Origin of the sequence: Cohnella cholangitidis (genome assembly GCF_014107495.1) — a bacterium.
Taxonomy (GTDB): Bacteria; Bacillota; Bacilli; order Paenibacillales; family Paenibacillaceae; genus Cohnella; species Cohnella cholangitidis.
Map to the genome: position 1 here is coordinate 5,965,879 of NZ_CP041969.1, position 56,761 is coordinate 6,022,639.

68 protein-coding genes and 1 pseudogene (2 of these 69 running past the window's edge) are annotated in these 56,761 nt (G+C 51.2%); 63 read left to right on the top strand and 6 right to left on the bottom strand.

Annotation, left to right across the window (positions count from 1 at the left end):
- On the bottom strand, nt 1–321 hold the 5' portion of the coding sequence (locus tag FPL14_RS27300; RefSeq protein ID WP_182300671.1) for a helix-turn-helix transcriptional regulator. 21 nt of this gene lie to the left of the window's left edge; 321 of the gene's 342 nt are visible here — the first part of the coding sequence; the start codon lies at nt 319–321; the stop codon falls past the left edge of the window.
- Nucleotides 322–495: 174 nt separating this feature from the next.
- Here FPL14_RS27300 and FPL14_RS27305 point away from each other — a divergent pair, with 174 nt between their 5' ends.
- The 47 genes from FPL14_RS27305 (at nt 496) to FPL14_RS27535 (ending at nt 36,141) form a co-directional block, all read left to right on the top strand.
- Nucleotides 496–768: a helix-turn-helix domain-containing protein gene (locus FPL14_RS27305; protein ID WP_182300672.1), complete on the top strand. Its 273-nt coding sequence runs from the start codon at nt 496–498 to the stop codon at nt 766–768.
- Complete coding sequence (locus FPL14_RS27310) at nt 768–1,064, top strand: helix-turn-helix domain-containing protein (protein WP_182300673.1); 297 nt, start codon at nt 768–770, stop codon at nt 1,062–1,064. The genes FPL14_RS27305 and FPL14_RS27310 overlap by 1 nt, the downstream gene beginning before the upstream one ends.
- Nucleotides 1,058–1,336 (top strand): hypothetical protein, encoded by a 279-nt coding sequence (locus FPL14_RS27315; protein ID WP_182300674.1) that lies wholly within the window; start codon nt 1,058–1,060, stop codon nt 1,334–1,336. Before FPL14_RS27310 ends, FPL14_RS27315 begins: the two co-directional genes overlap by 7 nt.
- Nucleotides 1,337–1,509: 173 nt before the next feature.
- Complete coding sequence (locus FPL14_RS27320) at nt 1,510–2,280, top strand: phosphoadenosine phosphosulfate reductase domain-containing protein (RefSeq protein ID WP_220471190.1); 771 nt, start codon at nt 1,510–1,512, stop codon at nt 2,278–2,280.
- Nucleotides 2,281–2,300: 20 nt separating this feature from the next.
- Nucleotides 2,301–2,459: a hypothetical protein gene (locus tag FPL14_RS27325; RefSeq protein WP_182300675.1), complete on the top strand. Its 159-nt coding sequence runs from the start codon at nt 2,301–2,303 to the stop codon at nt 2,457–2,459.
- A 106-nt stretch (nt 2,460–2,565) separates the two neighbouring features.
- Nucleotides 2,566–2,823 carry an AbrB/MazE/SpoVT family DNA-binding domain-containing protein gene (locus FPL14_RS27330; RefSeq protein ID WP_182300676.1) on the top strand — a complete coding sequence of 86 codons (258 nt, stop codon included), beginning with the start codon at nt 2,566–2,568 and terminating at the stop codon, nt 2,821–2,823.
- Complete coding sequence (locus FPL14_RS30965; RefSeq protein ID WP_456064437.1) at nt 2,820–3,638, top strand: DUF7666 domain-containing protein; 819 nt, start codon at nt 2,820–2,822, stop codon at nt 3,636–3,638. The genes FPL14_RS27330 and FPL14_RS30965 overlap by 4 nt, the downstream gene beginning before the upstream one ends.
- A gap of 198 nt (nt 3,639–3,836) precedes the next feature.
- Nucleotides 3,837–4,115, top strand: a complete 279-nt coding sequence (locus FPL14_RS27340; RefSeq protein ID WP_182300677.1) for a hypothetical protein — start codon at nt 3,837–3,839, stop codon at nt 4,113–4,115.
- A 24-nt stretch (nt 4,116–4,139) separates the two neighbouring features.
- Nucleotides 4,140–4,622, top strand: coding sequence for a hypothetical protein (locus FPL14_RS27345; RefSeq protein WP_182300678.1), 483 nt, complete (start codon nt 4,140–4,142; stop codon nt 4,620–4,622).
- Nucleotides 4,622–5,818, top strand: a complete 1,197-nt coding sequence (locus FPL14_RS27350) for a DUF2800 domain-containing protein (protein WP_182300679.1) — start codon at nt 4,622–4,624, stop codon at nt 5,816–5,818. The genes FPL14_RS27345 and FPL14_RS27350 overlap by 1 nt, the downstream gene beginning before the upstream one ends.
- A 50-nt stretch (nt 5,819–5,868) precedes the next feature.
- On the top strand, nt 5,869–6,648 hold the full coding sequence (locus FPL14_RS27355) for a DUF2815 family protein (protein ID WP_182300680.1): 780 nt from the start codon (nt 5,869–5,871) through the stop codon (nt 6,646–6,648).
- 876 nt (nt 6,649–7,524) lie between these two features.
- Nucleotides 7,525–8,643 (top strand): DNA polymerase, encoded by a 1,119-nt coding sequence (locus FPL14_RS30640; RefSeq protein ID WP_324617939.1) that lies wholly within the window; start codon nt 7,525–7,527, stop codon nt 8,641–8,643.
- Between the two features lie 10 nt (nt 8,644–8,653).
- Entirely contained in the window at nt 8,654–8,896 is a 243-nt protein-coding gene (locus FPL14_RS27365; RefSeq protein ID WP_182300681.1) for a hypothetical protein, read from the top strand.
- On the top strand, nt 8,896–9,480 hold the full coding sequence (locus FPL14_RS27370; RefSeq protein WP_182300682.1) for an HNH endonuclease signature motif containing protein: 585 nt from the start codon (nt 8,896–8,898) through the stop codon (nt 9,478–9,480). Before FPL14_RS27365 ends, FPL14_RS27370 begins: the two co-directional genes overlap by 1 nt.
- Nucleotides 9,477–9,848, top strand: a complete 372-nt coding sequence (locus tag FPL14_RS27375; protein WP_182300683.1) for a nucleoside triphosphate pyrophosphohydrolase family protein — start codon at nt 9,477–9,479, stop codon at nt 9,846–9,848. Before FPL14_RS27370 ends, FPL14_RS27375 begins: the two co-directional genes overlap by 4 nt.
- On the top strand, nt 9,845–10,273 hold the full coding sequence (locus tag FPL14_RS27380) for a hypothetical protein (RefSeq protein WP_182300684.1): 429 nt from the start codon (nt 9,845–9,847) through the stop codon (nt 10,271–10,273). Before FPL14_RS27375 ends, FPL14_RS27380 begins: the two co-directional genes overlap by 4 nt.
- Nucleotides 10,274–10,289: 16 nt before the next feature.
- Nucleotides 10,290–11,222 carry an AAA family ATPase gene (locus FPL14_RS27385; protein ID WP_182300685.1) on the top strand — a complete coding sequence of 311 codons (933 nt, stop codon included), beginning with the start codon at nt 10,290–10,292 and terminating at the stop codon, nt 11,220–11,222.
- Nucleotides 11,223–11,236: 14 nt separating this feature from the next.
- Complete coding sequence (locus tag FPL14_RS27390) at nt 11,237–11,848, top strand: beta clamp domain-containing protein (RefSeq protein ID WP_182300686.1); 612 nt, start codon at nt 11,237–11,239, stop codon at nt 11,846–11,848.
- Between the two features lie 24 nt (nt 11,849–11,872).
- Nucleotides 11,873–14,293 (top strand): virulence-associated E family protein, encoded by a 2,421-nt coding sequence (locus tag FPL14_RS27395; protein ID WP_182300687.1) that lies wholly within the window; start codon nt 11,873–11,875, stop codon nt 14,291–14,293.
- 268 nt (nt 14,294–14,561) lie between these two features.
- Nucleotides 14,562–14,846 carry a hypothetical protein gene (locus FPL14_RS27400; protein ID WP_182300688.1) on the top strand — a complete coding sequence of 95 codons (285 nt, stop codon included), beginning with the start codon at nt 14,562–14,564 and terminating at the stop codon, nt 14,844–14,846.
- 21 nt (nt 14,847–14,867) lie between these two features.
- Complete coding sequence (locus FPL14_RS27405; RefSeq protein ID WP_182300689.1) at nt 14,868–15,182, top strand: VRR-NUC domain-containing protein; 315 nt, start codon at nt 14,868–14,870, stop codon at nt 15,180–15,182.
- On the top strand, nt 15,179–16,630 hold the full coding sequence (locus FPL14_RS27410) for a DEAD/DEAH box helicase (RefSeq protein WP_182300690.1): 1,452 nt from the start codon (nt 15,179–15,181) through the stop codon (nt 16,628–16,630). The genes FPL14_RS27405 and FPL14_RS27410 overlap by 4 nt, the downstream gene beginning before the upstream one ends.
- 1 nt (nt 16,631) lies before the next feature.
- Nucleotides 16,632–16,910, top strand: a complete 279-nt coding sequence (locus FPL14_RS27415; protein WP_182300691.1) for a hypothetical protein — start codon at nt 16,632–16,634, stop codon at nt 16,908–16,910.
- On the top strand, nt 16,907–17,377 hold the full coding sequence (locus tag FPL14_RS27420) for a sigma-70 family RNA polymerase sigma factor (RefSeq protein WP_182300692.1): 471 nt from the start codon (nt 16,907–16,909) through the stop codon (nt 17,375–17,377). The genes FPL14_RS27415 and FPL14_RS27420 overlap by 4 nt, the downstream gene beginning before the upstream one ends.
- Nucleotides 17,378–17,805: 428 nt before the next feature.
- Nucleotides 17,806–18,204 carry an HNH endonuclease gene (locus tag FPL14_RS27425; RefSeq protein ID WP_324617940.1) on the top strand — a complete coding sequence of 133 codons (399 nt, stop codon included), beginning with the start codon at nt 17,806–17,808 and terminating at the stop codon, nt 18,202–18,204.
- Between the two features lie 477 nt (nt 18,205–18,681).
- On the top strand, nt 18,682–19,293 hold the full coding sequence (locus tag FPL14_RS27430; RefSeq protein ID WP_182300694.1) for a P27 family phage terminase small subunit: 612 nt from the start codon (nt 18,682–18,684) through the stop codon (nt 19,291–19,293).
- Complete coding sequence (locus tag FPL14_RS27435) at nt 19,283–20,875, top strand: terminase large subunit (RefSeq protein WP_182300695.1); 1,593 nt, start codon at nt 19,283–19,285, stop codon at nt 20,873–20,875. The genes FPL14_RS27430 and FPL14_RS27435 overlap by 11 nt, the downstream gene beginning before the upstream one ends.
- 33 nt (nt 20,876–20,908) lie before the next feature.
- Nucleotides 20,909–22,243: a phage portal protein gene (locus tag FPL14_RS27440; RefSeq protein ID WP_229263692.1), complete on the top strand. Its 1,335-nt coding sequence runs from the start codon at nt 20,909–20,911 to the stop codon at nt 22,241–22,243.
- Complete coding sequence (locus FPL14_RS27445; protein WP_182300697.1) at nt 22,179–22,811, top strand: HK97 family phage prohead protease; 633 nt, start codon at nt 22,179–22,181, stop codon at nt 22,809–22,811. Before FPL14_RS27440 ends, FPL14_RS27445 begins: the two co-directional genes overlap by 65 nt.
- Before the next feature lie 43 nt (nt 22,812–22,854).
- Nucleotides 22,855–24,042, top strand: a complete 1,188-nt coding sequence (locus FPL14_RS27450; protein ID WP_182300698.1) for a phage major capsid protein — start codon at nt 22,855–22,857, stop codon at nt 24,040–24,042.
- A 56-nt stretch (nt 24,043–24,098) separates the two neighbouring features.
- A complete protein-coding gene (locus FPL14_RS27455; protein ID WP_182300699.1) occupies nt 24,099–24,254 on the top strand; it encodes a hypothetical protein in 156 nt (51 codons plus the stop codon).
- Nucleotides 24,235–24,537, top strand: coding sequence for a head-tail connector protein (locus tag FPL14_RS27460; protein ID WP_182300700.1), 303 nt, complete (start codon nt 24,235–24,237; stop codon nt 24,535–24,537). Before FPL14_RS27455 ends, FPL14_RS27460 begins: the two co-directional genes overlap by 20 nt.
- A complete protein-coding gene (locus FPL14_RS27465; RefSeq protein ID WP_182300701.1) occupies nt 24,534–24,857 on the top strand; it encodes a phage head closure protein in 324 nt (107 codons plus the stop codon). The genes FPL14_RS27460 and FPL14_RS27465 overlap by 4 nt, the downstream gene beginning before the upstream one ends.
- 1 nt (nt 24,858) lies before the next feature.
- Nucleotides 24,859–25,305: an HK97 gp10 family phage protein gene (locus tag FPL14_RS27470; protein ID WP_182300702.1), complete on the top strand. Its 447-nt coding sequence runs from the start codon at nt 24,859–24,861 to the stop codon at nt 25,303–25,305.
- A 4-nt stretch (nt 25,306–25,309) separates the two neighbouring features.
- Nucleotides 25,310–25,708 carry a tail completion protein gp17 gene (gene gp17, locus FPL14_RS27475; RefSeq protein WP_182300703.1) on the top strand — a complete coding sequence of 133 codons (399 nt, stop codon included), beginning with the start codon at nt 25,310–25,312 and terminating at the stop codon, nt 25,706–25,708.
- Nucleotides 25,705–26,130 (top strand): phage tail tube protein, encoded by a 426-nt coding sequence (locus FPL14_RS27480; RefSeq protein ID WP_182300704.1) that lies wholly within the window; start codon nt 25,705–25,707, stop codon nt 26,128–26,130. The genes gp17 and FPL14_RS27480 overlap by 4 nt, the downstream gene beginning before the upstream one ends.
- 61 nt (nt 26,131–26,191) lie before the next feature.
- A complete protein-coding gene (locus FPL14_RS27485) occupies nt 26,192–26,536 on the top strand; it encodes a hypothetical protein (RefSeq protein ID WP_182300705.1) in 345 nt (114 codons plus the stop codon).
- Nucleotides 26,451–26,849: a hypothetical protein gene (locus tag FPL14_RS27490; protein WP_182300706.1), complete on the top strand. Its 399-nt coding sequence runs from the start codon at nt 26,451–26,453 to the stop codon at nt 26,847–26,849. The genes FPL14_RS27485 and FPL14_RS27490 overlap by 86 nt, the downstream gene beginning before the upstream one ends.
- 157 nt (nt 26,850–27,006) lie before the next feature.
- A complete protein-coding gene (locus tag FPL14_RS27495) occupies nt 27,007–29,418 on the top strand; it encodes a phage tail protein (protein WP_182300707.1) in 2,412 nt (803 codons plus the stop codon).
- Between the two features lie 13 nt (nt 29,419–29,431).
- Nucleotides 29,432–29,797: a DUF6711 family protein gene (locus FPL14_RS27500; protein WP_182300708.1), complete on the top strand. Its 366-nt coding sequence runs from the start codon at nt 29,432–29,434 to the stop codon at nt 29,795–29,797.
- 2 nt (nt 29,798–29,799) lie between these two features.
- Nucleotides 29,800–31,848 carry a hypothetical protein gene (locus FPL14_RS27505; protein ID WP_182300709.1) on the top strand — a complete coding sequence of 683 codons (2,049 nt, stop codon included), beginning with the start codon at nt 29,800–29,802 and terminating at the stop codon, nt 31,846–31,848.
- Nucleotides 31,849–31,890: 42 nt separating this feature from the next.
- Nucleotides 31,891–32,496 carry a hypothetical protein gene (locus FPL14_RS27510; RefSeq protein ID WP_182300710.1) on the top strand — a complete coding sequence of 202 codons (606 nt, stop codon included), beginning with the start codon at nt 31,891–31,893 and terminating at the stop codon, nt 32,494–32,496.
- 83 nt (nt 32,497–32,579) lie between these two features.
- Entirely contained in the window at nt 32,580–32,798 is a 219-nt protein-coding gene (locus FPL14_RS27515; protein WP_182300711.1) for a hypothetical protein, read from the top strand.
- On the top strand, nt 32,761–34,866 hold the full coding sequence (locus FPL14_RS27520; protein WP_182300712.1) for a glycoside hydrolase family protein: 2,106 nt from the start codon (nt 32,761–32,763) through the stop codon (nt 34,864–34,866). The genes FPL14_RS27515 and FPL14_RS27520 overlap by 38 nt, the downstream gene beginning before the upstream one ends.
- A 76-nt stretch (nt 34,867–34,942) precedes the next feature.
- The gene (locus FPL14_RS27525) at nt 34,943–35,203 is read left to right on the top strand and encodes a hemolysin XhlA family protein (RefSeq protein WP_182300713.1); all 261 of its coding nucleotides are present in this window, start codon (nt 34,943–34,945) and stop codon (nt 35,201–35,203) included.
- Between the two features lie 4 nt (nt 35,204–35,207).
- Nucleotides 35,208–35,489, top strand: coding sequence for a phage holin family protein (locus FPL14_RS27530; RefSeq protein ID WP_182300714.1), 282 nt, complete (start codon nt 35,208–35,210; stop codon nt 35,487–35,489).
- Nucleotides 35,473–36,141: a glycoside hydrolase family 73 protein gene (locus tag FPL14_RS27535; protein WP_182300715.1), complete on the top strand. Its 669-nt coding sequence runs from the start codon at nt 35,473–35,475 to the stop codon at nt 36,139–36,141. The genes FPL14_RS27530 and FPL14_RS27535 overlap by 17 nt, the downstream gene beginning before the upstream one ends.
- A 40-nt stretch (nt 36,142–36,181) precedes the next feature.
- On the opposite strand, the gene FPL14_RS27540 is transcribed toward FPL14_RS27535, so the two are convergent.
- From FPL14_RS27540 to FPL14_RS30425, 4 genes are all read right to left on the bottom strand, one after another.
- Nucleotides 36,182–37,033, bottom strand: a complete 852-nt coding sequence (locus FPL14_RS27540) for an ATP-dependent DNA ligase (protein ID WP_182300716.1) — start codon at nt 37,031–37,033, stop codon at nt 36,182–36,184.
- 302 nt (nt 37,034–37,335) lie between these two features.
- On the bottom strand, nt 37,336–37,473 hold the full coding sequence (locus FPL14_RS27545) for a hypothetical protein (RefSeq protein WP_182300717.1): 138 nt from the start codon (nt 37,471–37,473) through the stop codon (nt 37,336–37,338).
- A gap of 41 nt (nt 37,474–37,514) precedes the next feature.
- Entirely contained in the window at nt 37,515–37,685 is a 171-nt protein-coding gene (locus FPL14_RS27550; RefSeq protein WP_182300718.1) for a hypothetical protein, read from the bottom strand.
- Between the two features lie 211 nt (nt 37,686–37,896).
- Nucleotides 37,897–38,031, bottom strand: coding sequence for a hypothetical protein (locus FPL14_RS30425; protein ID WP_267875392.1), 135 nt, complete (start codon nt 38,029–38,031; stop codon nt 37,897–37,899).
- A gap of 137 nt (nt 38,032–38,168) precedes the next feature.
- On the opposite strand from FPL14_RS30425, the gene FPL14_RS27555 reads away from it, so the two are divergent.
- The 3 genes from FPL14_RS27555 (at nt 38,169) to FPL14_RS27565 (ending at nt 38,975) form a co-directional block, all read left to right on the top strand.
- A complete protein-coding gene (locus FPL14_RS27555; RefSeq protein WP_182300719.1) occupies nt 38,169–38,390 on the top strand; it encodes a transcriptional regulator in 222 nt (73 codons plus the stop codon).
- An 88-nt stretch (nt 38,391–38,478) separates the two neighbouring features.
- On the top strand, nt 38,479–38,640 hold the full coding sequence (locus FPL14_RS27560; RefSeq protein WP_182300720.1) for a hypothetical protein: 162 nt from the start codon (nt 38,479–38,481) through the stop codon (nt 38,638–38,640).
- A complete protein-coding gene (locus tag FPL14_RS27565) occupies nt 38,637–38,975 on the top strand; it encodes a hypothetical protein (protein WP_182300721.1) in 339 nt (112 codons plus the stop codon). The genes FPL14_RS27560 and FPL14_RS27565 overlap by 4 nt, the downstream gene beginning before the upstream one ends.
- Before the next feature lie 156 nt (nt 38,976–39,131).
- On the opposite strand, the gene FPL14_RS27570 is transcribed toward FPL14_RS27565, so the two are convergent.
- Nucleotides 39,132–39,344: a helix-turn-helix domain-containing protein gene (locus tag FPL14_RS27570; protein WP_182300722.1), complete on the bottom strand. Its 213-nt coding sequence runs from the start codon at nt 39,342–39,344 to the stop codon at nt 39,132–39,134.
- A 37-nt stretch (nt 39,345–39,381) separates the two neighbouring features.
- On the opposite strand from FPL14_RS27570, the gene FPL14_RS30895 reads away from it, so the two are divergent.
- From FPL14_RS30895 to FPL14_RS27630, 13 genes and pseudogenes are all read left to right on the top strand, one after another.
- Complete coding sequence (locus FPL14_RS30895) at nt 39,382–39,642, top strand: helix-turn-helix domain-containing protein (RefSeq protein ID WP_407644686.1); 261 nt, start codon at nt 39,382–39,384, stop codon at nt 39,640–39,642.
- Nucleotides 39,643–39,951: 309 nt separating this feature from the next.
- Nucleotides 39,952–41,373, top strand: a complete 1,422-nt coding sequence (gene leuC, locus FPL14_RS27580; RefSeq protein ID WP_182300724.1) for a 3-isopropylmalate dehydratase large subunit — start codon at nt 39,952–39,954, stop codon at nt 41,371–41,373.
- A gap of 16 nt (nt 41,374–41,389) precedes the next feature.
- A complete protein-coding gene (gene leuD / locus FPL14_RS27585; RefSeq protein WP_182300725.1) occupies nt 41,390–41,992 on the top strand; it encodes a 3-isopropylmalate dehydratase small subunit in 603 nt (200 codons plus the stop codon).
- Nucleotides 41,993–42,358: 366 nt separating this feature from the next.
- Nucleotides 42,359–42,552, top strand: a pseudogene (locus FPL14_RS30900) (copper amine oxidase N-terminal domain-containing protein); the annotation flags it as partial.
- 270 nt (nt 42,553–42,822) lie between these two features.
- Nucleotides 42,823–43,680 carry an N-acetylmuramoyl-L-alanine amidase gene (locus FPL14_RS27595; protein WP_407644687.1) on the top strand — a complete coding sequence of 286 codons (858 nt, stop codon included), beginning with the start codon at nt 42,823–42,825 and terminating at the stop codon, nt 43,678–43,680.
- A 59-nt stretch (nt 43,681–43,739) separates the two neighbouring features.
- Nucleotides 43,740–46,460 (top strand): S-layer homology domain-containing protein, encoded by a 2,721-nt coding sequence (locus FPL14_RS27600; RefSeq protein ID WP_182300728.1) that lies wholly within the window; start codon nt 43,740–43,742, stop codon nt 46,458–46,460.
- A 137-nt stretch (nt 46,461–46,597) separates the two neighbouring features.
- A complete protein-coding gene (nth, locus tag FPL14_RS27605; RefSeq protein ID WP_182300729.1) occupies nt 46,598–47,266 on the top strand; it encodes an endonuclease III in 669 nt (222 codons plus the stop codon).
- On the top strand, nt 47,263–50,991 hold the full coding sequence (locus FPL14_RS27610; RefSeq protein ID WP_182300730.1) for a dynamin family protein: 3,729 nt from the start codon (nt 47,263–47,265) through the stop codon (nt 50,989–50,991). The genes nth and FPL14_RS27610 overlap by 4 nt, the downstream gene beginning before the upstream one ends.
- Nucleotides 50,992–51,096: 105 nt before the next feature.
- Nucleotides 51,097–51,225, top strand: coding sequence for a hypothetical protein (locus FPL14_RS30430; RefSeq protein ID WP_267875393.1), 129 nt, complete (start codon nt 51,097–51,099; stop codon nt 51,223–51,225).
- A 24-nt stretch (nt 51,226–51,249) separates the two neighbouring features.
- Nucleotides 51,250–53,064: an ABC transporter ATP-binding protein gene (locus FPL14_RS27615; protein WP_182300731.1), complete on the top strand. Its 1,815-nt coding sequence runs from the start codon at nt 51,250–51,252 to the stop codon at nt 53,062–53,064.
- Nucleotides 53,061–54,860, top strand: coding sequence for an ABC transporter ATP-binding protein (locus FPL14_RS27620; protein ID WP_182300732.1), 1,800 nt, complete (start codon nt 53,061–53,063; stop codon nt 54,858–54,860). Before FPL14_RS27615 ends, FPL14_RS27620 begins: the two co-directional genes overlap by 4 nt.
- A gap of 177 nt (nt 54,861–55,037) precedes the next feature.
- Nucleotides 55,038–55,769 carry a GDSL-type esterase/lipase family protein gene (locus tag FPL14_RS27625; RefSeq protein WP_182300733.1) on the top strand — a complete coding sequence of 244 codons (732 nt, stop codon included), beginning with the start codon at nt 55,038–55,040 and terminating at the stop codon, nt 55,767–55,769.
- Nucleotides 55,770–55,878: 109 nt separating this feature from the next.
- Nucleotides 55,879–56,761, top strand: the 5' portion of a protein-coding gene (locus FPL14_RS27630; protein ID WP_182300734.1) for an ABC transporter ATP-binding protein. 83 nt of this gene lie beyond the right edge of the window; only the first 883 of its 966 coding nucleotides appear in the window; the start codon lies at nt 55,879–55,881; its stop codon lies beyond the right edge, outside the window.

Genomic DNA, 56,761 nt, shown 5'->3' on the forward strand with positions numbered 1-56,761 from the left:
CTTAATTAGCTCCTTGAATTTGCGAATTACTTCTAATTCTTCTTCAGTCCACGACTCGCCATCATGATGAGCCGCTATATCTTTGACGTCTGGCTCGGGCTCTTTTTGGTCGAGCCCTAACAATTCATCGAGAGTGATGTTAAAAAATAAAACTAATACTCTCGCTGTATCTAGGCTTGGATCAGTGAGGTTGTTCTCCCATTTTGAGATCATGCCTTTATTTATTGTAGTTCCATATGCCTTGTTTATTTTCTCTGCAAGCTCCTCTTGAGATAAAGCGCCTCTAAGTTCACGAATTTTTGCGCCCAATGAATAAGCCATAAGGATCTCCCTTGCTTTTAAACTTTAGATGTGTCTAAACAGATATTACATCACGGGTTTCATTATTGCAACAAAATATTAGAAATACATTGAAAATGTTATTGACATTGAAACTGTTGCCGAATATACTCAAGGCACAAGTTTCAAATATGAAACGAGAGAGGGGGTGAGGATTTGGAAGCTGTTAAACGTCGTCATACGCCTTACAACAAATTCAAGGCGTTCCTAGCTGAAAATGATATAAAGCAACACGAATTGGCGGCGACGCTTGATAAGTCGGCATCTGCAGTAAATCAAAACCTCAATGGTACCGGTGGAGATTTTTCTGTCGAAGAGATCCGAAAGCTTTGCGTTAAGTATGGGATCAGCTCGGACGAGTATTTCATTTATAGTCAAGTTTCAAATGTGAAACCTGATGAAGCGTTGTTCAAACAGGGGGTGACGTGATGAATCGTACCCTAGAAGCAACCGGTCTCATAACTCAGCTATTAGGTTGGCTCGATAAGGATGAACAGACTGAGGTTGTTAGATCGTTGGCGAACGGCTATGGAATCCATGCACATAGTTGTTTACCGGCGATCTACACAGACCAGCAGGTCGCCGAGCGTTACAACTTGTCTGTCTATACGGTCCGCGAGTGGCTGAAATCAGGAAAACTCAAAGGGTATAAGGAATCTCGACAATGGTACGTTCGTGAACCTGATTTGGAAACATTCGAGAGGAGAGGTGAAGCGGGATGTTGAAAACAGTCCTAATCGGCAAGGTAATTAGCGAGAACGCGGACACGTTCGTTATGGATGAAGGGGACGGCATTGCGACATATAGCAAGCGGTTCTATCGGCTTCCATTCGATCGGAGCGGAGAGGTTGAATCGGATATTGTTCCTTGGATCTCCGAGGCATGCAACGCTGACGTGAATGCCACAGAACGCTGGTTATTACCCCATCTGACACTAGGGGATGCAGTTGACTCTTATGCGGCATATAAACGTGCAATTGCTCTGGTGAGCTTATGACAAAGCTTTTGATCGTATTTATAGGCCTCGCCTTTATGGCAATCATCTCAGTGATGTTCTTATCGTTCGCAATCATGTTCAAGCAGTCAGATAAACGCTTCGCTGAAATGGACAAGCCGAGCGAGCAGGGGATGCGGGACCATCCAAGATTCGATGAAAGGGTGTAGCAGATCGTGATAGCGCAAGTCCTGCCCTCAATTAATGAGCTTATCGACGATGGAGCGATCTTCTTCGTCAGCCACAGCGGTGGTAAGGATAGCCAGGAAATGTACAACAAGCTCCGGAGAATTGTTCCTTTTAACCAGATCGTCGTTGTACATGCTTGCCTAGGCGCGGTTGAGTGGCCGGGAGTTATCGACCATATCAAGGCTAACGTAGACCATCACGTCTATGTCGTCCGAGCCCGAAAGAAAGACGGTAGCGAGAAGACGTTGCTTGGCATGGTTGAGGATCGAGGCATGTGGCCGTCATCGTCATGCCGGCAGTGTACAAGTGACCTCAAACGTGGACCAATCATGAAGTTTATTCGGAACTATCTGTATCAGAAAGGCCGCCGGATTGCGGTCAACTGCATGGGAATTCGTGCTGAGGAGTCTACGGCGCGGGCTAAGAAAGTCCCGTTTCGGTTCAACGCGTCCGAGAGCTGCGGACATCGCGAAGTATACGACTGGATGCCGATTTTCGATTTGACGACCGCCGAAGTCTTCCAAGGAATTGCGGATGCCGGACAAAAACCATTCTGGACATATGAACGCAATGAACGATTAAGCTGTGTGTTCTGCATCATGGGGAGCGTGAACGATTTACGGCACGGCGCTGAGAAGAATCCAGAGTTGTACAAACAGTACGTAGATCTGGAAAAGAGAATCGGGCACACGATGTTTATGAAGGGGAAGACGCCGATTCCACTAGAAAAGCATGTCGGCATTAAGGCTAGATTCTGACAAGGAGGTGAGAGAGGACAATGGACAAATGGAGATTCAAGATGCTGCAAAACGAGGTCCAATGTGATATGCGTCGACAATTCAGACAAGCAAAACATCAACTTCGGTTCAGCAGACCGGATGAAGTGGACCGCGTTATCTTGTTCGAACGTCTGGAGAGGTTTGCTCCGGCGAAATGAAAAACAGCCCGTCACGGGGTAGGAGCCGTGAACAGGGCCGCAAGACAAATCTAAAGTTAGCCCCATCATACCGCATTGCCGCGGCTGGGGCAAGAGGAGACTGTTCATGAAAGCTACTGGAATCGTTCGTCGTTTCGATGGGCTAGGTCGGATTGTTGTTCCGAAAGAGATTCGTCGCACTATGGGGGTCGCGAATACTGATCCTGTCGAGTTTTTTGTTGAAGGTGATGTTGTAATGATCCGCAAATACGCTCCGGGCTGCACATTTTGTGGCAGCTTAGTCGACCTGTCAACTCACTGGGACAAGCCTATCTGTCGTAAGTGCACGCAAGAAATGGCGCAGAGAGGGGGCGGCTTGGTATGACAGCACCTGTGAAAGGCTACAAGGTATTCAATTCTGATTGGACGTGTCGCGGCTTCCAGTACGAGGTCGGCAAGACATATGAGCTCGAAGGAAAGCTACGTGTCTGCGGAAGCGGGTTCCACTTCTGCGAGAAAGTCGCTGATTGCTTCAACTATTATTCTTTCGATCCAGATAACCGTGTCGCTGAAATTGAGGCACTGGGAGAAGTTATGACCGAAGATGACAAGTCCGCGACCAACGTCATTCGGGTCGTTCGCGAAATCAGTTGGGCGGAGATGCTTGAGCTGGCGAACACGGGCAAAGGGAATACAGGCCATTCCAACGCCGGGCACTACAACGCCGGGGACAGCAACGCCGGGAACCGCAAAGCCGGGCACTACAACGCCGGGACAGCAACGCCGGGAACCGCAACGCCGGGCACTACAACGCCGGGGACAGCAACGCCGGGAACCGCAACGCCGGGCACTACAACGCCGGGGAACCGCAACGCCGGGCACTACAACGCCGGGCACTACAACGCCGGGGATTTTAATAGCTGTAATTGGTCAACTGGTTCGTTCTGCTCCGTTGAGCCGCCATTCTTACTTTTCAATAAACCAAGTCCGATCAGCCGTGACGAATTGTATTGGCATGCTGGATTCCGTGCAGCTCGTCAGCTCCGCGTAGTAGATGGGGACGGCAACAAAATCGAGTACAAGCAGGCTTGGGCGAATCTTTGGAACGACGAGCTAGGTAATCCAGAGAGGATCGCGATCCAGTCCATTCCGAACTTCGACACAGACGTATTCTTCGAGATTACGGGTATCCGCGTATGATCGGCGCTGCCAATACAGCCCGTCGTCCTCGGCAGCTTGAAACTAAGTTACGGTCCACGCTCGGTAAGGTCATTGAGTTCAAACATCCCGAGTGTTGCGTCTGCGGCGACCGGATGCCGCGGGATCAATTGAAACCGCTAGGAGATAAGCTTGCCTGTGATCTTTGTCTCGAGACTGAGGTCTATCGGGAGGTGCCGCATGACGACTACATCCATTAAGCCGGCGGCGACCCGCGATCTCGACGCTGATCTTGGGAACATTGAAGCGTTCAAGGGTCAGTTCTCAGCCGGAGGCGAACAAGCACTTGAGGCGGTTGTTAGTTTCGCGTGTGCGTCGTTGATTGCATGGCCGTACGCGATTCGCCGCGCCAAAGAGGCAGAGCGCGAAAATGACAGGCTCCTTAACGAGCTCAACATGCTGCAGGAGCAGTTTAATCAGCATCAACGTAGCGTCCACCCAAGTGGTTGCTACGACTAACATACATCAGGAGGACTCATACACATGTCTACTATTATCCCGATTCAAGTAACCCTGCAAGCGGCTAACGCTTCTGACTACCGCCAACTCGTTCAGGATCTCGCGGGAACGATGGCAGGAGGACAAGTCCAGCAAGCGGCACCCGTACAAGCACCCGTTCAACCTGCTCCGTCGCAGCCGGCATATGCTGCCCCAGTTCAGCCAATACCTGAACCTTATGCCACGCCAGCCCAGCAACCATACGCGGCCCCGGCTCCGAGCGCAGTTCCGACGGCCCCGCCCGTGCAACAACAGCCGGTACAGCAAGCCGTACCGCAGGGCGTGCCGACGGCAGCGCCGCAATACGACCAGCAACAACTTGCCGTTGCGGCAACTGCGTTAATGGAAGCCGGCCATAACATTACGGCGCTTCTGCAGCAGTTCGGAGTCCAGGCGCTGACCCAACTCCCACCGGAGCGTTACGGGGGGTTCGCCACGGTGCTCCGAAGCTTGGGGGCGAAAATCTAATGACCCAGATTGCACATGCGGAGCGCGCCCATGCGCTGCTGTCGCCTAGTGGCGCGCATCGTTGGCTTAACTGTACGCCGAGTGCACGGTTAGAGGAGACGCTGCCGGACACGACGAGCGAAGCGGCACAGCGCGGTACACTGGCGCACGAGATCGCGGAGCTTAAGCTGCGCAAGTATAACGAGCCTATGGGGCCGCGCAAATTCGCCTCGACGCTAAAGAAGTTCAAGGAGCATCCACTGTACGAACCTGAGATGGAAAAGCATACGGACATGTATGTCGAGTATATCAAGTCGATCGTTCACAGCTTTAGCTCTCCGCCGTATCTCGTCATCGAGCGTAGATTCGACCTTACGGCATGCATTCCTGAGAGTAACGGCATGAGCGACTGCGTCCTAATCGGCGGAAAGGACCTGTGGGTCTTCGATTACAAAAACGGCCAGGGTCATCCCGTTGAGGCTGAACGAAACCCGCAGATGATGCTTTACGCTCTCGGAGCTTTGCTGGCTTACTCGATGCTTTACGAGATCGAGACCGTACACATGGCGATCATTCAACCCAAAGTATGGGACGAGCCTTCGACATGGTCGATATCCGGGGCAGAGCTGCTTGCTTGGGGTGAATCTATCAAGCCGACAGCGCAACTAGCATTCGAAGGCAAGGGCGAGTATACGCCAGGCGAACATTGCCTTTTCTGCCGTGCCCGAAATACGTGCCGCGCTCGGGTTGAGCGGCTGCTCTCCGTGAGCGACGTCGCCCCGATGCGTCCGCCGCTTATCACATGGGTGGAAGCTGCAGATGCGCTACGTCGAGCTGAGGGGCTTGTCTCTTGGTATGAATCACTCAAAGAGGCAGCGCTTTCCGAAGCATTACGAGGCGGAGATGTTCCTGGCTTCAAGGCGGTAGAAGGGCGCGGAGGGCGCGAATATGCGGACATCGACAAGGCATTCGCCCACCTCAACGCGAGCGGTATAGCTGAGGCGTTGCTCTACGAGCGGAAGCCGCTGACGCCGCCGGCAGTCGAGAAGATACTCGGTAAAGCGCAGTACCGCACATTATTGGAGGATCCCGGCCACGTAATCAAAAAGCAAGGTAAGCCCACGCTGGCTGCTGTTGACGACAAGCGGCCGGCAATTACCACCCAGGTTAAACCGGAGGACGTATTCGGCGCAATGCCGGAAACGTCAGCCGATTAACAAATACATCACTTTGACGTTGAGCGTCAAGACAAGGGAGACACGACATCATGGCAAACGATCAAGCGACAAGCGTAACAACTGGCGAGGCAAGACTGAGTTTTGTACATCTATTTCAACCGCATGCGAACCAACCTGGGCAAGAAGCGAAATATAGCACGACAATTCTGATTCCGAAGTCGGACACGGCGACGATGCAACGTATCTATGCCTCGATTAACGCTTCAATCGAAAAAGGAGTTGCTGGCATCTGGAACGGTGCTCGCCCTCCGCAACCGAAAACACCGATTTGGGACGGTGACGGAGTTCGCCAGAACGGAGAAGCATTCGGGCCGGAGTGCAAAGGCCACTGGGTGCTGACGGCATCCAGCAAGCAACAACAGCAAATCGTTGATGTCAACATGAGTCCGGTAATCGATCAGACCAAGGTTTACAGTGGCGTGTATGGTCGCGTAAATATCAATTTCTTCCCATTCTCGAATAGTGGAAACCGCGGTATTGGCGCCGGTCTCGGTCCTGTGCAAATCCTTCGTGATGGAGAACCACTTGGCGGCCGGATCAGTGCAGAGCAAGCGTTTGGCGGCGCACCAGCAGGCGTAGGCTATCAACAGCCGTCGCATGTTCCTCCACAGGGCTGGCAGCAAAGCGCGCCGCCACAACAATACGGACAAGCACCTGCATACGGACAAGCCCCTGCCCAGCCATACCCGGCACAACAGGGTTACGGACAAGCTCCCGCGCAGCCACCTGCACAACAGTATCCGCAACAGCAACAGCAGATTAACCCGATCACCGGCACACCTCTTAACGGCGGTATCATGGGCATCTGATGCTCGCTAGGCAATGACTAAAAACGAAATGATCATCCATCTGTCGATCGACATCGAGACTTACAGCTCGGTCGACCTCAAGAAATCGGGGCTCTATAAGTACGTGCAGAGCCCCGATTTTCAAATCCTCTTATTTGCGTACAGTTGGGACGGGGAGCCGGTCCGCGTCGTCGATCTGGCACAAGGGGAGGAAATTCCTCAGCACGTATTACTCGCACTCAATGACCCTTACGTAATCAAACACGCTTATAATGCAAGCTTTGAATGGTACTGCCTAAACAAGTTCTGGCCGTCACCGATTGACCAGTGGCGTTGCACGATGATGCATGGCCTGTACTGCGGTTACACTGCTGGACTTGGACCAACTGGCGAAGCTCTAGGGATCTCGCAAGACAAGCGCAAGCTGGGAACCGGAGGAGCGCTTATCCGGACGTTTTGTCTGCCATGCAAGCCGACGAACTCCAACGGCCAGCGAACCCGGACACTTCCGCACCATGAACCAGAGAAGTGGTTGCTTTTCAAGCAATATTGTGACGGCGATGTCGTGGCAGAAATGGAGATTCTTCGCCTGTTATCCGTCTTCCCGGTGCCGGACCAAGAACAATGGCTCTGGCAGCTCGATCAACAAATTAACGCATATGGTGTCGCGGTCGATCTGGAACTCGTGAACGGAGCACTGGCGATCGACGAGCAGATTAGCAACGAGCTTAAGAACGAGGCAATCGCACTTTCAGGCCTTAGTAACCCGAAGAGTGTTCAGCAGCTTAGTAAGTGGCTTAGCGAAGAGCTGGACGAAGAAGTCGACAACCTCCGGAAGGATACCGTAAGCAAGCTGATCGACAAGGTAGACGAAGGGCAGTTAAGCGAGTTCTCGAGATCCGCCAAGAACTCAGTAAAACGTCCGTCAAGAAATACGCTGCTATGCGCGCCGCGGTGTGCGATGACGGTCGGATCCGCGGACTGCTCCAGTTCTACGGCGCGAACCGGACCGGACGCTGGGCTGGCAGGCTCGTTCAGATCCATAACCTACCACGTAACCATATGGCGATGCTCGATCTAGCCCGTGAGCTCGTCAAGGCCCGGAACATTGCCGCGCTCAAGATGATTTTTGGCAACATCCCGGATACGCTATCGCAGCTCATCCGGACAGCCTTTATACCATCGCCCGGCAACGTTCTTCGCGTCGCGGACTTCGCGGCAATCGAAGCCCGTGTTCTGGCTTGGTTGGCAGGTGAACAGTGGCGGCTGGACGTATTCGCCACACATGGCAAAATTTACGAAGCGTCGGCGTCGCAGATGTTCGGCATTCCGATTGAGGAGATCGGCAAGGGGAGCGAGCTTAGGCAAAAAGGCAAGGTCGCGGAGCTGGCGCTCGGTTATCAAGGTGGTCCAGGTGCCCTGATCAGCATGGGAGCGCTTGACCAGGGATTGTCCGAGGAGGAGCTGCCGGAGATCGTTCTGCGCTGGCGTAACTCTAACCGGCGGATCGTCGATCTTTGGTTTAGTCTGGAGGCCGCAGTGCTGGAAGTCATGCACACAGGTCAGTCGGTTGGCATTCGCGGCATGATTATCGCTCGGGAGAGTCATCATGGGACGCAGCAAGACTTCCTGACGATTCAGCTCCACAGCGGGCGCAAGCTCTACTATGCAAGGCCGTACCTGAGTCAGAACGATTTCGGCAAAGAGGCGTTGTGGTACTGGGGCGTCGATCAGAAAACAAAGAAGTGGACCACGATGTCGACTTACGGTGGCCGACTTGTGGAGAATGTCGTCCAGGCGATTTCTCGAGACTGTCTGGCCGTCGCGCTGGCGCGGACATACAATGCTGGAGATCCGACGCCGTTTCACGTTCACGACGAGATCGTAGCAGATGTGCCGCCGGGGCGCGGGTCGGTCGACGAAATGACCGCGCTTATGAGCGAGCCTATTTCATGGGCACCGGGGCTCCCGCTCGCGGCTGCCGGATTTGAATCCAACTACTACATGAAGGATTAGGAGGATAACTATGACCAGGAACAAGCTTGGAGACCTTCAAAACCATTTGTTTGAACAACTTGAACGCCTGAATGATGAAAATTTGACCGGAGAGCAACTCGAAACTGAGCTAAAACGTGCAAAGGTGGTTTCTTCAGTCGCTTCACAAATTATCGCCAACGGTCACTTGGTGCTGAAGGCAGTGCAACTCAAAGAAGATCACATGAACGCCGACATCAATATTCCGAAAATGCTAGAAGCAGGTGACGATTGATGGCCGGACTTGCCTCGGATGTAAAATCGTTTATTCACGAGCACTATCGAGGCACACCTTTTCTGGAGTTGGTTCGGCTTGTGCAAGGGCGCTTCGGTGAGTCTTCGACCTACAATCAAATTCGTGCTTATGTGCACAACCATAAATTGTGGAACGGTCTCGATGGAAGAATTAAACCGGGGAACGTACCGTTCAATAAGGGTAAAAAAGCTCCGGGCACTGGTCATAAGCCGACGCAATTCAAAAAAGGTAACCGACCAGCGAATTACATGCCAGTTGGTTCTGAACGAATCAATACTGATGGCTACGTTGACGTGAAGATCGCCGATCCAAATAAGTGGGTGCAGGTTCATCTACTTATTTGGGAGGCAGTCAACGGTCCGATCCCGGTCGGGCATGTCGTGATATTTGCTGACGCGAACAAGCTCAACACGCATCCGGACAACCTAGTTCTCGTATCGCGCGGCCAACTAGCTAGACTGAACCAAAACCATTTGATCAAAGGCGATGCCGAGTTGACAAAATCGGGAATTGTAGTGGCTGATCTTATTTCGAAAATTGCAGAGAGGAGTAAGAAAAAATGAAATCTATCAACGAACTTGTGAAAGAAGCTCATCAGAATGCGATCAATAAAGGCTGGTACGAGGAACCACACAGCTTTGGTGAGGTTATTGCGCTTATGCATTCGGAGTTATCCGAAGCGCTCGAAGACCATCGGAACGGCCGGGGGTTAACTGAAATCTGGTATGAGAATAAAGAATTGAAGACTCGACTGCATTCCCCCGTATCCGCGGACTGCAAGCCATGCGGCATTCCGACGGAACTGGCGGACACCGTCATCCGGATTTTCAATTTTTGCGGGCATGTCGGCATAGACCTTGAGGCGGTGATCCACGAGAAAATGGCCTATAACGCCACTCGTCCAAAGCGTCACGGAGGTAAGGTGCTTTGAAAGCGAACTGCATTCAGTCGACTGATCTCAAGCGGACTGCTGAAGATCTGGTCACGCAGCTTAAGGTGCTTGGCTTTGTGGTCCAACGCTATGATGCTTATTCTACCGCGAGCGTTTATCTAAAACTCGATTATGGGATATGCAATAGCATCCGAATTAGTGACCACCGCGGCAAAAAACACCTGAACTATCGTTACAATTTGATTCGCGGTTGCAAAGAAGCTTATTCCGAGACAACGCCAAAGGGTTGGGCGCGGCACTATTTCCCGATCGAGCAAGTACTGGAGCTCGTCATGTGCATTCTGGCTGATCGTTCGAATAAGCTCGGAAAGCACGGCAAGGAAGGATATGCAAGATTGATGGATGCAAACAAATACAAACACGGTAACGATCCTGGTTTCTGGCGGAATGCCCTGATCGTGTGAGGAGTCGACGGTTGTTATGGAGATCAATCTTAAAGCTTCAAGAGCGCTTGACCAACTTGGACGGATGCCTGGCATGCATGCGGTCAAACAGCAAGTAGAGCAGATGATACAGTTCGCACGCATAGCCAAGTTACGGGAACAACAGCGGCTGAAAACGAAACCACAATCGAATCACATGGTTTTTACCGGAAACCCCGGCACAGGAAAAACGACGGCGGCAAGGTTAATCGGCGAGGCTTTTTCGGCAATTGGCCTACTAAAGAATAACGGCGATAACGTTCCATTCGTTGAAGTACACCATTCAAAAATCACTGACGCTCGTGTAGGGCAAACCGAGAAGAATGTCATCAATCGATTCCGTGAAGCGAGAGGCGGCGTACTGTTCATAGACGAGGCGTATTCGTTTATTGGTGAGTCGGATCACCGACACGATGACAAAGTCGTTGCTGCCATGGTCCAGTGCATGGAAGATATGCGGGACGAAGTCGTTGTAATCGCGGCCGGCTACTCCAAAGAAATGACGGAGTTCCTCTCCTTCAACCCTGGGCTTTCGTCAAGGTTTCCGACTACGATTCATTTTCCTGATTATACGGTGCCGGATCTCATTCAGATCGGGCAGCAAATGATCGTTGAGCAAGATTTCAAAGCCTCTCCGGATTATCTGGAGTCGCTGAAAAGCGTGCTTTGGATTGAAAAGGCTAAACCTAATTTCGGCAACGCTCGCGTGGTACGAAATCATATCGAGAGGTCTATCCGTCGGCAGGCCGTGCGACTCTCGCAGATGCCGGCTCCGTCAAGAGACGACCTTATTACACTTAGAGGACCGGACATTGTGCATAGCTTGCCTGCAGTTCAAGAAGCAGAAAAAGAAGCGCTTCATCTGACCATTCAGGACGCGCAACGTCGTTTATTAGAGATTGATTTGCGAGAAATATTACAAACCAAGTAGGAGGCGTTACGTCAATGAACAAACAGCAGATCATTGCAAAATACGCGAAGCTCTTTGCTACTAAAGAGGGCGGAGGCACGCCAATTTTGGAGGGCATCCACTACGGCGCAGATGGTACCGCAGTCGTGACCGATCGACATCGTTTACTCCGGATCCGGGGCGCTCACAGCTTCCCGCAACCCGTTACGATGCATGCCAAGCGCGGCACACCGATTGAAGGCACTTATCCGGATACAACTAAGATTGTTCCAACAACCTTCGAGAGTGAAGTTACGCTCGGACGTGGCACTGAGATGGAGACAGCGCTTAAGTCGGCAAAAACCATAGCGGCAGCGGCTAACACGATCGACAAAAAGATTCCAGTCGCCAAGCTGTTCGGGCAAAACGGAACAGCGCATTTATACATTAAATCGGACTCTTTCGACTTCAAGGCTTTTTTCGGTAATACGCCTAACCTCAAACCAATCGACATGAGGTCGTTCAACGCAAACTATTTCGTAACGGCGCTCGAGGTATTCGCCGACGCCGGTATCGATGTCACGATTAAGCTCCACAAGCCACTTCACCCAATCGTGCTGAGCGGTGGTGACATCGATGTATTAATCCTGCCTTATCGCGTTAACTAGTAGTAAGTTAGGAGGCCCGGTGCCGTGCATTACAACAGACAATTAACTATCTCAGCCGCCGGCAGCCGAAAGGCAACCCGTTGGCCCGCACAGTCAATATTCTGGTCCGAGCTCGTTGAGCGGTTACGTACAGCCGTCCGCGGCACGGAGACTCTAGCGGAATACATGGCAATGCCCAAGTCACGCCAAGACGAGCTCAAGGACGTAGGCGGCTTTGTCGCCGGTTTCCTGACGGACGGGCGCCGCAAAACATCCGCGGTCGCTGGCCGTGACGTTATTACGTTGGACCTCGATAACATCCCTGCAGGTGCAACGGCTGACGTACTCCGCCGGCTTGAGGGACTTGGCTGCGGCTATGCGGTATACAGCACGCGCAAGCACAGCGAGGCGAAGCCGCGGCTTCGGGTATTAGCGCCGACGTCCCGGACGGTTACGGCTGACGAGTACGAGCCGATCGCGCGGAAGCTTGGGCAGATCATTGGCATCGAGCTCTGCGACCCGACGACGTTCCAAGCGACTCGGCTTATGTACTGGCCGAGCTGTTCCTCAGACGGCGTTTATGTCTACCACTATGGTGATAAGCCGTTTCTGGATCCGGACGGACTGCTCGCCATGTACGCCGATTGGCGCAACGTGGCAGAGTGGCCGCAAATACCCGGAGCCGCGAACGCGCAAGTACGTATGGCAGCCAAGCAAGGAGACCCAACGACTAAAGAGGGCGTTGTCGGAGCGTTCTGCCGACAGTACGACGTGCTTACCGCCATTGAAGTATTTCTCCCGGGCGTGTACACGCCAACAGCCGACGAAGGACGTTTAACTTTTATAGGTGGATCCACGTCGGGCGGCGCGGTGCTATACGACGACAGCAAGTTTATATATAGCCATCATGCGACGGATCCCTGCGGCGGCCGTCTCGTCAACGCATTCGACCTTGTCCGGCTACACCTCTTCGGTGAACAGGACGACGACGCGGTACCTGGAACGCCGACGAATCGGCTCCCGAGTTTCTCCGCAATGGTGGCGTTCGCCCTACAGGACGCGGGTGTAGCAACGGTTATGGCGCAGGAAAGGTATGAGAAAGCAACCGCTGCTTTTACGGGAGATGTCCAAACTCAAGACTCCCTTGCGACCGAGGACGATCTATCGTGGATCAAGCTTCTTGATCTGAGTCCGACAACCGGGAAGCCAGCGAAAACCGCAGGGAACATTCTGACGGTTCTGCGCCACGACAAGGCTCTATCCGGGAGGATTTATCGCGATACCTTCGCGGAGCGCATGATGGGGCAGGGTCCGCTTCCATGGGCAAAGCGCGCGCAAGCGCCTGAGTCTTTTGCCTGGGAAGATCCGGACGATCAAGGCATTGGCCTCTATGTCGAGCGCGTACTGGGTTTTAGTTCCGAGCGTCCGTTACGAATGGCGCTTAGCGAGATCGCGGAGACCAATGCGATTAATCCGGTATCTGCCTACTTATCGACGCTAGAGTGGGACGGTACGCTGCGCTTGGATACGCTATACATCGATTATTTCGGCGCGGAGGATTGCCCGTTCATCCGGACAATCGCCCGTAAAGCGTTAGTAGCCGCCGTGGCTCGGGCGATGCTTGGTAAGGTCAAGTTCGATTTTATGACCGTTCTATTTAGCAAACGCCAGGGGATCGGCAAAAGCACGCTTTTCCGGCGACTCGGTAAGGAATGGTTTACTGACAGCATTAAGTCATTTGAAGGCAAAGAGGCCGAAGAGCTAATTCAGGGCAAATGGATCGTCGAGATCGCCGAATTGCAAGCGTTCAACCGAGTGGACATCAACCGGATTAAGCAATTTTTATCCAAAGAAGACGATCAATATCGCGAGGCCTATGGACGGAATGTTAAAAATCAGGTACGGCGTTCAGTCTTTTTCGGGACGACGAATGACCACGAATACCTTCACGATCCCACAGGGAATCGCCGCTTTTGGCCCGTGGATGCCCGCCCGGATCAGGCGACAAAGTCGGTTTTTAAGGATCTAACGGAGACGGAAATCGACCAGATATGGGCGGAAGCCGTCACGCGATGGCGCCTCGGGGAGGCACTGTATCTGTCTGCTGATATGGAAGAAGAGGCAGAACGGCGTAGACAGGAGCACATGGTGCGAGACCCGTTAGAGGGATCGATCGAAGAGTTTATTCTGAAACCTGTGCCTATTGATTGGTTAAAGTGGGACGTAGAGCGAAGGCTGATGTTCTGGGGCGGCGGAATGAAGTACGACGGTCAACTTGCGCCTAGGGATAGGGTGTGTGCGGCGGAAATTTGGCGGGAGTGCCTGGGCGAAAGACGCGCAGCGGCTAAAGCAGATTCCAATCGTATAAATGCGATTATGGAGCGAATGACCGGGTGGGAGCGGTCTCCGGTCATCCAAATGGGCCCCGGGTATGGTAAGCAAAGAGGTTTTGTTCGGAGGGCGTAACGGCAACATTCTGCGGCGAAATGGCAACATTCCAAGCCGAAAGGCAACATTATGAAAATATTGGGAATGTTGCTGTTGTTGCCGTTGAAAGTCTGAAACCCCTTGATATTATTGATATTTATATATGGCAACAATGGCAACATAATAATCTATAGTAAATAAATTAGAGGGATTAGAGAGTATAGAGGGGAATTATTCCGCCTAATACGCCTAATTGCGTTATGTCATATACACGTATACGAGAATGTTGCCGAGGAGGAATATCGGAATGAAAACAAGAGACGACTTTTTGCAGCTTCTGCAAAGCAGCGCAGACCTGAGCGCGATGGTCCGTAACAGCGAAATCGTGAATCGGGATTACATGCCAAGGAATACGCGTCGAACGAAAAGGACGTCTGCCAGTATAGCTCGAGATCACTTTTGGGATAGCGTAGAGGGCGCCGCTTTTAGGCATGCGATCGGTATGAAAACTGGCGTGGAACTTGGAGACGTGAAAATACGAGCGGCGATTAAGGACGCCTTGCTTCTTTTCATCTCACGCATCAAAGACTAAGTTATCACAGGAGGAAACAGCATGAGAGAGAGCGACGTCGAAAGACACCTCCGAGACCGTGTCCGTGCCGTAGGAGGTAGAGCATACAAGTGGGTCAGCCCCGGGAACAACGGTGTACCGGATAGGATTGTAATGCTGCCGAACGCGCCGGACATATTCGTTGAGCTTAAGGCGCCGGGGAAAAAGTCGACGGCGTTACAGCTTGTCCAGCACAAGATACTGCGCGAGCTGGGACGGCCGGTAATTGTGATTGACAGCAAGGAGAAGGTTGACCGGCTGATCGAAGCCTATGAGGATGGGCTGCTGGAATACTGCATACAGGAGAATGCACTATGAGCGCCCCGGCATTGCAGCAGCGTAAGCAGTTTAAGCCGTGGGCATATCAGAGGTATTGCATTATGAGAGCAGTCTCCGACGACAAACTTGGGCTCTTGTTGGATATGGGACTCGGGAAAACAGTCATCACCCTTACGGCGATCAATGACCTGAAATACAACCGGTTCGAAGTCCGGCGAGTGCTGATCGTCGCCCCGAAAAAGGTCGCAGAAGCCACTTGGACCAACGAGGTTAACAAATGGGACCACCTTCGAATGCTTCGCGTAGTTCCGGTGATCGGGAACATGAAGAAACGAATCAAGGCGCTGAATACACCGGGGGATGTATGGGTGATTAGCCGGGATAGCTTAGCCTGGCTTGTCGAGCACTACCGCAACGCCTGGCCGTTCGACATGGTTGTGTTGGACGAGTTGTCTAGCTTCAAAGGCTATGATTCTCAGCGGTTTAAGGTCCTGACCTGGGTGCGCCCGCATATCAAGCGCTTGATCGGCTTGACCGGTACGCCGGCGCCGAATGGCCTGCAAGACCTGTGGGCGCAGATTTACCTACTGGATCAGGGCGAACGCCTAGAGAGAAACATCACGGCGTATCGAACGAAATATTTCGACCGCAATTATCACGGATTCGGATACATGCCTAAGCCGGGCGCGGATGAAGTTATTCACCGAAAAATCTCGGATATCTGCATCAGCATGAAGGCTGAGGATTACCTGGAGTTACCGGAATGCGTACCTAACGTAATCCCCGTTGTACTGGATGACAAAGCCATGTCAGCGTACAAGAAGCTGGAAATGGAGGCAGTTCTGGCTCTGGAGGATACAGAGATCACCGCACTTTCCGCCGCGGCGTTGTCGGGCAAGTTGCTGCAGCTATGCAATGGCGCGATATATGCAACCGATATAGTAATGGGTTCAGACGGTCGGCCGCAGATTGACGACAAGGGTAATGTCGTAACCACGCGGCGTACGATGGATGTACACGATTGCAAAATCGAGGCATTCATGGAGCTGATCGAGCAGCTGTCCGGAAAGCCGGCGCTTGTGTTTTATAACTTCCAGCACGACCTTGAGCGGATCAAGAAGGCGCTTGCGAAGTCAGGCCTGCGGGTCCGCGAACTCAAGACCAAACAGGACCAAGACGATTGGAATGCCCAACAGATCGACGTACTTCTAGCGCATCCCGCGAGCGCGGGTCACGGGTTGAACTTACAGGACGGTGGCAACCATGTCGTGTGGTTTGGGCTCAACTGGTCACTGGAACTGTACCAACAGGCGAATAAGCGCCTTCACCGGCAAGGCCAGCAACAAGTGGTTATCCTGCATCATCTTGTCGTACAAGGCGGAGTGGACGAGGATGTCATGGCGGCGCTGGAGAGCAAGGCCACGACGCAAGATAAGCTGCTTGCAGCGCTTAAGGCGAGAGTCGACGGCATCAAGGAGGCGAGCTAACATGAACCGCAACCAGAAGAGAGAAGCCTTTCAGAAATTTCGCAAGCTAACTCCGGACCAGTTTTGGCGACAGATGAATGTTCTCCATAGCCGGGCATACGGCGCAGCCCAGAAGCATTACGAAGAGGCCATGGATATTGTTTTACAGCCGAAACAGAAAGCCGCGGTCATCGCCAAGGCACATCAGATCCGAGAACTTTGGGACGGTATGCGGGAGATTGAGACGAGCGAGACGGAGGCTGAGTTCTTCCGATCGGTCGAGGCAGGTGATCCTGGATGACATGGGTCAAGGATTTGATCAAAGACTATCGCAAGAGCCGCAGCATGATGATCAAGTACCGTGACTCTATTGACCCGCTGGCGGAGTGGCAGGAAGTCGATCTGGTGCAAACAACCGTCGCCAGCATGAACTACGCGATCGAGTGGATGCGGACCGGCAGACAGCCTTATTCGCGACGTGGCGTAGATCGGCGGAAAATCTATCACGAGCCCTATGTGCTAGACAAGGACCTGTTTCCGTCGTTGCAGGATCCAGAACCGGCAAATGAGCCGCGATACTCTTCCGAGGAGAGACGTATTGCGTTGGAGCTGATCAGGTCGATGACCGATCGAGAAAGAGATTGCTTCCTGCTTCATGCAGCACAAGGGCTGAGCATGGCAGCAATCGCCAAAGAGCTGAAAATATCTAAGCGAACAGTTCAGCAATCGATAGACCGGGCTAAGAAAAAAATCCCTGTAGCCCAATAGCGGCGCTTGATCTGAGCGTTTATGACGTACGAATGACGTACGAGGTCGCTATTAGTAGAGGGACATTTCTAGTTGTGCCCTACACGGCGAAGGCCGACATCAGCCCTAAATGGGCATTGGCACTTTTCTGTAAAATCGCCATCATATTGTGTGCAAACGATAGTTGACGATCGGAAGTGCCAGCAAATATCCGACAGGCGGTAGGCCGCCATATCTATTCGTTAGCGGCTACGTCCGCACATATAGCCGACAGCGAACGCAGGGACAAGCCTCCTGATGGATCGCTGTCGGTTATTTCGATATCTCTGACCGTAAGGTCATTCATTCGGCTGCATCGCAGGGTATTCCTCCACCCTTGTTTGCCGCGTATCGGGGCGGTGCGATGCGGCTCCCGAACCAATAGAGGTGATTCAATGCCCAGCAAACCAATGAGGCCATGCAACAAGATCGGATGCAACCAATTAGCACGAGAGCGGTATTGTGCAGAACATGCCTATATCACAGAACAGCAACGTGCCGAACGCCATAAGCACTATGACAAGCATCAACGTAATCAACAAGCAACAGCATTCTACCACAGCGTAGAGTGGGAGGCAGTAAGGCAAGAAGCTTTAACAAGAGACGTCGGACTATGCCAGGACTGCCTAATGGAGAAGAGAATAACAACGGCCGACGTCGTTGACCATATAAAGCCGATCGAATGGTTCTGGGAGTTACGATTAACCCTGAGCAATCTAAGGTCGCTATGCCATATGCACCATAACCGTAAGACGGCAGAAGACAAGAGGAAGTATGGAGGCATGGGTAATGGACAGAAGCGACAGTAGGATCGATCGTGTTACACACTGGCCTGATGGATCGCCAATCGGCAGTCCGCCTAATGGTGGTAGCTTGATAGTTAAACCTTGCATTCATGACTACAAGTTCTTGTACTCAGACTACGAAAGAAAAAGCGGTGGTTATGACGAAGGTTATAAGGTTACTTACCAACGGCTTGATCATTTCTTTTGTCGGCATTGTCTCGACCATAAGAACATTCTAACCAGGGAAGAGAAGCTGCCGAACACTTTCAAGCCACCAGTCTGGTTTAAGGGGTAGGGGGAGGGTCGAGAATATTAAGTCGGCTAGTTGAACACCGCGCCCCCACATTTGCACAAACTTTTTTCGTTTTTTGAAACTTTCCAACGTGATGCGGTAGTGATAATGGCAAACACGGGATAACAGGTTCCGGACTAGGGTGGAAACCAAATTCGGGGTTCGAGCTCCCGACCGCATCGGCACAATTAAACAGGAGGTGAGCCCTCATGGCAGGGAGAAACGCAAAGCCGATCAATTTGCATCTTGCAGAGGGCAATCCGAATCGGTTAACAAAAGAACAGATCAAAGCCCGGCAGGAGTCGGAGGTCAAACTCGGTGAGCTGGATCTAAAGAAACTCAAGAAACCCGCATTCGTTGCGAATGACAAGTCTGCTGCGAAAATCTGGAATGAGTTGATTAAGGAGTACAAGTCCGCTGCGGAACAAGGCGTGGAATTGTTGACCAGTTCTGATGTCGGTATGCTAGCAATGTATTGCAAGACGTTCAGTGAGTATGAACGATTAATCGACGCATATCAGAAGATTAGAGAAATCGAAATTGACGATATTGCATTCAGAGAGTTAATTAAATCGGCCGAATTCGCTAGCGAAGCAGAGGCAGAAGCGATGCGATACCTTTCGCAACTGGCTAGTCTTGAGGGAATTCTCAAAATCGAGACTGCGGTTAATAAGAAAATGGACATGCTTCTGAAAATGCAGGACCGCCTATTCCTCAATCCGTTAGCAAAGGTCAAAAACGTTCCGAAGCCGAAAAAAGAGGATAAGAAGTCTGCGATGGCGCAATTTATGAACCGGCGAGCTGGCGGCCATGGCACATGATAAGCAGAGAGCGCTTGATCCAATCGAGTTTATTCAGATGCTTCACGCCGTCGATGACTTTTACGGTCAACCTTTTATCTTACTCGATTGGCAATATGAGATTCTTTGGAACGTCTACGGGACCATAACCGACCGTGGTTATCGTCAATATCAATATGCTTATCTCGAAATTCCGAAGAAAAACGGGAAAACAAGCTTGATTGCTGCTGTTTCTCTCTACCATCTTGTATGCGATCCACCCGGCGGGCAGATTTATTGCTGTGCAGCCGACAAAGAACAAGCAAAGCTTGTTTATAAAGCTGCTGTTGGGATGATTGAACAAGAACCTGAGTTTGAAGGGATACTTAAGGTCACTGAAAGTTCCAAAGAGATAAAAAACGTACTAACCGGAACGGTAATGAAGGTATTATCCGCGGAGGCGTACACGAAGCACGGTATCAACCCAACGGTTGTAATTTTTGACGAGCTTCACGCGCAGCCTAACCGCGATCTATGGGATGTTATGACGTTCGGTGCCGGTGCAGCGCGGAAAGAACCGCTCTGGTGGGTTATCACTACGGCGGGAGATGACCCAGACCGTGGCTCTATAGGCTGGGAGCAACATGAGTATGCTAAACAGGTAAGAGACGGGGAGAAAGTAGATCCAACTTGGTATGTTAAAATCTACGGTATTCCGGAAGATGGCGAAGACGCCGAAGGTAATCAAATTGATATATTCGATGAAAAGCTATGGTATCAAGTAAACCCAAGCTTAGGACATACCATTGATATAGATGCAGTAAGAAAAGAGGCGCTAACCGCTCGTAATAAAGAGTCGGCAGAGCGTCTTTTTCGTTGGTTGCGGCTAAATCAATGGATCTCGCTGAAAAAGACAGGCTGGCAACCACTCACGCTATGGGACAAGACGGCAGGAGAATGGGGTCTAACTGATTTAGTTGGGAAGCGTTGCTATCCGGGGCTCGATTTATCCAGTACGACGGATATTACGGCTGCTTGCTACTTGTTTCCTCCGCAAGATGGGATTTCAGACTGGAGAGTCATCTTTGACGCTTGGATCCCAGAAGACAACATGAATGAGCGTGTCAAAAGAGATAAGGTCGCCTATGACAAATGGGTGAATCAAAAGCATTTGCTTACGACTCCCGGAGATGTCGTTGATTATGACTTTGTTCAAGCAAGGATTATCGCAGCCAGTAAGCAGTACAACGTGCAAACACTCGGTTCTGACCCATGGGGAAACAGATTGATTGCTCAGAAGTTAATGCAAGCAGGCGTTAACGTTATTGACATTCCTCAGGACATGAAAAATATGTCGCCAGCCATGAAACTTATCGAGCAGTTAATGAAACGAGGGTTAATGACACATGAAACCAACCCATTAGCTCGTTGGTGTTGGGGTAACATTGTCGTTGCAGTAGACGGAAACGAAAATGTAAAGCCCATGAAAAACAAATCGCGAGACCGCATTGACTTGATCGTCGCGATGATTAATGCAATGGCGACAGCAATGCTATTCGAGGAAATTGACATGAACTTTGGCGAGTTTGCCGAAGAAGATTTCCTGAATAAGCTCTGGGGATAACCGTTTATGCATTTGAGAGGAGGGGGTGCTGATGTGAATATAAGAGACTATGCAAGACGTTGGCTAGGAATTGGATCTGTAGAACAACGCGAAACTATCGAACTGAATGTTGACGATCGTCGGTTGCTTGAAGTTCTAGGAATCGATCCTGAAACTGTCAACGTGAAGGGTAAGAACGCCCTTAAAATTGATACGGTTTACTCATGCGTCAGGATCCTTTCTGAATCGGTCGCCAAGCTTCCAATGAAGGTCTACAAGGAAGATGAAAGTGGTGTACAAAAGGCAACATCCCATCCCGTCAATCAATTGCTAAAGTTACGGCCGAATCCGTACATGAGCGCTTATGATTTTTGGAAGTGCATCGAGGCGCAGAATGATCTTTATGGAAATGCTTACGCGTCGATAGAATTTGACCGCAATGGGCGTATCGTTGGACTGTGGCCTATGGATTCAACTAGGGTGAAGATTGTTGTCGATAACGACACCGCAGCAAGTGGAATTGTAACAAATCGATCAAGTGTTGGTTATCAGGTGAATTTAGGGTTTGAGCAAAGAAAACTCATGCCGCATGAGATTCTGCACTTTAAAGGCGGAATAACGTTAGATGGCATTGTCGGACTGTCACCTCTGGATTGTCTTAAGTCAACGCTTGAGAATGGTGGGTCTTCAAACCAATTCGTAAATAAGTTCTTTAAACAGGGCTTACAGGCACGTGGAATCGTGCAATATGTTGGCGACTTGGACGAGAAAGCGAAAAACACCTTCCGCGAAAAGTTCGAGTCCATGGCGAGCGGTTTGAACAATGCCCATCGAATCGCGTTACTGCCAATCGGCTATCAGTACCAACAAATCGCATTAAATTTAGCAGATGCGCAGTTCCTCGAAAACAGCCAGTTGACCATCCGGCAGATTGCAGCCGGTTATGGCGTCAAAATGCATCAGCTTAATGATTTGAGCCGCGCGACGCACACAAACGTTACCGAGACTCAGCGAGAGTTTTATACGGACACGCTTCAACCTAAGCTCACTGGGTACGAGCAGGAAATGACGTGGAAGCTGTTTCTTGATGATGAAATTGAAGCGGGAATGTATGTCCGGTTCAACGTGGACGCGATTCTGCGGGCAGATCTTAAAACGCGGTATGAGGCTTATCGAATTGGCGTACAAGGAGGATTCCTGACGCCCAATGAGCCGAGAGCGCTCGAGAACCTTCCTCCACAAGAGGGGGGAGATCGGTTGCTTGTCAACGGCAGTTACGTCCCGATAACGGAAGCTGGTAAAGCTTATGACACGAAGGGGGGTGATGGAACTGGCAAAAGAGACGAAGAATCCGACGAAGGAGATCCGGGCGATTCCGGTAACGCTTGAAGTCCGAGCAGCCGAAGGAGATGACGGAAAGCGGACCATCACCGGGGCGATAAAATACGATACTGATTCTGCTGACATGAGAGACTGGGCCGGGGATACGTTCGTTGAACAGATCGCGGCCGGCGCATTCACTGATAGCCTAAAGACACGCGGCGTCGTTGGGCTATGGAGTCATGACACTAGTCAAGTGCTTGGCAATACGAAATCCGGAACGCTCCGGGTTTTCGATGGCGCTAAGGAACTGCGGTTTGAATTAGACATACCGAATACAAGTGTCGGAAATGATGCTTGGGAGCTTATTCAACGCGGAGACGTAGACGGCGTGTCGTTCGGTTTCTCGGTACGGTCAAACGGGGCCAAATGGTCGCGCTTTGAACGCGAAGGGCAAAAGGTATACCGCCGAACGGTGCTTGATGCGGATCTATTCGAAATCAGCCCCGTAGCATTCCCGGCATATCCAAGCAACGAAGTTTCGGCAAGAAGTCTAGAAGATTTCAAGGCCGAAGAGGTTCGTGCTGAAATCGAATTCGAAAAAGAAAAGCTACTCATGGAGCTCGATCTAATGTGATCGGCTCTATTTATTTTCCCAATAAATCTACGAGGTGATCGAATTGACGAAAGAACTCCGCGCGTTGCTCCAAAAACTGGACACCGCAAAACAAGAAGTGCGTACGATGTTAGCCGAAGACAAGACAGCCGAAGCTAAGGATAAGATGACCGAGGTTCGCGCGCTGCAGGATAAAGTCGATCTGCAACGTGAACTGGAAGAAACCGAAGCTCGCGGGCTTGGCGGCAAGGAATTGGATGACAAAGGTGACGTCGAAGAACGCGATTTGAAGGAACTGGAACAGGAGTATACGGGCATTGTCCTTCGGGGGCTTCGTCGCCATTCTATCTCTTCCGAGCAGCGTAGCGTTATCGGAGAATATGAGCGCCGCGCGGTTATGAATGAAGGTGGCACAAATCCTGCAATTCCAGACGGCGACTCTGGCCTCGTTGTTCCGAAAGACGTGCAGACTCGCATTAATACGTTGATGCGCGAGTTTAACGACTTGTCGCAATTCGTTAACGTGCAGAACGTTAATACGCTGTCCGGTTCGCGCGTCTTAGAGAAAGACGAGGATATGACGGCATTTGCGGCCGTTGATGAGTACGGAAGTATTCCAAACTCGGACAACCCGAAATTCGTTCCAATCAATTACGCGGTCAAGAAGTACGCGGGCATCCTGCCGATCACGAACGAGCTGTTAGCCGATAACGATGCAGATCTTCTCGATTACGTTACCACTTGGATCGCGAAGAAGTCGACAGTCACGCGCAACACCCACATTGTGGCACTATTGAGGACGTGGACGGCTGTAGCATTCGCGAACCTTGCAGCGATCAACAAAGCGCTCAACGTGACGCTTGACCCCGCGGTCAGTGCAACAGCTATGATCCTGACCAACCAGGACGGTTACGATTGGTTGGACAACCAAGTAGACGGTAACGGACGACCGATTCTGCAAGACGACTTCACGCAACCTGGGCGAAAGATGTACAAGGGTCGTCCTATTGCTGTTATGTCCAATAGGCATTTGCCTAGCACGACTGGTGCTACGCCAAAGGCTCCGTTTATTGTCGGAAACCTTAAGCAAGCAGCCGTACTGTTCAATCGCCGGTTCTTTGAACTCGCCAGCACGAAAGAGGGCGGTGATGCGTGGAAACGCGACACGACTGACATGCGTACGATTGTCCGCCACGACATTAAGAAATGGGATGACAAAGCGCTCGTATTCGGCGAATTGTCGCTCTCGTAATATATGGGCGGGTTAATCCCGCCTTTTCTATTATTTCCGAATTGAGGTGAACGACGATGACTGAAAGAATTAAGAAGGAGCCGAACGCACCGGATAAACTTCTATTATCATCCCCAGGCGGGCATAAGTACGAATTGACTGTCGATGACTCCGGAAATCTGGGCGTTACGCTTCAAAAGGAAGTGAACGACGATGCCGATCCTAACGCCTGAAGAGGCGAAGAACTGGCTGCGTATCGACGGCGAAGATGAAGATTTAACAGTCCAGATGCTTGCCGCCGCGGCTGAGACCTATCTGCACAATGCGACCGAAGTAAGTTTCGACGAAACGAACAGTTTAGCAAAACTCTATTGCCTCGTTCTTTGCGCTGATTGGTATGAGAATCGGGAATTGATTGGTCAGCAACCATCTGAAAAAGTTCGGTTTACCGTCCAATCGATCATGACGCAGCTTCAAAACGCCTATGTACCTTCGCCGGAGGCGAGTAGCCCATGACGATCCTTGTAAACCGGCTGGACAAGCGGGTGACGGTTTATCGCCCTGCGGGCCCGACTGACGAATACGGAGAACCCCTGAATGATCCGATCGAGGTATGCAACATTTGGGCCGCCATTGAACCCCTTCAAGGCCGCGAATACTTCGCCGCGATGCAGGTCAATGCAGACGTGACGACCCGTATACGTATCCGCTACCGCGAAGGGATCGACCGGACGATGATCGTTAAATACGGCGATCACGAATTCGAAATCCTTTACGTTATCCATCCGCAATTTGCTAAGAAAGAGTTGCAGCTCATGAGTAAGGAGCGGCAATGATATGGCTCGAACTGACATCATCGGATTGCGCGATCTTGAGCGGAGCTTCCGGCAGCTTGGGCGTGTCCCGCAGACTGTAGCCACACAAGCCGCCCGAGCTGGAGCTTCGGTTGCGCGTAGTGCTGCAAAGAAGAACGCGCCAGTCGATACAGGTGACCTCAAAAAAGGAATCATCATGAAACGTGAGCGGAAGACGAAACAAGGTAAAGCCGTTTACGACATTATGATGGATCCGGCAATGAACGACGTTTTCGTGAAAGAGTCCAAGGAAGGTAAGCGGTCCTATTATCCGGCATCGCAGGAGTATGGCTTCCTAACGGCAGACGGCGGCTATGTACCTGGCTATCGGTACCTCCGAAGATCGATCGACGATAACAAAACCATGATCGAGAAAAAGACGCTTGAAAAGGCTGGCAAAGCAGTAGAGAAGATTCTTAGGGGAAGGTGATCGGGTGGACTTCGAATCCGCGTTAACACAAGAGCTTAAAACAATATCCACGCTAGGAAACCGAGTCTATCCGCTCACCGCACCGGAAGCTAACGCGAAAGGCGGCGTCCCTTATCTAATCTACGTGTCCAGCGAGGGAGAACGTCTGAAATCGCTCGGCGAAGGTTATCTCGAAGGCAAAGAGGTGCGGGCAGAGATTAACGTCATGGCGGATCGCTACAAGGACATGAAGGAGATCACGAAACAGGTGGTCGCCTTACTTGTGGGCATGGAACAACGGGTGATCGGCACGAACGGCCCTTTTATCCAAGAACTAACCTATAATCCTCCTGTCGAGCTCTATGAGGATAAACCGCAATTATACCGTTGCGTGATAGAATTCAATACATTTTTCGAGGGGTGAATGATTTGGCAAAACGCGCATTAGGTACAAAACTCAAAATTGGTCCATCTGCATCGGCAAAGGCGATCGGTAGTTTAACATCGATTTCTTCTCCATCTATGAGTCAGGAAACCATCGACGTTACCACGCTGGATTCCGCGGGTGAATACCGGGAGTTTATCGGCGGCTTTAAGGACGGAGGCGAAGTTTCGGCTTCCGGGTTCTTCGACCCACAAGACGAGGGACAAGCAGCCGTTTACGCTGCACTCGAAGCAAGCACGGACGAAGATTTCACGATCGAGTTCCCGGCTGCCATGGGCGCAAAGTGGGATTTCAAAGGCGTCGTAACAGCATACCAGACAACGGCAGAGCTAGAGGAAGCGATCGGCTTCGAAATCACGATCAAGGTATCGGGAAAACCGACGCTTACGATCACGCCGTAAGGAAATCACAAACAAGGCCGGGGCTAAGTGCTCCGGTCTATTTTGAATTGGAGGAATAGAGATGGCAACAAACAACAATGACGTTATCCTGATTCAACTCGACCGACCGCGGGAACTCCGCTTCGGTCACAAAGCATTGAAAAACTTAACCGCACTCACTGGTAAAAGTATCGAGAACCTAGAAGGTGACGGCGGATTTGATCTTGAACACCTCGAAAAGGTCATCTACTGCGGCCTTTTGTCTGACGCTCGGGCAAATAATGAAACCTTGGAACTGGAGCAAATGGAAGATTTGCTCGATCAAGCGCCAAGCTATCAGCATGTCATTGAGAAGATGCAAGCGCCTTCGCAGCAGCATTCGGTCCGTCTCCGGCGGGAAACGCGGGGAAGCCGGAGAGCCCAGTGAATGGGACTGGGAAGCGAGCTTAAAAGCGGCGTTACATATCGGGATTTCCCTTCGCGATTACAACGATATGACGCCGCATGAATTGAATCTGCATATTCACGCTTACGCCGAAAGGTCACGGCAACAAAGCGAGGAAGGTCTGACATTGGCTTATCTCACTGCATACTGGCAGCGCGTCAAGCGAATGCCGGACCTGCGGAAGTTGATCCAAGACTACAGACCGAAGAAGCAGAATGCAGACAAGGAACTGCTGGCGCAGATCAAGGCAATAAATGCCGCAATGGGCGGCGCGGTGAGAGAGAGCGGCACATAGCTGTTCTCTTTTCTATTTTCGGGGAAAGGAGACGGTTATTGTGGCGGTTGTACGAAATTTACTCGTCCGTGCAGGCGCGGACTTTTCGGCTATGAGACGCGAGATGGCAAGAGCCCAACAGTCTATACAAGCTTTCGGGCGCGGCGTAAATAAGGCGATGGCTGGAGTTACTGCGGCTTTTGCGGCTGTCGGAGTAGCCACAGGCATAGGCGCAGCGGTCAAGGAAGCTATGCTGTTCGAAGCGGCCCTGCAGCAGATAAATCGTTTGATGGGATCGAGTGCAAAAGAGTTTCAAAACTGGGCTAACGAGAGCGCATCGGCTTTTAGCATGTCGCGGTCGGAAGCGGTAAGGTATGGTGCGGTTTATGCGAACTTGCTAAGTACGTTTTCTTCCGGGACGGCTGACACAATGAGAAAAACGCAGGACCTATTAAAGGCATCTGCTGTTATTGCAAGTTCAACCGGACGTGATATGGGAGATGTCATGGAGCGGATCCGGTCAGGCTTGCTCGGTAACACCGAAGCGATCGAGGACTTAGGAATTAACGTGTATGTAAATTTGCTCGAAAGCACAAAGGCGTTTAAGGAGTTTGCAAATGGAAAGTCGTGGGACCAACTAGACTTTAACACACAGCAAACTATCCGATATTTCGCGATCCTTGAGCAAGCCGCAACCAAATACGGCCTTGAACTTGCGCAAAATACAACATCCCGACAGGCGGCGTTTACTGCTCAGCTTAAGGATGCGCAACTCGCGCTCGGGCAAGCATTCCTACCGATCTATAACGCTGTGCTTCCTGCGCTTACAAGAATGGCCGCTGCCCTTGCGAACGCTATGCGGTGGGTGGCGGCTTTCTCCAACGCTTTATTCGGTTATAAGAACGAAACCAAGAGCACCGAAGCTCAAACAGCCGCAGTAGGCGGTTTAGGCGATGCTTACGAAGAAGCAGGTAAACAGGCGAAGAAAGCGCAGAAGTCTGTCGCCGGATTTGATCAGGTAAACCTTGTCGGAGGGAAGTCCGGAGACGCCGGAGGAGGTTCAGGCGGATCCGCGGGCGCAGGATCGTCAGTCGGCGGAGCTGCCAGCGCGGCAATCAATGGCGGTTTAATTGGAGCCACGGATGAAGCCGCATCTAAAGCCGATGAGATGGCGAAACGGTTTAGAGGAGCCATTCAGGATGTCGTTGCCGACTTCAAGCGAGCCGCCGGGCTGATAAAGACGGCGTTAGGCCCTGCTCTCCAAGGTGCTTGGAATACTATCCAACCCGCGTTAACCAAATGGAAAGATTTCTTCCGGACAACCTTCGAGCAGATCGTCATCCTAGGTGAACCGTTGAAAAAATGGGTGATCACTGGGCTCGTACCTTTATGGCAGCAAGGGATCGGCGTTGCCGGAGAAGTTATGGCAAGATTCCTTGATTCGGGTGTCATGCAAGCGACAAGCTTTAGAGATGCTATGGTTCCCATTTTCTCGTGGTTCGTAACTGATGGATTACCCTTACTAACTGAGTTCACGTCTGGAGCTTTGGACGTATTCAATCAGCTTCATGCAACTACGAAAGCTGTATTTGACGACATATGGATGGGGATCATTACTCCCGCACTGAATATGATGAGTAAGATTGTCGTCGATGTTCTCAATGCTATCAAGGGTTTCTGGGATACATGGGGGAAACGGATCGTAGACAGCATTAAGGGATACTTACAGAGTGTTCGAGAGATTTGGGATGCGTTTTTTAATGTATATCTTAAGCCGTTTGTTACGAAAATTCTCGGTACCCTTTCGGAGCTCTGGGACAAGCACTTAAAAGGTTTGGTAACAGAGATCGGCAATTTTGTCGGTAAGCTAATTACAGCTGCTGCCGACATATTTAACAAATTCATCAAACCTATCATGGTTTTTCTCATTGAGAAACTTGGTCCAACTTTCACAGACATTATGACGATGATCGTCGATCGTATCGGGAGTGCAGTTGGTGGAATTGTAGATTTTGCAAAAGGCATCATCAAGGCACTTGGTGGCGTAGTCGAATTTATTGCGGGCGTATTCACGGGAGATTGGAAACGTGCGTGGAACGGCATCAAGGATTTTATGGGCGGAATCGGCGACGCAATAGTCGGAGTGTTTAAGGGTGCGGTTAACATGATCATAGATACCTTTAACTTTATGATCCGTCAACTAAACAAGGTTAAGATAGAAGTTCCTGAAGCTAACATTCCCGGAATTGGTAAAGTCGGTGGCGGAACGATCGGTATCAACATTCCAGAAATTCCGAAACTCGCTAAAGGCGGCCTAGCTTACGGTCCGACACTTGCAATGGTTGGTGACAACAAAGGCGCCGCGGCTAATCCGGAAGTCATTGCCCCCCTCTCGGAACTACAGGCGATGATCAACAATAGTAATGATAACCGCGATGTCGTATCCGTGCTCCGGCAGATTTTAAGAGCCGTAGAGCTAAGCGGACCGAGTGATCAAGCGACAATCAGTAAATCTGATCTCGCGCGTGCCGCACTGGCCGGTCAAAACGACCTGACACGCCGAGCCGGTCGAACATTAGCTATTACGTAAAGGAGGCGGCGGTATGCTGCTTAGAATTAACGGAGTTGAGATCGCCGCCTATCCAGCCCCGGGTGAGTTTAAGGTGACGATCCTTGACCTGGATGATGCAGATGCTACAACACGCACGGCGGACGGTACGTTTCACCGCGATCGGGTAGCCGTTAAGAGGCAAATAGAGATCGGATTCCCTGCGCTTCCGATGAATAAAATATCTGCAGTCCTGCAAGCGATGAGCAACCCGTTTTTTGATTTCTATTATCCCGATCCCATGGACGGAGGTTACGTAACCAAGCGCATGTACGTTGGCAACCGCCCGGCAGCCGTTCCGTTTGAGAAAGACGGCATCCTCTACTGGGAAGGTTTGCAAATGACCTTAACGGAGCAATAGCCATGTATCCAATTTCACCGCTATACGCGGACTATTTGAGGCGCAAAGATCGGGAGTTTTTAGTCAAAGCCGTCATTGCCGGGACGGAATATAGCAATCGGGTTATCGTAGATTTCGAGATTGAGAACAGCTTGGCGCTCGGGGAAGAATTCGAGATCGGGACGGCCATCCTGTCTAAACTGACGATCAAGCTCCGGACGAATGATGTTATTCCGCCTAATGCGAAGGTCGTACCGTATCTTGCCTTAGCGATGAATAACATTGCATGGCAAGACGCGAATTTTGCTTGGCAGGATGCCGACTTTCCATGGGTGGGCGGGTCGACTTCATGGCTACCACTCGGAGAGTTTTACGTCGATAGCCGAGAAAAGGTTAACGATGTTTGGGTGTTTACTTGCTTAGATAAGCTCGTCTTTGCGGATGTGCCGTATATCAGTTCGCTCACCTACCCGACGACGCAACAGGCCGTCTGGAACGAAATCTGTACGCGTCTTGGTTATGTATCGGACAGCAGCGTCGTCATTAACCCGGCGTATCAAATCCAAGCGGGTCCGGCTGGCTACAGCTATCGGCAGGTTATGGGATATATCGCGTCGGCTAACTCGGCGAGCGTGTTCGCAGGTAAGGATGGGAAGATTAAGTTTAAGAGATTCACAGCGTCGGAAACGCCCGTATTCGAGGTTACACGGACCGATTATGTCCGGGCAGTACAAACCAACCCAATTAAGACATACACGCGCGTCGTGGTCACGTACAACACGGAGGACGGGTTAACCTACGAAGCCGGTACCGGGGACGAGAACCACACGTTATATGTCGAGAATCCCTTTGCGACGCAGGCGATCACCAACAATCTTTTGGCGACGTTGAATGGAATCTCGTATCTTCCAATCTCCATGAACGCTATGGGTTACCCGCAGCTTGAACATGGGGATTGCATCGGCTTTACGGTAGACGAAGGGTTAACGTGGGAGAACGCCACAATCCCTTGGCAAGACATGAACGTCCCTTGGAGCGGACTTGTCCAGTACAAGACGTTTATCCTGCATAAGGTTTATAGCTTTAAGGGCGGGCTACGGATGACGTTGGAGGCACCGTCCAAAAGCGAGCAGAAATCCGAATTTGTCGTTGAGGGAACGCTGAGCCAACAGGTTAACCGACTTAATAACAACGCCGTTAAGCAGGGTAAATCCTATTATGGCGCGACGATTACCCGAACCGCGGGGCTTACCATTGAACGCGAAGACCACGCGAGCAAGGCCGTCTTTAACTCGGACGAGCTGACATTTTACAAAGGCAGTACCAAGGCCCTATGGTTCGACGTTCCGACAAGTACCTATAAGTTTACCGGAGTGATTGAAGCCTCCAGCTTCCGGGGCGGAGATATCGCGATCGGCAGCGGTAACAACATCTTTAAGGCGGATAGTAACGGTATATGGGCCGGACATGCGAACTTTGCATCTGCACCATTCTCGGTCAATATGTCCGGTCACATGAAGGCTGTCGGCGGGGAGTTCAGCGGTGACATTACTGCATCGATCATCACCGGAGGGCAGATTAATGGTTCGACGATTACAGGATCGTTGATTCAGACCGCTCAAGCAGGCGTATTCCCTAGATCAGAGATGAGCGTTTCCGGGGCGTATTTCGGAGCGTATGCCGCGGCGAATAAGTACATTATGATGTCGCCGTATTTCTATCAAGGTAGTGGAGTGGTTTTATCATTCAAAGACGGGTCGTACGAAACAACTGTATATCAAGATGGGCAATTGTTCGTTATAGGTGGAACTGACGTACAAATTGGCGGGGATGTATCTATCGGAAGTGAGCTGTTGGTGAATGATGCAAACGCTATTAGATTAGGTCCATGGACAACTTTAGGCGACGAATTGGCCGGCAAAGCCACATCGGGGATCAGTACTGGGCTTTCAGGCGGTCATAACCACGGTATTAGCGATACAGAATACATCCAACTGTATAACAGCGCAGGAACGCCTACTAGATTGCATAAGTGGGTTGCTGCAGCACAACATTCACACGCCCAAGTCTAAATGTGGTATACTATACCCAAATTTAGGGAACGGGGCGAGATAATGAGGAAAAATATCAAAGATTTTAGAAAATACGCTGTCGGTATTGTTATAGGCGCTGTACTGATGTACTCGGGACAAGCCTTCGGAGAAACAATCTCTAACATTGGCAAAAAGGTGACAGGCGAATTAACGGTAGAATTAAACGGCAATGACATCGGAACAGGCGTAGTTATTTCAAATAAAACCTATCTTCCTGTACGGGATATTGCTAATGCATTTAAGGCAGGAATAGAGGTTAAAGAAGGAGGGGTTTCGTTGACAACGGAAGTCCCGACAGGTCCAGACATTTCGGATAAAATCGCATCATTGGATGACCAGATCCGTAGTGTAACTGGACTGCGTGATAACGCAATCAAAAAGCGCGACCGAATGGAAGCCGGTCTTTCAGAGCCGTATAAGCCATTGGTAAACGCACAACAGCTACTCGATTCCTTCACAGATACTACAGTACCGGCATACCAGAAGCAAAAAGAAAAGGTTGCCGAGCTCCAAAAGATTGTCGATGATGCGAAACAGGAACTCTCCGATCTCGAGGCAAAAATCATCGAGTACGATAAGCAAATAACAGATCTCGAAGCTCAAAAAGCACAACTACAATCCAAATAAATCAGAAGGACGCTCCTAAATGGGGCGTCTTTTTCGTTGGGAGGATTTTCCTTGCAAACAAACGTTCTGAGGAGGCGATCGTATTGGCAAAAGTCCAACCTGTTGTAAAGGTCGAACTTGATCCACTTAATCCGGTCCCGGAGATATGCGCGGCTATCATGGCCGTAACTCCTTATCATCCAGGTCAAGAAGAAGCGATTCTTATAGGCGTCCAAGAAGCGATCGAGCGAAGGCTCAACCAATTGAAGAAAGGAGTGGAACAAGATGGCGAACAGATACGCGAATCTAGTCGGAGCGAATAATATCAGCGCGGAGTACCAGAAAATCACCGATGGATTTCAAGCCGTTCAAGACGACGTGGACGGTAAGGCTCCTGCGAGCGTCGGGACAGACCTAACAGCACATATTGGTTCGCGCGGATCATCTCACGGAAATGCCACGACATCGGAAGCGGGGTTTATTTCTGCTGCTGATAAGACCAAACTTAACGGGATCGAAGCCGAGGCCCAGAAGAATAAGCCCGGATTCTCACACGTTAACGATGTAGCTGCAGACATTCCCGAGGACACGCTGACTGTTGAAGGTGGAACAGGTATCACGGTCACAACAAATCCGACGACAAAGAAAATGACCATTACCGCAACCGGAACAGCGACACCCGGCGCACATGGCAGCTCCCATAATCCCGATGGGGCTGATCCAATTCCAGCGCTTGATCAAGTAATAGATGATGTTGCTGCGCATAAGGCGGATGGTGTGACGCATCTAGTCGCCTTTAATGGAAACGGGAATCTAAAAGGGCAAATGGCGAGCAGCTACGCTATCGGACTCGCTGCTACCAGAGATAAAAAGCATTACATCGTCCAACAGGATATCGCTTTTGAACCGACAGGAGTTAACGGCGACTTTGACCGCAATAATGTAAAAGACCCTTGTATTATTAGTGTGGGCGATATGATCTACATGTGGTACTCAGGGCACAGTAATGAGTCAAGCAACGTCTATCGTATCGGGCTGGCGACACTCGACCTTAAAAAAACGAGTCTCGGAAACAAAAAATCCAATTGGGTTCGACATCCAAGTTACCCGTTAAACTTTGGACTAAATAACTATCAGTTGAGCCCTAACGTCCTGTACGAGCCCGAGGATACAGGCAGGGAGTTTAAGATGTGGTTTGCTGGGGGGACAAGTGGATTCGCAGGACTCGAAATCTATTATGCTTACTCCTCGAACGGTATATCTTGGACGTTGCATGGTAAGGTCGTTTCGCTCGGGTCATCTGGTGCATGGGACGACAACTTTATCCAACCGACGCATATTACTAAAATCGGTTCGACCTATCATCTCTTTTACGCTGGGTTTAAAACGGGAGAGCGCCAAAAGACGGGATACGTCACCTTTTCCAACCCGGAAGGGGTTTACACAAAGAGTCCAGACAATCCGATTATGACACGTAAAAACCAGAGCCAAGCACTTACCGCTAATGCTACAACGGGCAGCAAGACTGTTAAAGTCGCTTCGACATCTGCTTTTGCAGCGGGAGCGACCATTGTAATCGCTGACGAGAGTAATACAAACAATTTCGAATTCAACACGATCCAAACTATAGTCAACTCGACGGATATTCTACTGGACCAACCATTATTGCGCGGGTATACAACGGTGGCTGGATCAACGATTCTAGGATTGGAAAACGGATCCCTCAACATCTTCCACCTGGATTTTGAGGATGGGGTTTATACCGCTTATGGCACAGCATTTCAGCTCGGAAACGTTGGAACTACAATAGGCGGGTATCTTCTCGAGACAACTTTCATTGCTCAGGGACCGAGCCTTAACGCGCTTCAGGTGGTTCAAAATCGTAGCCCGTTTCTAGGGATGGCACGATCCGCGACCGAGTACAAATGGGATTTTCGTAGCCGTGAAAATCCAAGATTCTTAAAGCTGGATGGGATCATAAAGGCACACGATATCGTAGATTATTATCCTGACCCAGCGACATCATCGCCACGAAAACAGATTATCCCGTTGGCCAACTTCGGACAGGCCGGCCTTGCCGTATCTTCAACGTCTTGGGGAACCTACGCATATAGTACCTTCCCCGGTAAGGACGCATTCCCGCCCGGAGCAACTTTTACATTTAAGTTTGTGGCTGGGATCGCGTCGGGTAGCGGAAACGTGAGAGTGGTGATCGGTAGTACGGATACAGGGGTGCAAAACGTGGCGACCACCGGGACAAATCTCTTTAGTAAAGCAATGACTATGTCGTCTATCGGCAACGGACCACTTTTGATGAGTCTAACAGCGCATGTTACCTCCGGGTCGGGTACACTGACGATTTATGACGCCTATATCGAAGTAAATTGGTAGGCAACAGGACGATTATACGCAATAAACCGAAGGGCTCCGCTACGGCGGGACTCTTTAATTTGAGGAGGCGGGGCGGTTGTCAAATGAAGAGGTACGGGTTTTATCAGATATTCGTGAGCGTGTAGTCCGACTTGAAACAAAGATCGACGCGATGACAGATGTTCGCGAGACCGCCGAAGAAGCCAGGGACAAAGCAATAGAAGCCCTGCAATCCTCAAAATCGGCACATCTAAGAGTAAACGAGATCGCGGATAATCAACGCTGGCTATGGCGCACCCTTGTAGGAGCTATCATCGCGGCCGTGATTACGGGGCTAACTAAATTTAATGGAGGCTGATCTTATGGATTGGGGAACTATCGCTGGATTTATTGATGCAAGGTTGCTTGTCGTGTTGGCTGCATGTTGGGTTATCGGCAACGGGCTTAAGCGAACGCCGCGGATCCCGGACTGGTCGATCCTTTTTATTGTCATTGTTGCGGCAGTTCTGCTGGCGGGTGGCGTAATCGGATTTACGGTTGAAGCGGTTATCCAAGGCATTCTTGTGGGTGCGGTTGCCGTCGCGGGGCATCAGGCTTTTAAGCAAGCCAAGGAGGCGACTAGCAAAGATGGCGACCTACACTAAGTACAGCTCCAGCGCCTTTATCGCGCTCGTCGCCCCGATCGTCATGCAGGTGCATCGGGAGGGTGGCAGATTGCTGCCCTCTGTCCGGATCGCACAGAGCTGGCACGAGACGGGCGGAAAGGTTCCGAGCTGGCACAACCTCGGCGGCTACAAGGTCGGTAGTGGAAAGCCTACGCCATGGTGGGAAGGTAGCAGCGTCAACACCGCGACCAAAGAGGTCTATGGTGGTAAAGAGGTTAGCACGACGGCCAACTGGCGAGCTTACAAGTCGATCTACCACTATTACAAGGATCAGGACTTGTTGTTTGATCTGAGCCGATATGCCCGCGTGCGCGCCGGCAAGACACCGGAGGAACAATGCAAGATGCTCCAGGCTTGCGGATACGCGACCGATCCGAAGTACGCCGACAAGCTGCTGGCGACGATCAAGACGTATGACTTGACCAAATATGATGCGCCGGTGGCATTGGCCGGGGAGGATGAAAAGGAAATGAAGCTGACAAAGACACAACAAACCATGCTGGTTAACGCACTTAAACAGCTAGCCTCAAATAAAACAATCGGACAAGAGTGGGTTGTGAAAGCCGAGAAGGGTGAGCTTACAGTTTCGGAGCTAACCTGGCTAAATACGATGGTGATGGCACGTAAGTAATGAATCAGCCCGGGGGCTTCGGCTCTCGGGCTATTTTAGTTTATACTACGAAATCCACAAACTCCGGCGTCCGCAGCATCCCTGCCCGTGTCCAATTCCGGAATCTAACTCGAGCGCTTAACTTTTTATCCACATATACAAAGTCACGATCTTCACCAGTTACTAACGCTTTAGCTACGCCGTAGAAAGCTTTCTTATGCGAGGAGGGAACGGCTAACTCAAGAAGCCCAACTGCCCTGTCTTGATGCTGCAGAAGCCATCCGAATTGATTCTTACGGTAGCCCGCGATCTGAACGATAGCGTACGTATAATTGATAATTTTTATCCAATTCGCATCACGGCGGCCTACGTATTTGCTGCACTTTTTCTTCGCGACGATCCCTTCGAGCTGTTTTTCCTTGATCACTTCAAATAGTGCGTTACCAGCACCCGGAACGCTCATGACAGGAGTTACGAAAGAGGAGGGCGTGATTACTTGTTGCAGGATCCGCTTACGCTCCGTGAGTGGCAGCGCCCGCAAGTCGCGCCCGCGGTACCGAAGAATATCGAATACATAAAAATGAACCGGCTGACGAACCATGGCTTGCTGGATTGAGATCGGCCTACGCTTTGCGAAACGCTCCATGACGAGTTCAAACTCTATCGTTCCGGTCTCGGGGTTCAGGCAAGCCACCTCGCCGTCCAGGACGACGTCGGAGGTATCGTCGATCGGTACGTTATGGAGCTCCGGGTATTGGAGGGTCACATCGTTATTGTGGCGAGTAAAAAGACGGACGGCCCCGTTCTCCATCGAAAGGATAAGCCGGTGGCCGTCTATTTTGGGTTCATATAAGTAGCGATCGTCGTCGAATGGAGATTCGCGTTTAGTAAGGAGCATTGGTTCGAGGAACATGGAGCACACCGTCCGTATATCAAAGTTGATATACTGATTGTATCATTTGGGAGTGCAGTGAGATGTCGGTAAGTTATCCCATATCCACCGTTTACAATATGTGGATAGAATGATATGATTTAAGCAAATCCGGAAGCACCGGTATAAAGGAGCCCTGGCGAAAGCTGGGGCTTTTTTATTTTCAAAGAGCATCTATGTAAAGGGGGGCATGCGCTGCTCCCTCGTGGCGGATATCCGCGACAGGACGCGTTAGGCGTCCGTGTTTCGTCCGTTACCGCTACGGACTCATCAGGCGGGTGTACTTATAGCGCGTCGGGATCGTTAATTTGTGCTTGAATTTCGCGTAATTTCGATTTCAGAACACTCACCGCATATTCATGACCACCATCCTCCAAAACTTCAATGGCTTCCATCAAATCAGAAATCCTTTGTTGTAGCATTACTCTTATACCTCCTCGGGAGCCCCGAAGGGCTCCGGTGATTAAACTTGAACGACTTCCATTGACTTGACTTTTTCAAGTACTTTCGCAACTTCCTGCTTCCGCGCTTCGACGTGCCTATTTTTCATTGCATCCGGTCCGAGGTCATCAATGAATCTTGATAATGCGATCTCTATCAAATACTGGTCATGCGAATTAAGTTGTCCTGCCATCCCGCTTCCCTCCTACCACTGTGGATTATTTACGATCTCGCCTTGTCTTGATGACCAATGTGATTATGCAGATGATGATAGTTGCTATGCTTATGCCTGCCGTCAACTTCTCCAAACCAGTTCCTCCTTTCGAATTATTGATCTATATTCTCGAATGGATTATGATGGGAAGTAAGAGGGGATGACTTACTCGCCCCGCTTACCGTGTGTGTTAGTTCTTCCAGCGATGCAGTCCGTTCCCGCGGTCTGCATCTTTCATTTTCTTGAGCTCTCGCATCGTCCGGTAGTTCACGATTGCGATCGTCAAGTTAATGAAGGAAGTAACTAAGCCCATCAGTTGTTCCATCCGCATTTCCCCTTTCCGAAGGTGCTTCGTTCACCTTCTATCTTTATTATATACTGGTACCAGTATAAAGTCAAGTGTTTATGTACTTGTACCAGTATGTTTTGTTTGGTATTATGAGGATAAAGGATGTGAGGATATTGGAGGATAAGAAGCAAAACGCAGCCACTCGGGCAAAGGAAAAGTACAATGCGGCTCACTACGATCAAGTAAAATTCACTGTTCGTAAAGGCGGTCGTGAGGTCATCGACTCAGCAGCCGAAAAAGTGGGGATAAGCCGGAACGCCTACATTCTTAAAGCAGTTATCGAACAAATGAAACGCGACGGAATCGAATACACAGAAGAGAGCCCCGACGAGTAGAGTCCAGGGCTTTTTTATTTGCACTTGATAAGAACAAACGTTCGTAATATATTATAAGAACAAATGTTCCTATTTGGAGGCGAACATCATGGAAGAGCTGCTAACGCTATCCCTTAATTTTCAAGAGCCTATAGGTGTTATCGTTCATGGTGAACCGGTTATCGGTATCGTAGAGGAGATGGACGACGATCGCGTAAACCTGTCCGGCGCATGGTATCCAATCGACGAGATCGCGGGTGTCGTGTCATGAGCTTTGATCCGATAATCGCATTGAACCATCATGTCGCGTTGTTGAGGCTCGTGGAGATCGCAAAAGAGGAAGTAACCAAATGCTCAGGCATAAATTTGCTGGCAGCCAAATATACAGGCCGGGTGATTGTCGCCGAATTGGATCGCTCCAGAGAGACGCTTCGAGCTAATAAAATGTGGGTAGCAGATCAGCCAACAGTGGAAGGTATTTATCGTTATTCAATGAGAGGTCAAAGAGGCGAACACGAGATTAGCCAGGATGATCTTCATTTACATATGCGGGCGATCATGGGAGACCTAGAACGTGCATTGAAACGAAGTAACCCCGGAGACTAATCCGGGGCGTTGTTTTACATAAAATGATCGAATTGACTAAGGATTATTTTTAGACAGTAGTCCTAGACAAGTTTCGACAGCATGTGACAAGTATTTCGGTTTAATTTTGATTTACTTGGAGCTATTAGCTCACAACTACACCAAAGGAGGTGCGGATTAATCCGCTGCTTGCTCCGACAAGTAATCTTCGTTAATGACCCATTCATGCAACTCACTCTCATCGCAACCAAAGATCAGACAAGCGGCATGGATATCTTCTGGCTGCATCGCTCGTTCATCTGCACAGAAATGAGATATCATGCGTTTGTGACGCCCCGTAAGTCGAGCGTAATGAGTCTGGGTCCAACCTCTCTCGATGATCTTGTTCAATAGCAAGCATCTCCCTCGGGAGATGTACATGCAAGGTATGCTCCTATTGTTTGATTATTACCTTGTAATTATAACACTGGAAAGCGAGGGGGACACTATTCATCTAAATAATCGAGATAAAATTTCGCTCGTCGATGCAAGGAAGAAATTCAATTTCACAATTGAAGACGTTTCAAACCACATCGGCATCCCCTGCAAAGAATTAATCAATTATGAACTAAATCCTGATATAACTCCATGTAGTGTCGTCTATAAACTGTGTAAACTGTACGGCATCTCTGCTGATCAAATAATGTAAGGCAACGAGACTCTTCCAAAACACGCCCACATATTGCCCACAAAGTCTTTCCGATTGGCAATATTCGATACCTAGCGAGAGCCATTAAAATCAGCAATAATAAAGCAATCCGGTGGCTCCGGATTGCTGTGGAATAGTCTGTACCTATTAACCTTATAGATATTATATCTTGGAACAATGAAAGAAGAAATGTTAATATAGGAGCAAGCTAGAGTATGAGTTCAACGAAAATCGCGATAAAGTACCGTCGAGTACGGATGGCGACATGAACTTTCTCTTAAAAGAAGTCCTATTGGGGTGAACAGAGACATGAGTAAACAAACAATGTTCGAGAAAATTTGGAACAACCACGTCATCGTCGCTGAACAAGGAAAGCCTAGCATCCTTTACATCGACCTTCACTTGGTGCACGAAGTAACTTCTCCGCAAGCATTCGAAGGCTTGCGTATGTCCGGACGCAAAGTAAGACGTCCAGAGCTGACATTCGCGACAATGGACCACAACGTACCGACGAAAGACCGTTTCAACATCTCCGATCCGATCTCCAAGCAGCAAGTCGATACTTTGACGGCTAACTGCCAAGAGTTCGGCGTCAAACTGTACGACTTGAACACGATCGACCAAGGCGTCGTTCACGTTATGGGGCCTGAACTGGGCTTGACCCATCCGGGCAAAACGATCGTGTGCGGAGACAGCCACACGTCTACTCACGGCGCTTTCGGAGCATTGGCATTCGGTATCGGAACGAGCGAAGTGGAACACGTACTCGCTACGCAATGTTTGCAACAAGCGAAAGCGAAAACGATGGTTATTCGTTTTAACGGCAAACGCAAACCGGGAATTACCGCGAAAGACATGATCCTCGGACTGATCGCTAAGTACGGCACGGACTTCGGAACGGGTTATGTTATGGAATATACGGGAGAAGCGATTCGCGCGCTTTCGATGGAAGAGCGGATGACCGTCTGCAACATGTCCATCGAAGCCGGCGCTCGCGCGGGCTTGATCGCTCCGGACGAAACGACTTTCGAATATTTGCGCGGTCGCGAATACGCTCCTCAAGGCGCGGCATTCGACGCTGCCGTCGAACAATGGAAAGCTCTTGTTACGGACGAAGGCGCGGAGTTCGATTCCGTAATCGACTTCGACGTGGATTCCTTGATTCCGCAAGTCACTTGGGGCACTAGCCCGGGCATGGGAACGGGCATTACTTCGACTGTGCCGGTACCTGAAAATCTTCCTACGGAGAACGAGCGCAAAGCGGCTGCCAGCGCGCTTGAGTACATGGATCTGAAGCCGGGTACTCCAATGACGGACATCGAGATCGATTACGTCTTTATCGGTTCTTGCACGAACGGCCGCATCGAGGATTTGAGAGCCGCGGCTTCCGTAGCGCGCGGTCACAAGGTTAGCTCGAAAGTAACCGCGATCGTCGTTCCCGGTTCCGGACGCGTTAAGATTCAAGCGGAAAAAGAAGGCTTGGATAAAGTGTTCACGGAAGCGGGCTTCGAATGGCGCGAAGCGGGATGCAGCATGTGCTTGGCGATGAACCCGGACGTTCTTAAACCAGGCCAACGCTGCGCATCGACGTCCAACCGTAACTTCGAAGGCCGTCAAGGCCGCGGCGGACGCACGCATCTCGTGTCTCCTGAAATGGCGGCGGCAGCCGCGGTTCAAGGACGTTTCGTAGACGTTCGCACGTGGGATTTCAAATCCGAAGTGAAGGCGTAAGAGGAGGAACAACTACATGGAAGCTTTTGTTAAATTAAACGGACTTGTCGCCCCGGTCGACCGGGTTAACGTAGATACGGATGCAATCATTCCTAAACAATTTTTGAAGAGAATCGAGAGAAGCGGTTTCGGCCAGTTCTTGTTCTTCGAGTGGAGATGGGATGAGCAAGGCAACGTCATTCCCGAGTTCAATCTCAACAAACCGCGCTATCAAGGCGCATCCGTCTTGCTGTCACGTGCCAACTTCGGCTGCGGATCTTCCCGCGAGCATGCTCCGTGGGCAATTATGGATTACGGCTTCCGTTGCATTATCGCACCGTCTTTCGCGGATATTTTCTACAATAACTGCTTTAAGAACGGAATTCTGCCGATCAAGCTAAGCGAAGAGCAAGTCGATGACCTGTTCAAGCGTACGGAAGCAAAAGAAGGTTACACGCTTAACGTCGACTTGGAGAACAAAGTCATTACGGATGGAGAAGGACTGAACATTCCGTTCGATCTTGACGAGCATCGCCGCCAGTTTTTGCTGCAAGGTTTGGACGATATCGGCCTTACGCTTAAGCATGAATCCGCGATTACGGCATACGAAGCGAAACGCGCCGCTGCCGCTAACGCATAACTCGTAAATTGTAATAAATTGCCGATATCGGCAGTTGGAAAGGCCTTTTGTCTCCGATTCGGCAAATTTCGGGACAATGGGTCTTTTTTTCCTCCGTTTCGCAACTTTTCTTCCTCCGATGCGTCTAATGATTCGTGGACAAGCCGTTACGCTCGTACATATTTCGGCAGCGTTCGCAAATCTTTTTTGACATCGAGGTGAAGCATGAAGAAGTGGTTGGTCTTGTTGTTCGTCGTCACTGGCATGCTGTTCCTGAGTGCAGGCATCGTTAGCGCCGCCAAAGCGGAAGCGCTGACGCCTAAACTGATTCTGGACGGCAAAGCATTAGAGCCCCAAGTTCCCCCGGTCGTGATGGATTCGACGGTGATGATCCCGGTGCGGATCGCAACGTCAAGCCTGGGATACAAGGTAGATTACGACAATAAGAAGAAGCAGGTTACGGTATCGAGTGGATCCAAGAAATGGTCATGACGTTAGATAAGAAAACGGCTTATCTCGATAACAAACCGACGGAGATGGTCAAGGCGCCTACGTTGGTTTCCAAAAACGTACTTATTCCTCTTAGATTTCTGGGCGAATCGCTAGGCGTCCAAGTTTTCTGGGATAATCAAATTAAATCTGCTTTTCTATTCTCATCCAATAGCAACGAAAGCGGTAACACGGAAGAGCCTAAACCGACCGATCCGCCGGATGGCGGGTTGATAGGCGTCGTTGATCCGGAAGAGGGCGAGTCGGAAGGCGGAGAGACGGAAGTTCCTCCAACGACGACAGTTCCGCCGGTTATTCCGAACGTGACCGGCAATCTGCTGGAGGTTCGTTACGAGACCGATATGGTCGTGTTGAAATACGACGGCTTGATCTCGCCGAACTCGTTTAAGCTGGACAATCCGAAGCGGATCGTCGTCGACGTGCCGAATACTCAGTATTCCGGAAGCTTCGTGCCAGCCGTCGATTTCACGTTGGCGAGCGAAGGGAAGTTTCTCGTAACGGATCATGAAGCGCTGCAGTCCGTTCGATATTCGATGTTCGGAGACTCCGTCAAATCGCCGCGTTTCGTGCTGGATTTGGCTCAAAGCTGGGATTACGAAATTGTGAACGACGCTCTCGCCAGCGAGCTTAGAATCATCCTTAAGAAACCGGTCGCGGACAAGTCGATCTACACGGTCGTATTGGACGCGGGACATGGCGGTACGGATCCCGGAGCGATCAGCATAACGAAACGGCCGGAAAAAGATTTTAATCTATCCGTAATTTTGAAAGTTCGAGACTTGCTTGCGAATGACGAGAGAATCAAGCTCATCCTTACGCGCTCCGACGATTCCTTCCCGACGTTGGATTCGAGATCGGCGCTCGCGAATGCCGTGCAAGCGGATCTGTTCTTGTCGGTACACGCCAACAGCTACACGGCGTCTACTAACGGAACGGAAACTTATTATACAAGAGAGGACAGCAAAGAGTTCGCGAATCTCATGCACTCTTTGTACGCGCCGGTTACCGGGCTCAAGGATAACGGCGTACGTTATAAAAGCTTAAGCGTAACCAGGAAGACGACGATGCCGGCGATTTTGCTGGAAGTCGGTTACCTGTCGAGCAAGATCGACGAACCGCAATTGTGGACGAACGAGCTGCAAGACCGCGTCGCTCAAGCTATCGCTAAAGGCATTAAAATGCAGTTGAAATTATCTTAAACCATCCGCCCCAACAGGGGCCGGTATATGTGTATCTAGGGAGAGGGGACTATTTGACGATGAAGAAGAAAGTTTCGAAGAGCGTTACCGGCTTGTTGGCAGCATCGCTTGTGATCACGGGGGTTTCCTGGACCGATTCTTCCGCATCCGCTGCCTCGCCTTTCTCCGATGTTAAGCCCGGTTGGGCGGAGAAACACATTACTAAATTGGCTTTGCAAGGAATTCTTAAGGGCGGTTCGGGTAGTGCAGCCGGAACGTTCAGCCCGTCCAAGCAAGTGACTCGCCAAGAAGCGGTTATTATTGCGTTGCGTTTCATGGGGGTAGAAGAAGAAGTCAATAAAACGGAAGCGCTCGTATTCCCGAGCGTATTGGTCATTAAAGAAGACTATAAGCCTTACATAAAGCTAGCCCTGAAGAAAAAAATTCTGCTCATCGGCGAAGAGACCGAATTGGCGGAAAAAGAAAAAGGAAAAGAGTGGGGGAGCAGCCCGGCAACAAGAGAGTGGATGACTCGTCTGCTCGTTCGCGCGATCGGCAAAGAAGCCGAGGCCGAGCTTGCCAAGTCGCAGAACACCGCATTCGGCGACGATGCGAAGATTGACGCCGCACTGAAAGGTTACGTTAACGTCGCTGTATCGTCCGGCCTCATTACCGGCATTACGGCTACGAAATTCGATCCGCTTGGTACCGTTACGCGCGAGATGGCGTCTACGCTGTTCAGCCGCGCGGAAGACAAAATTTCCGTCGCCTATTCCGGCCAGGTCGTCGGGACGCTGACGGCTGTCGCCGCCAATAAGATCACGTTGCGCCATCCGGACGGAGTCGTTAAAGAGTACACGCTATCTCCGTCTGCTTCCATCTACGGATACAAATCGGAAGCAACTAGCACGATCGATTCGTTGAAGTTGTATAGCAACGTCACATTGATCAGCAATAGCGACGGAACCGTAGGTTATCTGGAACAGACGGGCGAGTCGGCCAACGTGAAAGACTATGAGGGGACGTTAACGCTCGTGACGGAAGCGGAAAACAAGTTGACCTTCTTGATCAATAACGATTATAAACCGTTTAATTATGACGGTAAGAATCCGCCAACGATTAAAGACATTAACGGACAAGTATTGACTATTAATCAACTGCCGCTCAACGTTCCGGTTAAATTTACCGTGGAATCGGCAGCCGGCGTAGACGGGAAAATCCTCTCCGTTACCGTTAACCAATCCGTTACGAACAAAACGGGCGCGGGCACCGTCGCGGTATGGGACGCTTCGGGCTTGTCTATGCAAGTGAAAGATTCCGCGGGCAAGACGGATACTTATCCGGTTGCGTCATCCGCAACGCTTAAGCACAATAGCGCCAATCTGACGCTCGACCAACTCGTGGTCGGGGACGCGATCTCTTACGAGGTCAAGAACGGTTCGGTAACGAGCATGGTCATTACGAAAAAAGTACAGCCTCCGATAACCGGTGTACTCAGCTTGGTAGACAAAGCGGGCAAAACGATTCAATACACCGTAAACGGCGAATTGGCTGCCAAATATTTGGCCGATAACGTCACCGTCAAAATCGAAGGGCTGTCGGATGTTACCCTTGATGATCTGTTCAAGGGGGATATGGTGTCCATGACGCTTAACGATAGCGGCAAAGTATCGGCGATTTCCATCACGAACAGATCGGTAACTTTCCTGAACGGCGTCGTCGTGTCCAATTATCTGCCTGAAGATAATATTCTTATCATAACGGATGCAGCGAACAAGAAGATTCCTTTGACCTTGAACGAGACGACAAGATACGATCTGAACGGCAAAAAAATTACGCAAAAAGAAGCGAATACCTACATTACAAAAGGCAAGAAGATTAACGTAGGATATACGGGTTCCAACATAGCTTATGTTTCGATCGTGTCGCAATACGCAGGAACGGTGTTGGAAAACAACGTGACGGCAAGGACGCTTAAAATTGCATTGGATACTACGAACAACGTTACGCTCTCGTATTCCACTTTTGCACCGACGGTGGAAATCTACGGACAAAATTACGAATCTTACTTGGACGTTCATGTCGGAGATAAAGTTACAGCGGTCATGGATTATTTAACGCAAGAACAAGTTATCCAAGTGTTGGTCGAGAAAATCGTCCAATTCGAATATGCAACGGCTGATCTCACGAACAACAAATTGCGCGCTAAGCGCACGGATACCGGAGCGATCGAGGAGTGGAGCTTAACCGCGAACACGGTTGCCCTTCAAGACGAGACCGGCGCTTCCATCAGCCTTAGCAATTTGAATCAAGCTAGCCCTTCGTTCTTGAACGTTACTTTCAAAGGAAATACTCCGGTGAAAGCAAAGGCCGTGTCCACGACTTACGGCAGAGTGACGGCGGTTAACGCCGCTGGTTCTTCGCTCGACGTTGTGACGAGCTCAGGCGCAACGGTTAAGAAATCGTTCACGACCGCGCCGATCGTCACGAAGGATAACGTCACGCTCGGTTCGCTGTCTTCGATCCAGACGGACGATCGCGTAGAAATCCGCGTCGACGAGACGGATCGGACGGTCATTAAAATTATTCCGGCAGTGCGCAAAAAAATTCAGTTCACGGATAACAACGCTAAAACCGTTTACGTATTTATCGACTCGCTCGGCGAGACGAACAAGTATACGGTTGATCCGAAAGCCTACATCCATCAGGGAACGACGACGTTGAGCCTGGCCGATCTGAAGAGGGACGATTCCGTATCGCTTTACCTCATCGGCGGCAAAGTCATCGAGATTTCCAAGTAAGCCGGAACCGCATAACAGCAATGTCCGAGCACTCTAGCCGCAATGGCTAGGGTGCTTTTCATGGGCGACGCGCATATTGCCGCCAAACGGATCTTCCGGTACACTTGTTATGAATTTCTATTCCCGAAGGAGAGCTTATGAACGCTGCAACGTTAAGGCAAGTGTTGGACACGATCGGCGAGATGTTCCCGGATGCGCATTGCGAGCTGAACCACGGCAATCCGTTCGAACTCACGATCGCCGTTCTGCTGTCCGCGCAATGCACGGACGAAACCGTCAATAAGGTGACGGCTTCTTTATTCGATAAATATCGCACTCCCCAAGATTACTTGAACGTGCCGCTCGAGGAGTTGGAGAACGATATTCGCAGAATCGGACTATTCCGCAATAAGGCGGCGAACATTCAGAAACTATGCCGACTAGTGATCGATAAGCACGGCGGCGAAATTCCCCGTAAGCACGAGGAATTGACGGAGCTGCCCGGGGTCGGCAGGAAGACGGCAAACGTCGTGATGTCCAACGCGTTCGACGTCCCCGCGATCGCCGTCGATACGCATGTTGAGCGCGTTTCGAAGAGGCTAGGCGTAGCGAAAACAGAAGATTCCGTACTGGAAGTGGAGAAGAAGCTGATGCGCAAAGTCCCTCGCGACGAGTGGACGATCACGCATCACCGGCTCATTTTCTTCGGACGGTATCATTGCAAGGCACAAAATCCGAAATGCGACCTATGTCCGATCTTAGAGCATTGCAAAGAAGGGAAGTCCCGTATGAAGGCGGCTTTGAAGAAAAGGAGCGTATCCTCGTGAGTAATAACGCCATAAGTGCTCCAATACCTACAGCGCTATCGGATGAACAGCAATCGTCCGAAATCGCTTTGTTTCGTCAATCGCTTACGAAGATGTCTGAACGAGCGGCTGCTAACAACGACCCCGTACAGGCGGAAAAATTCAACGAGTTGTCCGAAAAACTGAAAAACGGCCGGATGACGGTCGCCTTTTGCGGTCACTTTTCCGCTGGGAAATCGACGTTGGTCAACACGTTGTGCGGGGCCTCGTTGCTTCCGGCGTCGCCGATTCCAACGAGCGCGAACGTCGTTACGGTCGTGAACGGCGAGCCGCGGGCGGAGACCGTATTCCGCGACGCGAACGGCACGGTCCATCCGTCCAAGACCATTCCCGTCGAACAGCTTCACGATTTCGCGGTCGATGGCGAAGGCGTTACTTCAATACGAGTGTCTTATCCGGTTCCGCTGTTAGGCGAACGGATGGCGATCGTCGATACGCCGGGAGTGGATTCGACGGACGGAGCCCATCGGGCCGCAACGGAATCCGCCTTGCATCTAGCCGATGTCGTCTTCTATGTTACCGATTATAACCATGTCCAATCGGAGGTTAATTTCCGATTCCTGCGCAGTATGGCGAGATGGGGCAAACCGACTTATTTGATCGTCAACCAGATCGATAAGCATCGCGAGGACCAGATTTCTTTTACGGAGTTCCGCGATAGTCTTGGGCAAGCCCTGAGCAATTGGGATATCGAGCCCGCCGCAACGGTATTCTTGTCCCTGAGACAGCCTGATCACCCGCTCTCCCAATGGGAGCAGCTTTTGGAGCTTATGAGAGACCTTCAGCCTTTGGCGACGCCTTTAATGTTAATAAGCGCGGAGCGTTCCGCGCACCATCTCGCGGAGCAGTTCCGGCAAACGCTTCATGCCCATAACCGAAGCGCGAGAGAATCGCTGCAGAGCCGGCTCGGAGACGAGGAAGAGGCAGAGCGGCGCCAACTGATGAGGAACTCGCTTGAACAGAGCGTAGCGGAGCTGGAGTCGGCTGGCGAAATGCGACGGCAACGCGTCAGAGTGGAAATGGATAAACTGCTGAACAACGCCAATCTGACTCCCGCCGAGACTCGCGAGAAGGCGCAGGATGTGCTTGCGGCGATGCAACCGGGCTTCAAGGTGGGCTGGCTCTCGAGCGCGGCCAAGACGGAAGCGGAAAGAACCGCCCGATTGGAGCGGTTGGAGGATGATTTTAACCGTCAAGTGTCCGCGCACGTGACCGGACATTTGATCGATATTTTGCGGAAGGAAGCCGAACGATCCGGTCTGCGGGGCGAAGAGCTCGAATCGTCGATTGCCGCCTGCTTCAAGCCGGTCGCTTCCGTCTGGCTGCGAGATCTCGTGAAACCCGGCGCGGGCGCGGAAGGCCAAGCTATTCTGCACTATTCGGCCGAAATCAGCACGGAGCTCAAATCGGCTTATCGCAAATCCGCGCTCCAATGGATAGACGATCTGCAGAGCCGTTTCCAATCGGACGTTAACGCCGAATTGGACGTTCTGCATCGGCAGCTTGCCAGCCTATCGGAGAAGGACGAGGTGGCCAACGCCATTCATAAGCTGGAGCAGGAGGAACGGTCGGAAGAGCAAAGCCTATTGGGTTTGTTGCCGGCAAATACAGGTTACGCGGACGTCAAGCTGCCGTCTCCGGTTGCTGTAAGTACCGATCAGATCGACAACTTCGCGGCATCCGCGGCAAGTCCGTCGGGCAACGCGCAAATGTCGGATACTAGTTCTTCAGTCGCTAACGATGGCAACTATGTTGCCGGAGAGACACCATCCGAGCACGCCGGACGACTCGGAACGCCGCACGGAGCGGCGGATATGCTTGAACGATCCGCTGCGCTGCTCTCGAAGGTACCTGCGCTTCGCAGCGTTGCCGACGGCCTGCAAGCGAAAGCGGAGAAGTTCAAGAACCGAAGCTTCACGATCGCATTGTTCGGAGCGTTCAGCGCCGGTAAATCGTCGTTCGCTAACGCGATCGTCGGCAAATCCGCGTTGCCTGTTTCCCCGAATCCGACTACGGCAACGATCAACCGGATCGTCGCGCCTACGGCCGAGTTTGTCGACGGTACCGCGCTCGTCGCAATGAAGACGTCGGACGGCTTCCTGGAGGATATACGCCACTCTCTCGGGAGGATCGGCGTGGCCAAGGACAAACTGGAAGCAGCGGGAACGGATGTCCCGAGGCTGCTTGCGCTTAAGGATCCGATATCCGCTAGCGAGCTCCATCCGCGCGGAAGGCCGCATTTGGCATTCCTGACGGCGGCAGCCAAAGGCTGGAGCGAATACGGTCCATTGCTCGGCCAGAGGCTTACCGTCCGAGACGAGGAGTACCGGAGATTCGCCGCGGAAGAGCGGGCTTCTTGTTTCGTCGCGGAGATCGATTTGTTCGTCGACTCCCCGATTACCCGCAGCGGAGCGGTGCTCGTAGATACGCCGGGAGCGGATTCCATCAACGCCCGTCATACGGGGGTGGCTTTCCAATATATCAAGAATGCGGACGCGGTACTATTCGTGACTTATTATAATCATGCTTTCACGGAAGCGGACAGAGAGTTCTTAAATCAGCTAGGAAACGTGAAGGACGTATTCGAGCTCGATAAAATGTTTTTTATCATTAACGCCGCTGATCTCGCGTCCTCCGAAGCGGAGCTGGATGCCGTGCGAGAGCACGTGGGCACGCAGCTTCTCAAGCACGGCATTCGCAAGCCGAGGTTATTCGCGGTTTCCAGCCTTAACGGCTTGCAAGCGAAGCAAGCCCGCAACGCGGAGTCTTTGCAATCTTCGGGAATCGCCGATTTCGAGCGGGCTTTCCGGGCATTCTCCGAGGAGGAGCTCGGCGGACTCGCGCTGGCTTCCGCGAACAAAGAATTAGACCGCGTCGACAAGCTCCTCGATAGCTGGCTTCAATCGGCTAACGCGGACGCCTCCACTAGGGAATCGAAAGCTGCGCGCCTAAGAGAACAAGCGCAGCGCTGGCAGAGCGAAGGCGCGGACAATGTGCCTGCGGCTACGGTGCAGCCTCTGCATCAAGAGATTAGCGAGCAGCTCTACCATGTACGGCAAAGGCTTAAATTCCGGTTCAAAGAGCATTTTCAATCGGCGTTCCATCCTTCCGTGCTGCAGGACGACGGCCGCGATTTGAAGAAGTTGCTTCCAGCGTGCGGAGAAGATCTGAAACGCTCGTTAAGCGAAGATCTGCTGCAGGAGCTTAGGTCGGCAGGGCTTCGGTTGGAAGGGACGATCCAGACGCTCGCGGAGAAAGCGCTAGGCGCTTTGTCGGGCTTGGCCGAAATGGAACGGGAAGGCTTCTCCCCGGAATCGGCCGAGCGGGTCCAATTAGAGCTGCCGTTGCCGGAAGTATTCGTGAACGGACCGACTTTCGAGACGAAACACTTATGGGGGGCATTCCGTTCTCCGAAGCATTTCTACGAGAAAGAAGGAGCAGCAGCTCTTAGAGAAGAGTTGTACGAAGTCCTGTTCAGGGTAATGGACACGGAGCTGGATAAGCTGAAGCAGCGCTGGAACGCAGATACCGAAAACACGCTTCACGAAGCGGTTCGCACCGCTTCTCTCCAATGGTCCGAGCAATTGGCCGCGTTCGCGCTAAGCATGAGCCAAACGCTGCGGGAACCCGGGGAAGAACGAATATTGGCGGATTTGCAAGAGCAGTGGCGTAAAATCAGGCATTAACATCCATAATCGGCTTTCTCCTATCGTCTTTGGGATAGGAGGGGGCCTTTTCTTTATTTGCCGTACATTTCCTCCGATAACCGTATCAAGTAGGGGATATTCGGTATGAAAAGCGACGATATCGGAGAATATCGTTGCATTCCTCGCCCTCAAGCGGCTAATTTCCAACGTAGTGCCGAAAAGGACCGCATAGCGCGTTTGCCGGGCGAAATCGATTACGCTACACTGCCGTAGAAAGCAGTGAGGGGAGGACCATAATTGGATATCTTTAAGGCACTGAAATCGTATTACTGGCAAGATAAAGGATTTCTATGGGGGTCCGTAGTCGGGCTTGCGATCGCAACCGCGCTCGGACTGGTGTATCCTCTGCTGCTCAGAACGCTGATCGACGACATGATCGTTCCCGGCGAGTATTCGGGAGTTCTCGGTTTGTCGCTTGCGGCAGTAGGCATTATTTTCGTGAAAGCCGGCTTTCAGTATTTGCACGGCTTTAGCGGAGGGCGTCTTGGCAACAGGCTAGCGTATCGGCTTCGCAACGGCTGTTACGAGAAGCTGCAGCAATTATCTTTTTCTTACTACGACAAAGCCAGGACCGGGGATTTGATGTCACGCCTGACGGCCGATATCGAAGGGATTCGGAACTTTATCGGATTCGGATTCGCCCAACTGATGAACACGGGATTTCTGCTTGTTTTCGGCTTCACGATGATGTTCTTCATCGATTGGAAGCTAACGGTAATGACGTTCGCGATGATTCCTATTCTCGGTTACGTCGCCATCCGGTTCGAACAAAATATTCATCCGGTATTTCGTTCGATTCGTTCGGCCGTCGGCCGTCTAACGGTTCGCGTGCAAGAAAATATTACGGGAGTAAGAACCGTTAAGTCGTTTGCCCGCGAGCCGTTCGAAATCAACAAGTTCGTGAAAGAAAACGTAGATTATCGGGATAATCACCTGCAGTTAGCGGGCGTCTGGGCTAAATATTTCCCGCTGATCGAATTTATCGCCAATCTGAGCGTCGCGGCATTGCTTCTGGTCGGAGGATGGCGGGTCATCAACGGATCGTTGTCTTTGGGAGATTTGGTCGCGCTTTCAGGGATGCTCGGCCTTATCGTAGCTCCCCTATGGACGCTAGGATTTCAGATCAACAACTACACGCAATCGAAAGCTTCCGGAGAGCGGCTGCTAGAGCTGCTGAATCAACCGATTTCCGTGAAAAATACGATAAACTGCCTTGAACTGGACGGGGACGCCGTGAAGGGTCACATTCGCTACGAGGACGTAAGCTTTCGTTATACGAATCGCGACGATCTGCCTTCCGCGCTCCTAGGGTTTAACCTCGACGCTCCTGCGGGCTCCGTTATCGGCTTGCTGGGAGGCACCGGTTCGGGTAAATCGACCGCGGTCGGATTACTACTAAGAGCGTATGACGTTGGCGAAGGTTCGGTCACGCTGGATGGCGTCGATGTAAGGCATATCGATCTGGCGAGCCTGCGCGGCCAAATCGCGATCGTGTTCCAAGAGTCGTTCCTCTTCTCTACGACGATCAAGGAGAATATCAGCTACGGGTTTCCCGAAGCGAGCCAAGAGGAGATCGAAGAAGCCGCGCGGTTAGCTCAAGCGGACGGATTTATCCGCGAACTTCCGCTAGGCTACGATACGATCGTGGGAGAGCGCGGAATGGGGCTTTCGGGAGGCCAGAAGCAACGGATCGCGATTGCCAGAGCCCTGCTCGGCAAACCCAAAATCTTAATTCTCGATGATGCTACTAGCGCTTTGGATATGGAAACGGAGAACGAGATCCAAACCGCGATCCGCCATGTTATGGCCGGACGCACGGTATTCATGATCGCTCACCGGATTTCTTCGCTTCGCCGCGCCGATGAGATTATCGTGCTGGACCGAGGACATACGATCCAACGCGGCACTCACGAGCGGTTAGTCCGTCAGCCGGGCTTGTATCGGGAAACGTACAGAATCCAATACGCGGATCGGCCGGACGAACTGGATCAATCGGCGCTAGACACCGACGACTCGGCAGATCGATCAGCGGAAAGACGGGTGACGGGATGAGCCGCAAATTCGTATATCAAGACGACGAATTGATCGAAAAGCCTTTTAACTGGAAACAGGTCGGAAGGTTGATCGGATTCGTTAAGCCCTACAAGTCGGCGGTTACCCGCGTCGTGTTCGTCATGACCGTGTTCGGTATGTTATCCCGCCTGGCGATTCCGTTCCTCATGAGCATGGCGATCGATAAAGCGATCCATCCCGAGGACGGCAATAGCAGCACGAGCCTCTTGTACGGCCTGGTAGCCGCCATGCTCGTGATGTATGCTATGCGATGGTGGGCGCAAAAGTACACGATCCGACAGACGAACGAAATCGGGCAGAAGGTCATTTTCGACTTAAGGGCGGCGTTGTTCCGTCATATCCAATCGTTGTCGTTCCGTTTTTTCGACAAACGGCCGGCGGGTTCCGTTCTCGTGAGGGTAACGAACGACGTGAACTCCTTGCAGGATATGTTCACCAACGGAGTCGTGAACTCCGTCATCGATATCGTTCAACTTATCGGAATCACGATTATATTGCTGGTCATGGAACCGAAGCTCGGGCTTGCCATCATGATAACCGTTCCGTTAATGTTCATCGTATCTTCGGCGCTGCGCAAAAAAATCCGCATGGCTTGGCAAGTCGTTCGGATCAAGCAGTCCCGGATTAACTCCCATCTCAACGAGAGCATCCAAGGAATTCGCGTGACGCAGGCGTTCGCGCAAGAGAAAGAAAATATCGGCTTTTTCGACGGCATGAACAAAAGCAACATCCGGTCGTGGAATAGAGCCTCGGCTCTCAATCAGTTGTTCGGTCCCGTAATCGAAATTACTTCAGCCGTAGGAACGTTGGTCTTGTTGCTGTACGGAACTTACTTAATCCAGTCCGGAGCGATGACTGTAGGCGTGCTGGTAGCCTTCATTACTTATGTAGGAAGCTTCTGGGAACCGATTACGAGACTCGGGAACCTTTACTCCCAGCTGTTAATCTCGATGTCTTCCGCGGAACGGATTTTCGAGTTTATAGACGAGAAACCGGCCGTGCCGGAGAAGGAAAACGCCGTTAAGCTGTCCAGCCTGAAGGGCGACGTCAAACTAGAGGGCGTAACGTTCGGTTACGAATCCGATCGTCCGGCGCTTCGCGGCGTCGATCTGGAGGTGAAAGCCGGATTATCGGTCGCGCTCGTCGGACATACCGGATCTGGCAAAAGCACTATCGTGAACTTGCTTTGCCGCTTCTACGATACGGTAGAAGGAAAAGTACTGTTGGATGGAATGGACGTGAGAGACGTTACGATCGAGAGCTTGCGTTCCCAGATCGGCATCGTGCTTCAGGATACGTTTATTTTCTCCGGAACGATCAGGGATAACATTCGGTATGGACGGCCCGACGCTACCGACGCGGAAGTGGAAGCCGCGGCTCGTTCGGTCCGGGCTCACGATTTTATCGCGGAATTGCCTAACGGTTACGACACCGAGGTAGAAGAACGCGGGAATGCTCTATCCGTGGGGCAACGCCAGCTGCTTAGCTTCGCAAGGGCGCTCTTGGCGAATCCGAGAATTCTCGTGCTGGATGAGGCGACGGCCAGCATCGACACCGAGACGGAGCTGAGAATCCAAGAGGCGCTGTCCACGCTGCTGCAAGGCAGAACGTCCTTCATCGTCGCTCATCGGCTGTCGACGATTCGCCATTCCGATCTCATCGTCGTATTGGATCATGGGGAGATCGTGGACAAAGGAACCCACGACGAATTAATGAAACGTCCCGGCCATTATCGGAATTTGGTGGACGCGCAATATCGATTCTTATCGGCATAATCCAATTCATGAGCTTAATCAAGCCGTTCAATCAGCAAGTTATTCGCTGGTTGGACGGTTTTTGACGTTGCGGCTATTTGAAAAATGCCGACGAAACCGTTATCGTGGAAAGAAGCAGGCTGGAAAAATAAGCGATTCATCGGATTTTGTCCGAAATGACGGGATTGGGGGAACAGCATGAAGTCGTCTTCCTGGTTGTGGAGAATATTAGGATGGACTACGCTCGTTTGCTTATTGGTTATGGTCACGGGATTCGGTTGGGCGCTTAAGGATACCTGGTTTCCGAAAACGGGGCTGGCTTTGCCCGAGGCAACCGCGAAGCCCGAGGTGGCTACGGGCGGAGATTGGAGTGCCAAAAACGAGCTGTACGTTGCCGCGCTTGGCGATTCCTTAACGAAAGGTACTGGGGACGCGACGGGAAAAGGTTACGTTACGCGCGTAATCGACCTTCTGTCCGAGCAAATGGACAAGCCGGTCTATCTGGTGAACAATATGGCGATTAACGGTCAACGGGCGGATCAGCTCATGAACCGCTTGGACGAGGTCGGATACAGGAACGCGCTCGGCAAAGCCGACATTATTCTCATGACGATAGGCGGCAACGACTTGTTCCAGATCGCCCAGAACGGCGGTTCCATGGCGGAGGGCGGGGATTTGTCGCCGGAGCTCTTATCCGAGCGGCTGCCCGATGCGCAGCCGCGGTTAGAAACGGTATTCCACAAGATTAGAGCACTCAACCCTAGCGCTCGCATTATTTACGTCGGACTATATAATGCATTTTACGATTTACCCGAAATGGTGCCGGCAAGCAATACCGTAGCGGAGTGGAACGACTATGCGTTCGCATTGGCGAAAGCGGACGGCAACGCGACCGTCGTTCGACGTACGACTTGTTCGAATTTAATTTGAAACGTTATTTGTCTTCGGATCATTTTCACCCCAATGAATTCGGCTACGAGCGAATATCGGATAGAATCGTGCAGGCGCTGCAATAAAATCGGCGGGAGGTGTTCATTCGATGAGCGCAAAGACTAAGGAAACGGTATTGTCCGTTCAAGGGCTTAAGAAGTCGATCGGACGCAAACAGATCATTCACGAAGTATCGTTCGACGTGTATGCAGGTGAAATCTTCGGTTTCCTTGGGCCGAACGGCTCAGGGAAAACGACGACGATCCGGATGCTGGTCGACCTGATAAAGCCTTCGGCGGGCAAGATCGTCGTATGCGGAGACGATATCGGTATTCATCCGGATAAGGCGCTCTCCCATATCGGGTGCATCGTCGAAAATCCCGAGATGTACGGTTACATGACAGGTTGGGAAAATCTCGAGCACTTTGCCCGGATGCAAGCGGGAATTACGGAGTTCAGAATTCAGGAAGTCGTCGATATCGTAGGGCTTGACCAAAGAATCCACGATAAAGTCAAAACGTATTCTCTAGGCATGCGACAACGTCTGGGCATCGCCCAAGCGTTGCTAGGCAAACCTAAATTGCTGATTCTGGACGAACCGACCAACGGCTTGGACCCGAAGGGAATTAAAGAACTGAGGGAATTTATTCGTAAGCTAGCGGAGACCGGCATGAGCTTGTTCATCTCCAGTCATCTTTTGAGCGAAATCCAATTGATGTGCGATCGCGTCGCGATTATCGCGCGCGGCGAAGTGATCGCGGTAGGAGAGGTCGAAGAGCTGGTATCCCAGGCTGGCACTTATACGGTATGGCAAGTCAACCGACCGAACGATGCGAAGAGAATGCTCGGAGAGCAACAAGACGTCCAGCTCGTACCCGATGACGATCATCGGATCGACGAGTCGCTGTTATCCGGCCTTCACGATCCCATTATTACGATTATGGACGAGAACCGGGTAAGCGAATGGGTGAATCGTTTCGTTGCCGCGGGAA

Coding starts and splice junctions, on each gene's coding strand:
- FPL14_RS27550 (WP_182300718.1), bottom strand. CDS start 37,685: ATGGCAGGACAACTTAATTCGCATGACCAGTATTTGATAGAGATCGCA.
- leuD (WP_182300725.1), top strand. CDS start 41,390: ATGGAAGCTTTTGTTAAATTAAACGGACTTGTCGCCCCGGTCGACCGG.
- FPL14_RS27340 (WP_182300677.1), top strand. CDS start 3,837: ATGACGACTACATCCATTAAGCCGGCGGCGACCCGCGATCTCGACGCT.
- FPL14_RS27445 (WP_182300697.1), top strand. CDS start 22,179: ATGGAACTGGCAAAAGAGACGAAGAATCCGACGAAGGAGATCCGGGCG.
- FPL14_RS27435 (WP_182300695.1), top strand. CDS start 19,283: ATGGCACATGATAAGCAGAGAGCGCTTGATCCAATCGAGTTTATTCAG.
- FPL14_RS27375 (WP_182300683.1), top strand. CDS start 9,477: ATGAAATCTATCAACGAACTTGTGAAAGAAGCTCATCAGAATGCGATC.
- FPL14_RS27415 (WP_182300691.1), top strand. CDS start 16,632: ATGAACCGCAACCAGAAGAGAGAAGCCTTTCAGAAATTTCGCAAGCTA.
- FPL14_RS27455 (WP_182300699.1), top strand. CDS start 24,099: ATGACTGAAAGAATTAAGAAGGAGCCGAACGCACCGGATAAACTTCTA.
- FPL14_RS27620 (WP_182300732.1), top strand. CDS start 53,061: ATGAGCCGCAAATTCGTATATCAAGACGACGAATTGATCGAAAAGCCT.
- FPL14_RS27345 (WP_182300678.1), top strand. CDS start 4,140: ATGTCTACTATTATCCCGATTCAAGTAACCCTGCAAGCGGCTAACGCT.
- FPL14_RS30425 (WP_267875392.1), bottom strand. CDS start 38,031: ATGGAACAACTGATGGGCTTAGTTACTTCCTTCATTAACTTGACGATC.
- FPL14_RS27540 (WP_182300716.1), bottom strand. CDS start 37,033: ATGTTCCTCGAACCAATGCTCCTTACTAAACGCGAATCTCCATTCGAC.
- FPL14_RS27390 (WP_182300686.1), top strand. CDS start 11,237: ATGAACAAACAGCAGATCATTGCAAAATACGCGAAGCTCTTTGCTACT.
- FPL14_RS27495 (WP_182300707.1), top strand. CDS start 27,007: ATGGCTGGAGTTACTGCGGCTTTTGCGGCTGTCGGAGTAGCCACAGGC.
- FPL14_RS30430 (WP_267875393.1), top strand. CDS start 51,097: ATGAAAAGCGACGATATCGGAGAATATCGTTGCATTCCTCGCCCTCAA.
- FPL14_RS30965 (WP_456064437.1), top strand. CDS start 2,820: ATGACAGCACCTGTGAAAGGCTACAAGGTATTCAATTCTGATTGGACG.
- FPL14_RS27625 (WP_182300733.1), top strand. CDS start 55,038: ATGAAGTCGTCTTCCTGGTTGTGGAGAATATTAGGATGGACTACGCTC.
- FPL14_RS27485 (WP_182300705.1), top strand. CDS start 26,192: ATGGCAACAAACAACAATGACGTTATCCTGATTCAACTCGACCGACCG.
- nth (WP_182300729.1), top strand. CDS start 46,598: ATGAACGCTGCAACGTTAAGGCAAGTGTTGGACACGATCGGCGAGATG.
- FPL14_RS27565 (WP_182300721.1), top strand. CDS start 38,637: ATGAGCTTTGATCCGATAATCGCATTGAACCATCATGTCGCGTTGTTG.
- FPL14_RS27365 (WP_182300681.1), top strand. CDS start 8,654: ATGACCAGGAACAAGCTTGGAGACCTTCAAAACCATTTGTTTGAACAA.
- FPL14_RS27385 (WP_182300685.1), top strand. CDS start 10,290: ATGGAGATCAATCTTAAAGCTTCAAGAGCGCTTGACCAACTTGGACGG.
- FPL14_RS27430 (WP_182300694.1), top strand. CDS start 18,682: ATGGCAGGGAGAAACGCAAAGCCGATCAATTTGCATCTTGCAGAGGGC.
- FPL14_RS27325 (WP_182300675.1), top strand. CDS start 2,301: ATGGACAAATGGAGATTCAAGATGCTGCAAAACGAGGTCCAATGTGAT.
- FPL14_RS27505 (WP_182300709.1), top strand. CDS start 29,800: ATGTATCCAATTTCACCGCTATACGCGGACTATTTGAGGCGCAAAGAT.
- FPL14_RS27425 (WP_324617940.1), top strand. CDS start 17,806: ATGAGGCCATGCAACAAGATCGGATGCAACCAATTAGCACGAGAGCGG.
- FPL14_RS27310 (WP_182300673.1), top strand. CDS start 768: ATGAATCGTACCCTAGAAGCAACCGGTCTCATAACTCAGCTATTAGGT.
- FPL14_RS27420 (WP_182300692.1), top strand. CDS start 16,907: ATGACATGGGTCAAGGATTTGATCAAAGACTATCGCAAGAGCCGCAGC.
- FPL14_RS27490 (WP_182300706.1), top strand. CDS start 26,451: ATGTCATTGAGAAGATGCAAGCGCCTTCGCAGCAGCATTCGGTCCGTC.
- FPL14_RS27315 (WP_182300674.1), top strand. CDS start 1,058: ATGTTGAAAACAGTCCTAATCGGCAAGGTAATTAGCGAGAACGCGGAC.
- FPL14_RS27460 (WP_182300700.1), top strand. CDS start 24,235: ATGCCGATCCTAACGCCTGAAGAGGCGAAGAACTGGCTGCGTATCGAC.
- FPL14_RS27600 (WP_182300728.1), top strand. CDS start 43,740: ATGAAGAAGAAAGTTTCGAAGAGCGTTACCGGCTTGTTGGCAGCATCG.
- FPL14_RS27350 (WP_182300679.1), top strand. CDS start 4,622: ATGACCCAGATTGCACATGCGGAGCGCGCCCATGCGCTGCTGTCGCCT.
- FPL14_RS27470 (WP_182300702.1), top strand. CDS start 24,859: ATGGCTCGAACTGACATCATCGGATTGCGCGATCTTGAGCGGAGCTTC.
- FPL14_RS27405 (WP_182300689.1), top strand. CDS start 14,868: ATGAGAGAGAGCGACGTCGAAAGACACCTCCGAGACCGTGTCCGTGCC.
- FPL14_RS27400 (WP_182300688.1), top strand. CDS start 14,562: ATGAAAACAAGAGACGACTTTTTGCAGCTTCTGCAAAGCAGCGCAGAC.
- FPL14_RS27500 (WP_182300708.1), top strand. CDS start 29,432: ATGCTGCTTAGAATTAACGGAGTTGAGATCGCCGCCTATCCAGCCCCG.
- FPL14_RS27560 (WP_182300720.1), top strand. CDS start 38,479: ATGGAAGAGCTGCTAACGCTATCCCTTAATTTTCAAGAGCCTATAGGT.
- FPL14_RS27330 (WP_182300676.1), top strand. CDS start 2,566: ATGAAAGCTACTGGAATCGTTCGTCGTTTCGATGGGCTAGGTCGGATT.
- FPL14_RS27520 (WP_182300712.1), top strand. CDS start 32,761: ATGGCGAACAGATACGCGAATCTAGTCGGAGCGAATAATATCAGCGCG.
- FPL14_RS27410 (WP_182300690.1), top strand. CDS start 15,179: ATGAGCGCCCCGGCATTGCAGCAGCGTAAGCAGTTTAAGCCGTGGGCA.
- FPL14_RS27535 (WP_182300715.1), top strand. CDS start 35,473: ATGGCGACCTACACTAAGTACAGCTCCAGCGCCTTTATCGCGCTCGTC.
- leuC (WP_182300724.1), top strand. CDS start 39,952: ATGAGTAAACAAACAATGTTCGAGAAAATTTGGAACAACCACGTCATC.
- FPL14_RS27355 (WP_182300680.1), top strand. CDS start 5,869: ATGGCAAACGATCAAGCGACAAGCGTAACAACTGGCGAGGCAAGACTG.
- FPL14_RS30895 (WP_407644686.1), top strand. CDS start 39,382: ATGCTCCTATTGTTTGATTATTACCTTGTAATTATAACACTGGAAAGC.
- FPL14_RS27530 (WP_182300714.1), top strand. CDS start 35,208: ATGGATTGGGGAACTATCGCTGGATTTATTGATGCAAGGTTGCTTGTC.
- FPL14_RS27370 (WP_182300682.1), top strand. CDS start 8,896: ATGGCCGGACTTGCCTCGGATGTAAAATCGTTTATTCACGAGCACTAT.
- FPL14_RS27545 (WP_182300717.1), bottom strand. CDS start 37,473: ATGCTACAACAAAGGATTTCTGATTTGATGGAAGCCATTGAAGTTTTG.
- FPL14_RS27465 (WP_182300701.1), top strand. CDS start 24,534: ATGACGATCCTTGTAAACCGGCTGGACAAGCGGGTGACGGTTTATCGC.
- FPL14_RS27595 (WP_407644687.1), top strand. CDS start 42,823: ATGGTCGTGTTGAAATACGACGGCTTGATCTCGCCGAACTCGTTTAAG.
- FPL14_RS27510 (WP_182300710.1), top strand. CDS start 31,891: ATGAGGAAAAATATCAAAGATTTTAGAAAATACGCTGTCGGTATTGTT.